The organism is Pseudoalteromonas phenolica, assembly GCF_005876835.1.
Taxonomy (GTDB): Bacteria; Pseudomonadota; Gammaproteobacteria; order Enterobacterales; family Alteromonadaceae; genus Pseudoalteromonas; species Pseudoalteromonas phenolica_B.
Window position 1 is genome coordinate 1 of sequence record NZ_PPSW01000025.1, and the last position, 57,671, is coordinate 57,671.

The 57,671-nt window shown below is 39.5% G+C and carries 51 protein-coding genes, 1 other RNA gene and 2 pseudogenes (1 of these 54 running past the window's edge); 44 read left to right on the forward strand and 10 right to left on the reverse strand.

Going from position 1 to position 57,671, the window contains the following annotated elements; all coding sequences use genetic code 11:
* Positions 1–17 precede the first annotated feature (17 nt).
* The gene (locus C1E24_RS14905) at positions 18–377 is read right to left on the reverse strand and encodes a hypothetical protein (RefSeq protein WP_138482775.1); all 360 of its coding nucleotides are present in this window, start codon (positions 375–377) and stop codon (positions 18–20) included.
* 234 nt (positions 378–611) lie between these two features.
* Here C1E24_RS14905 and C1E24_RS14910 point away from each other — a divergent pair, with 234 nt between their 5' ends.
* From C1E24_RS14910 to C1E24_RS15035, 26 genes and pseudogenes are all read left to right on the forward strand, one after another.
* Positions 612–1,502, forward strand: coding sequence for a hypothetical protein (locus C1E24_RS14910; protein WP_138482777.1), 891 nt, complete (start codon positions 612–614; stop codon positions 1,500–1,502).
* A 165-nt stretch (positions 1,503–1,667) separates the two neighbouring features.
* Positions 1,668–1,997 carry a hypothetical protein gene (locus C1E24_RS14915; protein WP_138482779.1) on the forward strand — a complete coding sequence of 110 codons (330 nt, stop codon included), beginning with the start codon at positions 1,668–1,670 and terminating at the stop codon, positions 1,995–1,997.
* 74 nt (positions 1,998–2,071) lie between these two features.
* Entirely contained in the window at positions 2,072–2,647 is a 576-nt protein-coding gene (locus C1E24_RS14920) for a hypothetical protein (RefSeq protein ID WP_138482781.1), read from the forward strand.
* A 107-nt stretch (positions 2,648–2,754) separates the two neighbouring features.
* On the forward strand, positions 2,755–3,816 hold the full coding sequence (locus tag C1E24_RS14925; RefSeq protein WP_138482783.1) for a helix-turn-helix transcriptional regulator: 1,062 nt from the start codon (positions 2,755–2,757) through the stop codon (positions 3,814–3,816).
* Positions 3,817–3,818: 2 nt separating this feature from the next.
* On the forward strand, positions 3,819–4,412 hold the full coding sequence (locus C1E24_RS14930; protein WP_138482785.1) for a hypothetical protein: 594 nt from the start codon (positions 3,819–3,821) through the stop codon (positions 4,410–4,412).
* A 221-nt stretch (positions 4,413–4,633) separates the two neighbouring features.
* On the forward strand, positions 4,634–5,296 hold the full coding sequence (locus tag C1E24_RS14935) for a hypothetical protein (protein WP_138482787.1): 663 nt from the start codon (positions 4,634–4,636) through the stop codon (positions 5,294–5,296).
* Positions 5,293–5,772: a hypothetical protein gene (locus C1E24_RS14940; protein ID WP_138482789.1), complete on the forward strand. Its 480-nt coding sequence runs from the start codon at positions 5,293–5,295 to the stop codon at positions 5,770–5,772. The genes C1E24_RS14935 and C1E24_RS14940 overlap by 4 nt, the downstream gene beginning before the upstream one ends.
* Before the next feature lie 2 nt (positions 5,773–5,774).
* Positions 5,775–6,518 carry a hypothetical protein gene (locus C1E24_RS14945; RefSeq protein ID WP_138482791.1) on the forward strand — a complete coding sequence of 248 codons (744 nt, stop codon included), beginning with the start codon at positions 5,775–5,777 and terminating at the stop codon, positions 6,516–6,518.
* A 376-nt stretch (positions 6,519–6,894) separates the two neighbouring features.
* Positions 6,895–7,038 (forward strand): hypothetical protein, encoded by a 144-nt coding sequence (locus C1E24_RS20980; protein WP_171040912.1) that lies wholly within the window; start codon positions 6,895–6,897, stop codon positions 7,036–7,038.
* The gene (locus C1E24_RS14950; RefSeq protein WP_171040913.1) at positions 7,038–7,571 is read left to right on the forward strand and encodes a glycine-rich domain-containing protein; all 534 of its coding nucleotides are present in this window, start codon (positions 7,038–7,040) and stop codon (positions 7,569–7,571) included. Before C1E24_RS20980 ends, C1E24_RS14950 begins: the two co-directional genes overlap by 1 nt.
* A gap of 124 nt (positions 7,572–7,695) precedes the next feature.
* Complete coding sequence (locus C1E24_RS14955) at positions 7,696–9,051, forward strand: Fic family protein (protein WP_138482793.1); 1,356 nt, start codon at positions 7,696–7,698, stop codon at positions 9,049–9,051.
* A gap of 122 nt (positions 9,052–9,173) precedes the next feature.
* Positions 9,174–9,239: pseudogene (locus tag C1E24_RS21185) on the forward strand (type II toxin-antitoxin system death-on-curing family toxin); the annotation flags it as partial.
* A 479-nt stretch (positions 9,240–9,718) separates the two neighbouring features.
* Positions 9,719–9,913 carry a hypothetical protein gene (locus tag C1E24_RS14970; RefSeq protein ID WP_138482798.1) on the forward strand — a complete coding sequence of 65 codons (195 nt, stop codon included), beginning with the start codon at positions 9,719–9,721 and terminating at the stop codon, positions 9,911–9,913.
* 5 nt (positions 9,914–9,918) lie between these two features.
* A complete protein-coding gene (locus tag C1E24_RS14975; protein ID WP_138482800.1) occupies positions 9,919–10,893 on the forward strand; it encodes a WYL domain-containing protein in 975 nt (324 codons plus the stop codon).
* Between the two features lie 65 nt (positions 10,894–10,958).
* Positions 10,959–12,023, forward strand: coding sequence for a cell division protein FtsZ (locus C1E24_RS14980; RefSeq protein WP_138482801.1), 1,065 nt, complete (start codon positions 10,959–10,961; stop codon positions 12,021–12,023).
* A gap of 237 nt (positions 12,024–12,260) precedes the next feature.
* The gene (locus C1E24_RS14985; RefSeq protein ID WP_138482803.1) at positions 12,261–12,926 is read left to right on the forward strand and encodes a HEPN domain-containing protein; all 666 of its coding nucleotides are present in this window, start codon (positions 12,261–12,263) and stop codon (positions 12,924–12,926) included.
* A gap of 104 nt (positions 12,927–13,030) precedes the next feature.
* Positions 13,031–13,426 carry a hypothetical protein gene (locus C1E24_RS14990; RefSeq protein WP_138482805.1) on the forward strand — a complete coding sequence of 132 codons (396 nt, stop codon included), beginning with the start codon at positions 13,031–13,033 and terminating at the stop codon, positions 13,424–13,426.
* 55 nt (positions 13,427–13,481) lie between these two features.
* A complete protein-coding gene (locus C1E24_RS14995) occupies positions 13,482–13,886 on the forward strand; it encodes a hypothetical protein (RefSeq protein ID WP_138482807.1) in 405 nt (134 codons plus the stop codon).
* 27 nt (positions 13,887–13,913) lie between these two features.
* On the forward strand, positions 13,914–14,867 hold the full coding sequence (locus C1E24_RS15000; RefSeq protein ID WP_138482809.1) for a restriction endonuclease: 954 nt from the start codon (positions 13,914–13,916) through the stop codon (positions 14,865–14,867).
* 72 nt (positions 14,868–14,939) lie between these two features.
* On the forward strand, positions 14,940–15,338 hold the full coding sequence (locus C1E24_RS15005) for a TerB family tellurite resistance protein (protein ID WP_138482811.1): 399 nt from the start codon (positions 14,940–14,942) through the stop codon (positions 15,336–15,338).
* The gene (locus C1E24_RS21255) at positions 15,335–15,628 is read left to right on the forward strand and encodes a YkgJ family cysteine cluster protein (RefSeq protein ID WP_138482813.1); all 294 of its coding nucleotides are present in this window, start codon (positions 15,335–15,337) and stop codon (positions 15,626–15,628) included. The genes C1E24_RS15005 and C1E24_RS21255 overlap by 4 nt, the downstream gene beginning before the upstream one ends.
* Positions 15,621–16,433, forward strand: a complete 813-nt coding sequence (locus C1E24_RS15015) for a GTPase (RefSeq protein WP_138482815.1) — start codon at positions 15,621–15,623, stop codon at positions 16,431–16,433. Before C1E24_RS21255 ends, C1E24_RS15015 begins: the two co-directional genes overlap by 8 nt.
* 34 nt (positions 16,434–16,467) lie before the next feature.
* Positions 16,468–16,884: a hypothetical protein gene (locus tag C1E24_RS15020; protein WP_138482816.1), complete on the forward strand. Its 417-nt coding sequence runs from the start codon at positions 16,468–16,470 to the stop codon at positions 16,882–16,884.
* 11 nt (positions 16,885–16,895) lie between these two features.
* On the forward strand, positions 16,896–18,608 hold the full coding sequence (locus tag C1E24_RS15025) for a dynamin family protein (RefSeq protein ID WP_138482818.1): 1,713 nt from the start codon (positions 16,896–16,898) through the stop codon (positions 18,606–18,608).
* Positions 18,609–18,611: 3 nt separating this feature from the next.
* The gene (locus tag C1E24_RS15030; RefSeq protein ID WP_138482820.1) at positions 18,612–20,150 is read left to right on the forward strand and encodes a GTPase; all 1,539 of its coding nucleotides are present in this window, start codon (positions 18,612–18,614) and stop codon (positions 20,148–20,150) included.
* A 231-nt stretch (positions 20,151–20,381) separates the two neighbouring features.
* Positions 20,382–20,519: pseudogene (locus C1E24_RS15035) on the forward strand (IS481 family transposase); the annotation flags it as partial.
* A 360-nt stretch (positions 20,520–20,879) separates the two neighbouring features.
* On the opposite strand, the gene C1E24_RS15040 reads toward C1E24_RS15035, so the two are convergent.
* Both C1E24_RS15040 and ssrA read right to left on the reverse strand, forming a co-directional pair.
* Positions 20,880–22,076 carry an integrase domain-containing protein gene (locus C1E24_RS15040; RefSeq protein ID WP_138482822.1) on the reverse strand — a complete coding sequence of 399 codons (1,197 nt, stop codon included), beginning with the start codon at positions 22,074–22,076 and terminating at the stop codon, positions 20,880–20,882.
* A 188-nt stretch (positions 22,077–22,264) separates the two neighbouring features.
* Positions 22,265–22,621: a transfer-messenger RNA gene (gene ssrA / locus C1E24_RS15045) on the reverse strand.
* 276 nt (positions 22,622–22,897) lie between these two features.
* On the opposite strand from ssrA, the gene C1E24_RS15050 reads away from it, so the two are divergent.
* The 5 genes from C1E24_RS15050 (at position 22,898) to gap (ending at position 30,343) form a co-directional block, all read left to right on the forward strand.
* Positions 22,898–24,388: a DUF3360 family protein gene (locus C1E24_RS15050; protein ID WP_138482823.1), complete on the forward strand. Its 1,491-nt coding sequence runs from the start codon at positions 22,898–22,900 to the stop codon at positions 24,386–24,388.
* Between the two features lie 409 nt (positions 24,389–24,797).
* Positions 24,798–26,429, forward strand: a complete 1,632-nt coding sequence (locus C1E24_RS15055) for a DUF342 domain-containing protein (RefSeq protein ID WP_138482825.1) — start codon at positions 24,798–24,800, stop codon at positions 26,427–26,429.
* 394 nt (positions 26,430–26,823) lie between these two features.
* On the forward strand, positions 26,824–28,677 hold the full coding sequence (edd, locus tag C1E24_RS15060) for a phosphogluconate dehydratase (RefSeq protein WP_138482827.1): 1,854 nt from the start codon (positions 26,824–26,826) through the stop codon (positions 28,675–28,677).
* 23 nt (positions 28,678–28,700) lie between these two features.
* On the forward strand, positions 28,701–29,321 hold the full coding sequence (locus tag C1E24_RS15065) for a bifunctional 4-hydroxy-2-oxoglutarate aldolase/2-dehydro-3-deoxy-phosphogluconate aldolase (RefSeq protein ID WP_138482828.1): 621 nt from the start codon (positions 28,701–28,703) through the stop codon (positions 29,319–29,321).
* A 14-nt stretch (positions 29,322–29,335) separates the two neighbouring features.
* Positions 29,336–30,343, forward strand: coding sequence for a type I glyceraldehyde-3-phosphate dehydrogenase (gene gap, locus C1E24_RS15070; protein ID WP_138482830.1), 1,008 nt, complete (start codon positions 29,336–29,338; stop codon positions 30,341–30,343).
* 117 nt (positions 30,344–30,460) lie between these two features.
* Here gap and rnt read toward each other — a convergent pair whose 3' ends face one another.
* A complete protein-coding gene (gene rnt / locus C1E24_RS15075; RefSeq protein WP_138482832.1) occupies positions 30,461–31,117 on the reverse strand; it encodes a ribonuclease T in 657 nt (218 codons plus the stop codon).
* A 209-nt stretch (positions 31,118–31,326) separates the two neighbouring features.
* Between rnt and C1E24_RS15080 the strand changes: the two genes are divergently transcribed.
* The gene (locus tag C1E24_RS15080; RefSeq protein ID WP_240722033.1) at positions 31,327–32,169 is read left to right on the forward strand and encodes a flagellar protein MotY; all 843 of its coding nucleotides are present in this window, start codon (positions 31,327–31,329) and stop codon (positions 32,167–32,169) included.
* Between the two features lie 57 nt (positions 32,170–32,226).
* Here C1E24_RS15080 and mnmC read toward each other — a convergent pair whose 3' ends face one another.
* On the reverse strand, positions 32,227–34,206 hold the full coding sequence (mnmC, locus tag C1E24_RS15085; RefSeq protein ID WP_138482834.1) for a bifunctional tRNA (5-methylaminomethyl-2-thiouridine)(34)-methyltransferase MnmD/FAD-dependent 5-carboxymethylaminomethyl-2-thiouridine(34) oxidoreductase MnmC: 1,980 nt from the start codon (positions 34,204–34,206) through the stop codon (positions 32,227–32,229).
* A gap of 178 nt (positions 34,207–34,384) precedes the next feature.
* On the opposite strand from mnmC, the gene fabB reads away from it, so the two are divergent.
* Positions 34,385–35,599 carry a beta-ketoacyl-ACP synthase I gene (fabB, locus tag C1E24_RS15090; RefSeq protein WP_138482836.1) on the forward strand — a complete coding sequence of 405 codons (1,215 nt, stop codon included), beginning with the start codon at positions 34,385–34,387 and terminating at the stop codon, positions 35,597–35,599.
* A 57-nt stretch (positions 35,600–35,656) separates the two neighbouring features.
* Here fabB and C1E24_RS15095 read toward each other — a convergent pair whose 3' ends face one another.
* A complete protein-coding gene (locus C1E24_RS15095; RefSeq protein ID WP_138482838.1) occupies positions 35,657–36,925 on the reverse strand; it encodes a basic secretory protein-like protein in 1,269 nt (422 codons plus the stop codon).
* Positions 36,926–37,153: 228 nt separating this feature from the next.
* Positions 37,154–39,181: a methionine--tRNA ligase gene (gene metG / locus C1E24_RS15100; protein WP_138482840.1), complete on the reverse strand. Its 2,028-nt coding sequence runs from the start codon at positions 39,179–39,181 to the stop codon at positions 37,154–37,156.
* A gap of 170 nt (positions 39,182–39,351) precedes the next feature.
* Between metG and apbC the strand changes: the two genes are divergently transcribed.
* The 3 genes from apbC (at position 39,352) to C1E24_RS15115 (ending at position 43,607) form a co-directional block, all read left to right on the forward strand.
* Positions 39,352–40,425 carry an iron-sulfur cluster carrier protein ApbC gene (apbC, locus tag C1E24_RS15105; protein ID WP_138483038.1) on the forward strand — a complete coding sequence of 358 codons (1,074 nt, stop codon included), beginning with the start codon at positions 39,352–39,354 and terminating at the stop codon, positions 40,423–40,425.
* A gap of 3 nt (positions 40,426–40,428) precedes the next feature.
* Positions 40,429–41,022 carry a dCTP deaminase gene (dcd, locus tag C1E24_RS15110; RefSeq protein ID WP_138482842.1) on the forward strand — a complete coding sequence of 198 codons (594 nt, stop codon included), beginning with the start codon at positions 40,429–40,431 and terminating at the stop codon, positions 41,020–41,022.
* Between the two features lie 104 nt (positions 41,023–41,126).
* Positions 41,127–43,607 carry an EAL domain-containing protein gene (locus C1E24_RS15115; protein WP_138482844.1) on the forward strand — a complete coding sequence of 827 codons (2,481 nt, stop codon included), beginning with the start codon at positions 41,127–41,129 and terminating at the stop codon, positions 43,605–43,607.
* On the opposite strand, the gene C1E24_RS15120 is transcribed toward C1E24_RS15115, so the two are convergent.
* On the reverse strand, positions 43,576–44,352 hold the full coding sequence (locus tag C1E24_RS15120) for a CLCA_X family protein (protein ID WP_138482846.1): 777 nt from the start codon (positions 44,350–44,352) through the stop codon (positions 43,576–43,578). The genes C1E24_RS15115 and C1E24_RS15120 overlap by 32 nt on opposite strands.
* A 2-nt stretch (positions 44,353–44,354) precedes the next feature.
* Entirely contained in the window at positions 44,355–44,954 is a 600-nt protein-coding gene (locus C1E24_RS15125; protein ID WP_138482848.1) for a tRNA-uridine aminocarboxypropyltransferase, read from the reverse strand.
* A 112-nt stretch (positions 44,955–45,066) separates the two neighbouring features.
* On the opposite strand from C1E24_RS15125, the gene C1E24_RS15130 reads away from it, so the two are divergent.
* Both C1E24_RS15130 and C1E24_RS15135 read left to right on the forward strand, forming a co-directional pair.
* Positions 45,067–45,414 (forward strand): Hpt domain-containing protein, encoded by a 348-nt coding sequence (locus C1E24_RS15130; protein ID WP_138482850.1) that lies wholly within the window; start codon positions 45,067–45,069, stop codon positions 45,412–45,414.
* Positions 45,415–45,496: 82 nt separating this feature from the next.
* Positions 45,497–46,711 (forward strand): pyridoxal phosphate-dependent aminotransferase, encoded by a 1,215-nt coding sequence (locus tag C1E24_RS15135; protein WP_138482852.1) that lies wholly within the window; start codon positions 45,497–45,499, stop codon positions 46,709–46,711.
* Between the two features lie 52 nt (positions 46,712–46,763).
* On the opposite strand, the gene C1E24_RS15140 is transcribed toward C1E24_RS15135, so the two are convergent.
* Positions 46,764–47,798 carry a LacI family DNA-binding transcriptional regulator gene (locus C1E24_RS15140; RefSeq protein ID WP_138482854.1) on the reverse strand — a complete coding sequence of 345 codons (1,035 nt, stop codon included), beginning with the start codon at positions 47,796–47,798 and terminating at the stop codon, positions 46,764–46,766.
* A gap of 292 nt (positions 47,799–48,090) precedes the next feature.
* Between C1E24_RS15140 and pgi the strand changes: the two genes are divergently transcribed.
* The 6 genes from pgi to C1E24_RS15170 form a co-directional block, all read left to right on the forward strand.
* Positions 48,091–49,731 carry a glucose-6-phosphate isomerase gene (gene pgi / locus C1E24_RS15145; RefSeq protein ID WP_138482856.1) on the forward strand — a complete coding sequence of 547 codons (1,641 nt, stop codon included), beginning with the start codon at positions 48,091–48,093 and terminating at the stop codon, positions 49,729–49,731.
* A gap of 271 nt (positions 49,732–50,002) precedes the next feature.
* The gene (gene zwf, locus C1E24_RS15150) at positions 50,003–51,475 is read left to right on the forward strand and encodes a glucose-6-phosphate dehydrogenase (RefSeq protein WP_138482858.1); all 1,473 of its coding nucleotides are present in this window, start codon (positions 50,003–50,005) and stop codon (positions 51,473–51,475) included.
* On the forward strand, positions 51,475–52,182 hold the full coding sequence (gene pgl, locus C1E24_RS15155; protein ID WP_138482860.1) for a 6-phosphogluconolactonase: 708 nt from the start codon (positions 51,475–51,477) through the stop codon (positions 52,180–52,182). The genes zwf and pgl overlap by 1 nt, the downstream gene beginning before the upstream one ends.
* A gap of 635 nt (positions 52,183–52,817) precedes the next feature.
* Positions 52,818–55,541, forward strand: a complete 2,724-nt coding sequence (locus C1E24_RS15160; protein ID WP_138482862.1) for a TonB-dependent receptor — start codon at positions 52,818–52,820, stop codon at positions 55,539–55,541.
* 60 nt (positions 55,542–55,601) lie between these two features.
* Positions 55,602–57,125: a tryptophan halogenase family protein gene (locus tag C1E24_RS15165; protein WP_138482865.1), complete on the forward strand. Its 1,524-nt coding sequence runs from the start codon at positions 55,602–55,604 to the stop codon at positions 57,123–57,125.
* 8 nt (positions 57,126–57,133) lie between these two features.
* On the forward strand, positions 57,134–57,671 hold the 5' end (the start) of the coding sequence (locus C1E24_RS15170; RefSeq protein ID WP_240722031.1) for a tryptophan halogenase family protein. Its footprint extends 995 nt past the window's final position; 538 of the gene's 1,533 nt are visible here — the first part of the coding sequence; the start codon lies at positions 57,134–57,136; its stop codon lies off the right edge, out of view.

The following is a 57,671-nucleotide window of genomic DNA, read 5'->3' on the forward strand; positions in this document are numbered from 1 at the left end:
TGTTTAATTAAAGCAGTTCAAGGGTACAGTAATATCAATAAATTACTTCTCTCTTTTTCAGCTTCTACTTGTTTCAAAATGCTATGAAATTTTCCCTTCCTGTTATAATTCACATAATCAAAACCGTATTCAGAAAAGTCTAATTTTTCTACTTGCCCATATTTGTTCAAAGAAATAGCATGAAATTTACCAATTTCTATAGAAGAAGCTAGTTCGATAAACTTTCTTGCGAATTCATGGACATCTAACTCGCATATTGTCGCTTTTTCTAGGCTTTTGAGAGCAAGAGTTTCAGCTATTACTATCTCGTAATTAGTTTGTTCAAAATCATCATGTAATGAGTCGAAGAGCTCTCTCATAGACGAACGTTTTAACATTTAATTATCCCTTTATTCATTGAGTTAAATAGTGACAATAATACTTTTTTCAATAATGGCATTAACTGATAGCAGGTTCAAACATTCAGATAGTCTCTAGTGCAAAGTGGGTTTTAATAGAACCCTGATTTACGTTTTTTCTTAATACTAAACCCGACATTAACCTGTCAAAAATAGCAGGTGTTTTTAAAGTTTAATTTGCTATAAGCGGCTCCTCTAATACAGGAGCCGTTTATGTTACTAAAAACTTTAAATAATAAATATGTATATCGCTTTGTCGAAGAATATAGAGAAATTGATTTCGACAACATCCAAGTGTGCGAGTTAGACGTTCAAGCGTTTTCTCGCGCAGTAGCGCAACTTGTGACCTTTGATAATACCAATGGCTTTGAGCTGGTGGTGTTAAATGAGTTTGGGCAATTGCAAAAGATCTCCTTAATTGATATTGCCCATGATTACAGTGGTAAAGGCATGCTTTCTTTGCGTTCACTCTATGAAGCACAGGAAGAAGTTAAGAGCAACTGTCTTGTCATTACTTATTTATTTCCTGAAATTAAAAAGTCTCAGCTTAAAAATGCCACACCTAAATCTCCCTCAGAAAAGAAGCTTAAACTTGTTCAGCAAGATGCACTGGCTGTTGTTGATTTGCTTCAGTATATCTGTGAAGTTGATATGAACGATGAGTTTGAAGAATTGGCAGCTTGGTTAACGTTGAGCAGCTATTTTCACGAGCCTGTGTTGTTTGGTGCGAAAAGAAGAGAGTTAGTTTACCCTGGGCAATATCACCTTCAACTATCAACTCAACTAATAAGCATCTTTAATAAGGCAAGTTGTAAGATTGGAGGCTTATACCAAGGCACGGATTTCTCGAAGCCTTATGCACGTATTTCTGAAAGTAACAACTTTCTCAGAGTTCTCATGGCTGAGCTGCCTACAAATCTCGAAGAGACAATCATAGAGCTGTATTTAGAAGAGCTGAAACTAGAAGAGATCATTGAGCAGCTGCCGCAAAGAGCTGAAACAAGCCTCAGAACACAACACACAACGCAATTTCATTTAAAAAATTTACATAGTTATCAAGTGATGCGGGTTTTGCACCGGTTTTGTGAATTCCCATTTGGTTAACCTTGTTTCAGTTAATCAGTGTAAAACAATCTCATTAGTAATTATAAAGAGGATTTAATTATGGCTGTTCAAAGAAAGTTATCTTTAGAAGAAGAGATGGAGAAATTTGGTGTGACTAAGTAGTGGCAACTTGACTATGCGAAGGCGATACAGGCACTTGATTCGGTGATTAGTGAGGCGTATGAATGTGAAGATGAGTTATCCGAACAAATTTGGAAGCATCATTATCGTGTTTTGATTGAAGAGTTGCATCAAGATTTCGAAGAGATCGACGGACTTTTTTCAGAAGTGCTTGATGAAGAACCCAGAAACGTTCGTGAGGTTATGGAACGAGAAGGCACATTCGAAAAGATAAATTCAGGCTACTACGATTACTATTTAAGTAATCTAGAAATTGATTATGAAGACGATGACTTAAATGAAATCAGTGAGAGTATTGCTTATGGTATTAGGTCTGCGCTGTCGAAACTTTTAACAGCCCATGGATTGCAGTAAATATTACTTTTGAGTACCACTTTTAGCATTTGAGCGCTAAAGTTTTAGTAATCAAGGATTTTCATGAGGTGAGCATGAAAACATTTTTCATAGATGAAGAAAATGTAGGCTTGAAGGTACTCGAAAGCTACAAGCTATTTTGCGATCAAAGAGTATTAGTTTTTACTAAAAACCTGGCAGCCAAAAAGCTCTGTAAGAGATATTTGTTTCACTGTATTGATGACTATACTACTGGCTCAAACCAAGCTGATTTTTACATTGTAGCTTGTTTGAGCCGCTTGTTGAGTCAGATGTCAGATAAGCAAATAGCAAGTCATACATTCATACTTGCCAGTAATGACTGCTCTCTTATCAGTGCTTTTAAACAACAATGTAACCTGTTTAAAGGGCACTTTGTTATTGAGAAAACTAAACCCATTGCAAAAACAAAACCTGTTGATGTGAAGGCGTCAGAGATCGTACTTGATGATCTTGCATATAAGATAATTAGCTATCTTGATACGCCAAGATATTTCGATACTAAATTTCAACAATCCCTCGGCTGCACTCAGTCTGAATTTACGAGAGCTGTCACAAATTTGATTAATCAGAAAAAGATTGAGCGAAGTCCGCTAGCAAAGAGAAAGTGGCAAAAGGTGTTAGTTAACTAGCACCACCCCTTGCTTGAAATCATAAAACTCAATGTTTTTTGTTGAAAGCTCAACTGCAATTTCATATAACTGGTTGTAATTAATAAGGAAGCCACTAAAGGATTGTTATGACAGAAATCGCTGCACTTTACGAAAATGAAGAAGTCGTTACTCAGACAAAAGCTGAAGAGCGCAAGCTACTGATTTTTAAATATCTGCCAGGGCCAACTGACTCGCCAATTTCAACATCAGAAATTCAGCATTTATGCGAAAAAGAATCGGGCTGCTTGGAGTCATCACTACGTACCTTTGAGCGTGATTTAAAGAAGTTGCATGAGCACAGAGAGGTCGAATGTATTGTTTTTCAGCATAAAAAGCATTGGCGCTTAAGCTCTAAAAGGGCAGCATTAAAGCGCACCATGACTGTTTTAGAAGCGCTAAACTTTGTGATTCTAAAGCGCTTTGCTGAGCCTTTATTACCAATGGGTAATTCGGATTATATGCAGGCTATCTTTGAACAATCAGAAGAGGTGTTAAAACAGCATGGTAAGTCATCACTTGCCGCATGGCCTACTAAAATTCATGTTGAAAAAAAGGGCATGCCCCTTGAGGCCCATGAACTGGATGAGCAAGAAAGCGAACCAATCTATAAAGCCTTGTTAGAAGAGAAGCTGTTGGAAATTGAATACTCTCGTGGTATGGAGCGCTGTGATACTAATTTAGTCACTACAGTGCAACCTCTAGGCTTGGTATTTAGAAATCATACTGTTTATTTAGTTGCTCGTTATTTTAATGACCTTGAGAAAGTACGTCTTTTCTCAGTGAATCGTATCAAGGAAGCTAAGTGCCTTGAACAAGGTTTTAAATACCCGAGCAAAAAGGTTTTTGAATTAAAAGACTATGTCGAAGCAGGGCACACTGGCTTTACTTATGGTGAAAAGGTTGAAGAGATTGAGATTATCTTTAGAGACTACGCAAAAGACTTAATCGTACAATATCCATATCATCCAGAAATGACGCTTGAGAGCCTGCCTGATGGCGTTAGAACCAAAGCTAAACTGATATTCAACTATGATTTAGAGAGCTTCATTTTAGGTTTGGGTGAGCATGCTGAGGTGATAAAACCTGAGTGGGTAAGAAAGCGATTGGCTGAACGTCTTAAGCAGGCTGCTTGTTTATATGAGTGCTAAACATGGTTGGTAATCTTCTAGCTAAGAACCGCTCAGAAAGTTGGCGCATTGCGAAAAGCTTTATCGATTATGGTGCTGAAGAATTATCTGAAAAAATTGCTCAGGATGTTTTAAATAGCCTCCACATTAAAAGAGGCTCAGTGCAGTTGCAAAAGCCCATTCAATACAGCTTATTTTGGACTGGACTAAGAGATTACTGCGATAGTCATAAAATAAACCGGCGTGACCTTGATTTTATCAAGCGAGTAAAAACCATTTATTTGGATAAATTCGCAGGCTTAGAGCAGCAAGTTTATGAATTTGCTGCAAACCATAAAGAGCAATCAGTTAATATTCGGCTTGATAAAACAAAGCAAAATTACATCGTTAACGATGTATCAGAGCAGCGCTTTATAAATAACTTGTACTTTACTGAATTCGACTTAGTTATCCAAACGGGTAATTACCTATTAATTGGAGAGTTTAAAGACACACAAACCTTCGGTGCTAACTCTAAACATGTACTAGTCCACCAGCTTATTCGCCAATATGTTTCAGCGAATATATTGTTAGGTTTAGAGGGAAGTGAGCACATTGAAGTAGTCCCATTGAAGTAGTGCCATTTGTTGTTGCTGATAACCCTCAACATGCAAATAAGACCGCTCAAGTGAAGTTGCTAAAGCATTTGGGCTGGTTGGCTAGTGGGAATGTGTTTGATTGGAAGGCGCTAGACAAAAATAAGGTACTGTGCTGATTTATATAAAATTGCTTTAAATTGATATTTTAATATGAGTTTTTGATGCTAAGATTGCAGCAACTATTTTCACAAGGAGTGTAAATGCAGTATCAATATTCCCAAGAACAACCCTCAGTGTCAGATTTCGTTGTATACCCAGACACCAATGAAGCTTGCAACACTAGAACACCTGTACAGCCAGTCTATATTTCAGATAGTGAACTTGCTCTTATAAAATCAGCTCGTAAACGCTTATATTTAGCCAATCCAAAGCAGTTATATGCTTTTAGACATACGCCGATAAGTCTTTTTAGCACATTCATTTATTTTTGCTTGTTTGTTTGTAGTGTGGCTGTGCTGCTTTACTTAGAAATCGCTTTTGAAACTGAATATGTTGTGGGGATTGGTGAAGTTTCAACTACAACGCCATTTTATCATTTGTACCTTCTGACACTTGCTTGTTTGCTATTTTATAAAGTTAAGCAGCTTTTAGCGGAAGTAAGAAAACATAATGCAATTCGATATGGTTTGGCAATGTTAGCTAATTCATTCATGTTTGCTTTCATTAATATTATAAAGTTTTCGTTACTCATGTTGGTGTTTGTTTTGCTTTGGGCCTTTCTTTTCGACAAGTCTTTTGAAGATGTTTTATTTCAAATTTTAGAAGGGCCTAATGCTGATGAGATTGAAGCATTAACCCACATAGTCACATTATTTATTTACGGCTATTCATTCAGGTTTTGTTCAAAGAGGTATGAAGAATGAAACTATTTGCGATGGCCTTTCTGGTATCTTTTTACTCATTCTCTGTCAATGCCAAGATTTCATTGCCAGATACTTGCAATGATTTAACTGAAGCGTCAGAAAAAGCGCTTGTTCTGCTAAATAAAAAAGAGTTTATTGAGCTTGGCGAATGTATTGGTGCATCGCAAATTAAAGCTAGAAGAGTTGATTGGATCCCAGAAGCATGTTCAGAGATTCGAGAAGATGAAAACAGTTATTTGGGTATATTGAGTTTATCAAAAAAAGAAGCGCTTCAAATTGGTATGTGTGTAGGTGTAATAAATGCGGTATTTACACGTTACGATAACGAAAGAGTGATTAGTTACTCTAGCTATAGCAATAGATATCGCAAATATCAGTGTGCCCGAGGTAAGCAAGCTGTTGACATTATGGTTAACTCTTCTTGGGTTGATATGAGCAGGGAAGATGTCAGAGATTTACTTTGCAAGGAGTATTAAATTTGGCTGCTAGAAACAAAGATGATGGTTCTAGGACTATCAGAAGGATAGCATCCGGGTTCATAAACCCTCAGTGCGAACTACCTAAAAAGATACATGATTCTTTAAACAATATCTTTATTAAAGGTAAAACACCTTATGCTGAGAAAGTTCTCAGTGAGAGGGTTAGTGACAGCGGGAAAAAAAGTCTTTATGAGGTTAAAAGAGGAAGTGAAAACGCGATTTATAATGCGTTGTGCCTCTTGTGTATTTCTGAAACTAGGAAAGTAAAAAGTGTCTTTACTGAAAATTACACGCGACAAATAGAGAAGACATGGAGTTACTCTGTAAATGCCTCTGATCTCAGTTCAAGTTATGACCTTCATCTTGCTGCAACGTCTTTTTTTGGAGTAACACAAGCTAATATTTCAGTAATTATTGATACATTGCAAAAGCCAGAATTTGACTTGTTTAAGGAAAAGCTACCATCTCCATTTGCTGAATATGGCGATAGACATGCTCATTTAGAGAGAATACAGCTTTTGTTTGATGTTGATATAGATTGGCGTGAAGTTATAGATATTATTAGCAAGGTAGAAGAGTTAGAAAGTGAAAAACAGTTTGAAAAGGGGTTGGATAAACTGTTTGAGCTCAGACATCAGTCATGTAAAAAGCTTAAACCAATTAAGCAGCTAGAGACTAGGATTAAATCTCAATTAAATGAAAATAAGGAAGCTTTAAACTATTTGAAAAAAATTTTAGTTTAGGCTTTTTTGTGCGGCGCACAAAATCAAAATAGCTCTTAAGTTGAACAGGAGTTATTAAACATGGCCGCACTTAAAAAGTTATTTACTAAATTTCCACCAGCAGTTGCGCAAAGACACTATTCCCAAGCGTGTCTGATCCAAAATCAGCTCTTTGAGTTTTATCATTTCCAATCTATTGGAGGCAAAAAGTTACTTCTAGCGCCAAATCTAATTAGATTCAAATTGGGTAGTTATCGTCTTATTTTTGAATTAAATGATGGTCAGTTTTTGCCATTAGTGCTCATTCACAGAAAAAACTTAACTTCTTTTTTAAAGCGAAGGTGAAGCGTACTTGTTTCACAATTAAAAAACCAACTTTAAATATAAGGAGCTTGTAATGAGCAAAAAAATTAAACCAGTAAACAATCAATCAAACCAGTCTAACCCTAATAAAGGAACCCCAGGTACTAATAGTCAATATGACAAAAATCAAGGGAACCGTGGAAAGCAACTAAACCCAAATCAGAAAGGGGATAAGTAATGGAAACTTTATCTATTAAAAATACAGGCCGTGATATTGCGTTGCAACATTCGAAGACCTTATTGCAGTTAGAGAGAACAGTCGCAAATTTAAACTTTGAAAAGTTAAAGTGGAAGTTAACTAAGTCTTCAGAAAGTACTTGGTCAGTTGAGCTATGTTCGTTAGCTGAGTTGGAATATCGTAAGTTTTTATCTTTGAAAAAGTGGTATCCAAAGCAACCACTAGTACCGAGTAAATTGATTGATAAATTTTGGCATGAACACATTCTGGATACCAAAAGCTATATGAGCGATTGTGATACTGTTTTTGGTTACTATATCCACCATTACCCATATTTCGGCATTTTTGGTGATGATGATCAACAGAACCTGCAGAATACTTTTAACGAGACAGTTAAACTGTATGAAAAGCATTTCGGTAAGTTTCCTACTGAGCAGCTTTATGAAGATCAACGAGGAGCACGTTGTGGTGATGATCATGCTTGCCACGTTCCATCAAGTTGTGCTTGTAGAGTTCCAGGAGCTTGTAAATAAAGTTTAACTGTAAGGCCTTTGATTAAAGGCCTTTTAATTATATGTCTCAATATTCAAATTAATTGAGACATATATTGGTTAATGTCATACACTTATCTCAAATAAAGATAATTTTGAGATAAGTATGATTAAAAGCCCACCAAGTTCATTACATAAAGATCCACTTGCATGGATTGCTGAAAATGAATCGCAAGATTTACAGCAGTACTTTGATCATGCATCGGCTTTAGACACAAAAGGCCGTTATCTTCACTTTGATGAATTGCGATTTAGATTGCCTAAAGGCCTAAACGTTAATGTCATCTGGAGCCTTATCAAGAAAGTCAGGGCTAAGCAGCTCAATGCTGTTTTGCACTTAGATGAGCCTGAGCGGCTTGCGCAATATTACTTTACACCGACTATGCAAAAAGCCATCTCAATGACAGATAGGCACGCTACTAGCGCATCGCTAGAATATATGTGCAGCAAAGTGGGTGAGCAAAAACACTTCGAATATTTATTAAATGATTTAATTGAAGACGAAGCCATCAGTAGTAGCCAGTTAGAGGGGGCTGCAACCACCACCAAAGTTGCAAAAGATTTACTTAAGCGCGCCAGAAAGCCCAGAACAATTGATGAAAAGATGATCATCGGTAACTTTAAGATGATGCAATTTGCTTGGCAAAATCGTCATAAACGCTTATCGATTGAATTGATCCAAGAAATGCATCAAGTTGGTGTCGAAAACATCGATGATGAAAAGTATCACCCAGGTGTTTTTCGCCAAACTGACGATGTAGAAGTTGCAGACTCTGAAGGTAACACGGTTCATACACCGCCACCTGCTGCGAGAATAGATGAGCGACTAGAGCAATTTGTTGAGTGGGTGAATCAAGACAACCAAGATGAAGAAAGTAATCAATTTATGCATCCCTTGATTAAAGCAATTGTGATGCATTTTGTGATTGGCTTTGAACACCCGTTTAGAGACGGAAATGGTCGAGTTGCTAGGTCATTGTTCTATTGGTTCATGTTTAAGAATGATTATGCGGCATTTAGGTATATTGCTATTAGTGTGCTGCTTAAGGCTGCACCAATCCAATATGGAAAGAGTTACTTATATACCGAAAGTGATGAACTCGATTTAACTTACTTTATTGATTATCAATGCAAGATAATCACTCGAGCAATCAGCGAGTTCAAGCTTGCCTACGAAACCAATTTAAAAGAGTCAGAAGCTTTCTCTCGGTGGTTATGGAGCTCTGGTTTATTAAGTAAGCTCAGTGATAAACAAAAAACCATTGTGATGGTTGCTAAAAATGGCAAGTCGCAAAAATTTACTGCTGTGAATGTGAAAGAGAACTTGGGCTGCTCTTACAATACTGCTCGTGATGCGCTGAATGGTTTGGTCGAATTAAACTTATTTGATAAAGCAAAAGAGGGCAAAGAGTGGGTGTTTGCCCTACGACCTCAAAAAGACATTATTCAAAGCTGGGAGTGATTTCTTTAATGGGCCAAAATATTTAATATAAAAAGTATGAATTCGCACCGTCATCTCGCCGTTTTAGAGCTTGTACCGACTGGCCCAAGCTCGATCACCGTTAAGCAACTGCAGCAAAATATGCACATTCAATTGCTGTGGCACATGCATTTTCTGACGCGAATAAAAGAACAGGGTTTATAACTTGTCTCGAATATCTTTCGATTAATGATTTTGAAATTAAAATAGATAATGACATGTTAGCAGATGCGATGGTTGACTTAGTGCTGGGTGAGTTAAGTATTGGTCAATTTGCAGATTTATTGTATTCTTCTTACGTAGCTTCTCAAGAGGTATAAAATGAAAGATTATGGTGTAAAACTAGTGCAAAGACCTTCAATTAAAGTGAAGTCAGATATTGATTTGAGCACGAATGAAGGCAGACAGATTGTTAGATCAGAGACCAATCTGGTTAAGCTTCGCCAAGCAAAAACATTAACAAAGTTGGCATCAATGTAATCTTTTTTTCGGCTGCATATTTGTGGCCGTTTTTTCTATTCTAAAGCAGTTCTTTATATAACTGGCCTTACAGATTCTTCCTTCTTGATCTTAGACAACCCTCTGCTTGACAGCTTTATTACTCATTATTGTTAATCTGAAATCAGAAAAGTGAATCGAGTAATGGCAAATGATTTTGGAAGTTTTGAAAGAGAGTCTTGGTTGCTCTGATAACACCGCTCGTGATGCACTGAATAGTTTGGTTGATTTAAACTTATTTAATAAAGCAAAAGAGGGAAAGAATGGGAGTTTGCCCTACTACCTCAAAAAGACATTATTCAAAGCTGGGAGTGATGTCTTTAATGGACCAAAACAATTAATATAAAAAGTATGAACTCACACCGACATCTTGCCATTTTAGAGCTCATACCGACAGGGCCGAGCTCGATTACTGTAAAGCAGCTGCAGCAAAAGTTACGTTCAAGTGGCTTAGAGCTGAATGAACGTATGTTGCAACGTGACTTACAAGCCCTCTATGAACAAAATTGTTTTGGTCTTGAATTAGATAAGAGAACTAAGCCATTTGCATGGTTTATTAATCCGATTTGGCGAAGTAGTTCAAATATTATGAGTTGTGAGCAGGCTCAGCATTATCTGTTGCTAGAGCAGTTGTTACCCCAATCGCTTCCCGTTGATTTGAAAAATGATATTCGCAGTAAAGCTGAGCATGCGTTGAATAGACTGAATGGTAATAAACCCGACTGGCTCACAGGTGCGCACAATGATTCTGTGACAGTCAAAACAGATAGCAAAGTCATTGAGCAAATAGAGCATGTAATAAAATACAAACGCGCTGTAAGTGCCGAAGTTTGTCGCACTATTTATGATGATGCGTATTGGTTGCAGTTCAATGAATTGAGCTTCTACGATTTGAGAGAAGAAAGCGGTGTTTTAATGGCGAGCTTTATGGTCGGCACACTGCATGATAAGTGCTATCAAATCCCACTTTATCGAGTTCGTAATGTCAAAATACTCCAAAAGCAACGTCGTGAGCCTTCACCTGAACAAATCAGCTCTTTGCGCTTAGCGATCAACAAAGGAAAACGAGAGACTGAAATTAACTTAGTCATTAAAGTACCAGAACAATCGGTTGTGAATTTAGGGTTTATTGAGTTTGGTGAGCTGATAAATAAACAAACTCTTGAAGGAGAAATGTCACTGTTAACTTTCAAAGTGACAGAGACGAGACAACTGTTAGAGCGGCTATTAAAAGCTGCGGACTGGTTAGAAGTCGTGGAGCCAGTTTCACTTCGTCAGCACATAATCAATAAGCTGAAACAAGCACACCTTAATTACTCACTGTAAATCAGCTGCGTCAAATTTTGACGTAGCTGGTTGTTATGATACTTGCTCATAGTAAGGAGCAGTTTATGTTTGATTTAATCGAAAATTCAGGCGGTTTATCAATAGGTGTGTTTGGCGTAGGTGGGTGTGGCTGTAATACGTTGAATCATCTACATGGTGAGCAACAAAACCAGTATGCCAAATTCTATAGCGTTAATACCGATAAAGTTGTGCTTGAGCATACCCAGAGCGATCAATTTGTATTAATTGGTGCTGAGCTAACCCATGGTTATGGTGCAGGGGCAGATCCAGCAATTGGCCTGCTCGCAGCGCAAGAGAGCGAAGCGCAGCTTTTAGAGTTAATCGCAGAGTGCGATATTCTTCTATGTGCTACAGGTCTAGGCGGCGGAACAGGTACCGGTGCGACCCCTTATATTGCTAAACTTGGACGAGAACAGAATAAGCCTGTTATTTGTATTGCGACGTTGCCATTTAGCAGTGAAGGAATGCTCAGAAATAAAATAGCTCAAACAGGTTTAGAAGAATTAAGAACATACGCCAATGCAGTGGTTGCTCTTCCTAACGATCAATTAATTTCAGTGCTTGGCAATGATGTCGGTTTGTTTGATGCGTTCAAGCACAGTAACCAGATTTTGCATTCACTCATTAAATCTATGGTTGATATGCTCTGTTATCAGGGATTAATTAATGTCGATTTAAAAGACTTTGTGCGTGTGATGGATACACAAGGCGATGCTGTATTAGGTGTAGGAAAATGTAATGATGAAAACGACCTTCAAGTAGCGTTAGAGCAAGCGCTATCGAATCCACTAGTGAGTAGTGTAGATATGACATCAAGCTCAGGCGTTATTATTCAAATAAACTGCAAAGATGAAATATCACTTGGTAATTACAATTTAATCACTGACACAGTTCGACAACGAGTCAGTCCCTCAGCTCTTGTGATCTGCGGCGCTTCAAAAATAGAACAACTCGAAATGAACTACGAAATTCTCATCATAGCCACAGGGGCAGAGTGTACAACTCTTGATGAGCCACCAGCTACCCCATCAGAAATAAAGAAAACAGATGAGCTTTTCGATATACCGGCTCTTATTCGAAAACAGGCCCCAGCACCTGTGGGTAAATGAATAATGACGAACCGGTTCTTTAATTAAAGATATCTCTAAGCCACAATCAGATTGTTGTTTGTAAAACACGGATGTTTGCCCAGAACCTCTGAATTGAGATAGTTAGAGTTGGATTGGATTATTAAAAGGTTCACATTAAAGCTTAGTTATTTGATTAACCTCATGAAAAAAGATGGAAAAACCGAGTAAAACAGACTAAGTTAGTAATCGCCTATCTGATAAGTGGCAGGGATATAAATGGAAGTTTCATTACTTAAACATAAAAAACAAGAACTCAAAGAGACCTTTTCAACTAATTTGTCGCTTCGCGTACATCGTGCTTTGAGCTGGCTAGAGCGCTCAGAGCAATGCAGTACCGAAGACATAGATTCTCAGTTCATATTCTTGTGGATTGCGTTTAATTCAGCCTACGCATGCAATGGCGAAACACTTAAACGCACTGAAGCAGAATCTTATACCCAATTCATTGCAAAGCTGGTGGACTTAGACCAAAGTCAGTCAATTTATAAGATTTTATGGCAAACATTCCCTTCAAGTATTCGACTTTTACTTAATAACCAATATGTCTTTCAGCCTTTTTGGGATTTTCACAATGGCAAGATCGAAGAGACAGAATGGCAAAACAAATTCAGCAGAGCAAAAAAAGCGGCCAACGCTGCGCTTGGTAATCAAGATACAGTCGCTTTAGCCGCAAATGTATTAAGTCGTTTATATACCCTCCGTAATCAATTAATGCATGGCGGTGCTACCTATAACAGCAGCGCTAACAGGGCACAGCTCAAAGATGCCGTTAACATTATGAAGCAAGTAGTGCCTGTCATTATCAACGTCATGATGGACAACCCCAATACGCTTTGGGGTGATGCGCATTATCCATACCTTGGTAAGCAGCAAAATAAGTAGCACAGAGCGACGACAAAAGTTGTCGCGGTTACTCGGTTAAGATTTTCATATCGTCAAAAACAAAGAATTAACTCAGATATGAAAAAGATATTCAAGGAATACTCATGTTAGATACACAAGCAAATTCCACCAGCAACAATCAGTCTGAAAATAAAGTAAAGCACTTTCTTGCGAATGCCATAAGCACAAAAATCAATCATTTTGAGCGCTATGGCAAAGGTGCAATTTATGACTTAGGTAAAGGCCAACATGGTTGGGATGAGCTAGTTACAGCGAAAGCGGGTGATCGTATGGCGGTTATAAAACCAACGATGAATATCCCCCTAATTTTCGAAATAACAGAAGTTAAGCTAGACGAAGACTTCATCATTGTTTTTGGTAAACCGGTTGAGCGAGTAGACATGTCGTATCAGACATTCGTACGCAAAAATAACATTACCAATAGCAAGATTGACGAGCACTTCAACATGCGTATCGGCTTTAATGTGGCGAGTTGGTAAGTCGCATCAGGCGTAACCAACTAGCAAGTTTATATAAATTCAAAAGGGCATTTCTATGGAACAAGATATTAAAAGTGCGATTAAGTTATTGGCAAAACATGATTACCGTTCAACAGCCAGAGTGGTGGGTGAATATGTAGAAAAAGTGGTTGCTGAGAAACTAGACGGTGAGTTAGCAAAACATAATCAACCAGGGTTTGATATTCATACAAAAGAATTTGGAAAAATAGAAGTAAAGTCCAGAGCGCATAATTCGAAGTCAAAACGCTGCACTTTAAATCATAAGAAAATGGCTAACTTAGACCACTTTCTTTATGTAGAAGTTGAAAGTGGTGAAATAGCAAAAGCACTCATGTTTGATATTTCCTCGTTGAAAAAATTAGCATCACCAAAAGGTTATGTATACATAGATGAAAGCCGTCATGGTCTAGGTACTTGTATTCTAGAACGTTTGAATTAGATACCGATTTTACTAAGAGGAAATGAGATGCCTGAATTAGCAGAAAACGTTTTATTCATTAAGCTCGGCTCTAGTGGCTGTTTTGAAAAAGAGTGTATTGATGAAGGTAAAATTAAACTCGCTTATGAAGAAGTGCCACACCACTTATGTTTAGAGAATGACTGGGAGCAAGTGAGCGCAGCCATAGCTGAAGTGTATGGCACAAATAAAGGTGCTACTACAAGTCATCGAAATCAAGTGAAGCGCTTTTACACTGAGCCAGATACAACTATGTGGATAACGTTTCATGACTGCAAGTTATATTATTGCCATGCAGATAGTGAGGTTATTTTTGACGAGGTGACACGCACAAAAACACGTCAAACTCTAAAAGGTTGGAAATGTGTCGACTCTCAAAATAAAACGTTATTTACTCAATCTTTAAGCGGTAAATTAACGAAGGTGCAAGGTTTTCGAGGCACGATATGTGAAGTTTACGAAAAAGAGTACTTGCTAAACAAAATCAATAATACACAGCACCCAGTAGTAAAAGCTGTTGAAGACAACTTATCTGATCTTAAAAGCTCTTTAGTAAACCTTATAAAAGAGCTTTCACCGCAAGACTTTGAAATATTTGTAGATCTAATTTTCAGAAGTGCAGGTTGGTCAAGAGTGGGCTCATCTGGCAGCACGATAAAAACTTTAGATATCGAACTCGTAGCGCCGGTAACGAATGAACGCGCGATTGTTCAAGTAAAGTCACAAAGTTCATTAAGCCTATTTGAAGAATATAAAGAGCGTTTAAATATACCAGAATATGAAAAGATTTTTTATGTCACGCACACCCCGGACCAAAAATTACAAGAACATATAGATCATCAAAATAGTGCTGAAACTGATAGTGAAGAAGTTGATCAAATCCAAGTGTGGGATGCAAATAAATTAGCCGAACTGTCGATTAATGCCGGGCTAATTGAGTGGCTGTTAAGTACCGTAGGATAACTAATATATCTATTGGATTATAAATTATATTTATAAAAGTAAACATTATTCTAACTTATCAAAAGGACTACTATGTTTTTAAACCGTTTAACAATAAATGAAAAGCAGGCATTTCTTGTTCTTGCTCATCATGTGGCGCATTCTGACAACGACTTTTCGATGGAAGAGGAAATTTTGATTGCAAAATACTGCATGGAAATGCAAATGGATGATATTGAATATGATGAAGCGAGATTTGATCTTGCTTCTGTGCTCAATACTTTTGAGTGTGATAGCCATCAGAAAATAGCTTTACTTGAGTTAATGGCGCTTATTCATGCGGATGGAAACGTTGCTAAGGAAGAGCAGCAACTATTGAATGACATGGTTGCACATTTTGGGCTTAATCCAAACTTAGTAATTATTTATCGTGAATGGTCTAAGAATATCTTATCTCTATTCACTCAAGGTGAAGCATTGATCCACCTATGAGTTACCCGTGCACACGTTGTGGGCTGTGTTGCCAGAAAATTCAATATGTACCTGAGTTGAAAAACTTTCACAATGGTAATGGTATCTGCTTGTATTTTAAGGCTGATGTTGGCTGCACAATATATCAAGAGCGACCTTTAGTATGCCGAATTGATGAAGGTTATGAGCAGCTTTTTAATAACCAGTTTTCATTAACAGATTATTACCTTAAAAATGCTGAAGTTTGCAATTACATGCAATTGGAAGCCGAACTTCCAAGTCATTATAGAGTTAAATTAAAAGATGGATAAACATAAATTATTGCAGTTCTTACCAACAGATGTGCAGAATATAAATCGTTTGCTGTATTTGAAGAATGATGCAACTAAACCACGTATAGCAGTATTTGGGAAATATAATCACGGCAAAAGTACATTATTAAATGTAATGGTAGGCGAAGAGATTTTCAAAACAGCAGATAAACGCGAAACCATTGAGAACAAGGAGCTTGAGCAAAATCATGTTATTTGGGTTGACACCCCAGGACTTGATGCAGATGTGCATAAACAAGATGACAAAGCGGCCATTAAAGGTGCGTTTGAAATTGCTGATTACTTGTTTCTAGTTCACCAAGTACAAGCGGGCGAGCTCGATAAGTATGAAATGCAAATTTTTCAACAATTAGCTCGTCAGGATAAAAATTACAGCAAGAAGATGTTTTTAGTCTTAACGCAAATTGATCAAAAGTCTGCCGATGAAGTGGCTATTGTTGAGGAGAAGATTCGTCAGCAATTACTGGGGAGTCTCGATTTACGTGATTTACAAATAATTTCTGTGTCAGCACAACGCTATAACCGAGGTCTTAAAGAAGACCGAGTAGTTTTCTGCGAAAAGAGTGGTATTCATGCGCTATTTGATCTTACCGCGACTTTAGTGTCTGAGATTGATGAATTACGTAAGAAAGAAATGAAACGCTTGAAGTCTAAACTATTGCTGGATTTTTCTGCTCAAAAAGAGGCATTGAGTGCGGAGTTAGAAGGGTTAAGTGCTCAGCAGGAAGCTGAACTTAGCAAGTTAAAGCATGACGTAAAAAAATTATCATCATCCTTGGTTTGACCAAGGCAAATAATGTAAATAGTAGGAGTTAATTATGGCTATTCCTTGGTTAATCGGGGCTGCGGTAGTCGGTGCTGTTGCCGCTGTGTTATCTGATGATGACTCAAGTTCAAGTTCAAGTTCTAGCTCAGGGTCTCGAGAATTAGACAGAAAGAGAGAAAGAGCAGAAGAGGAACGCAAAGAAAAATTAGTAAAGGCGAAGCGCGAGCAAGCTGAACGACAGGTTGCGATGCAAAATCGAGCGCACGTCAATCGGTTTATAAATAAATATAGTTTGTTGATTTCAGCAGATTCATTAATCGCGGCATCAAAGAATAGCAATCTAGAAGTTACAGCAATTCAAGCATTTCACACAAGCAAAAAATCTTCTAAACGAGCACGACAAATAGAACAAATTAGTAAGCAGCTAGATGAAATGAACCGACTTGAAAACGATTTAATGAACTTATAAGAGAATGGAAAATGATCAATAACAACTCTTTTCTTAATGCATTAGATAAATTTAATTCAGACTTCAAGTACATATCGGATAAAGAGCAAGACTTAGTTGCAATAAAATCCGCTTTGGTTGCAGAGCTTACCCAAGCAGATGAGTTTAGTAGCAAGCAAATCAATGAGCAGCATCCATTGTTTAAATTGGCGACAAAACTCAAATTTTCTATCAATCAAAGCGTGATAAATTGGGATAAAAAATTAGAAGAAGCGTCTCCAATGCGAGCGCTCAGCGAGCAGTTTGCTGATCGTGTTATTTTACTTGTATTTGGCAAAGTGAATGCTGGTAAAAGCTCTTTTTGTAATTACTTAACGAGTTTATTTTCTCCTGAACAGATTCAACGTTTTTGCTTTGAAGAAGGTAAAGTCAAATATTTTGATGGTGCGTTTGCCGAAGGTGTAACCGAAACTACCGCCCAGATCCAAGGCGTTGAGCTCGGCTCAAACTTGGTGATATTAGATTCACCGGGTCTTCACTCGATAGTGGATGAAAACGGTGAGCTTACTCGTCGCTATACCGACAGTGCGGATGCTATTTTATGGCTTACACCATCAAGTTCGCCAGGACAAGTACAAGAGTTGCAAGATTTAAAGCTTGAACTTGAAAAGAAAAAACCATTACAACCCGTTATCACTAAAAGTGACGTATTGGAAGAGGATTGGTGTGATGAGGCGCAAGACCTTATCCAGAAAGTGGAAAATAAATCAGCTCAAGTTCGCCAATTGCAGCAAGAAGATGTGCATAGCCGAGTGACTGCTCTAGACGGTGTTGATGATTTGAAAGAAGCGGTGTCCGTATCAGTTCATGCTTACAAAACATTTACAGCGACCTCTGAGAACGCATTACAAGAGGCTGGCTTGCAAACGCTGTTTGAACGCCTGGTAGTAATAGTTAACGAAGCTAACCAATATAAGGTGGTAAAAGCTAAGCACCAAATGATTAACTTTTTAGATGGTGAAGTACTGCGTTCATTGAATGACAATATTGTACCGCAAGTGCAAGAGTTGCAGCAACAGCTAGCAAAAACAACGCATAATTTGCGCCAAAGGCAAAATGTGCTGTCGAGCCAGATCCTTGATAACGTGCTGTGCGAAGTGCCTTTAATCGTTGATAAGCACATGAATAACCGCGATAAAGAAGCGATAAGTCGTGAGCTAAACCAGTTAATTGAAGAGCAGATTAGTAATACTCTGACGGAGGAGCTATCTGGCTATGTTAACAATATTCAGCGTGTGTCTGGCGACTTGTCGAGTGGCAGTTTAGGTGAATTTGATGATATCACTATTGATGTTAAACAGATCACGGGTAGGCGTGCGTCGAGTATTGCTTCAAGTGCTGGTGGACTAGGCGGGGCAGCTGCTGGCGCAGCTATTGGCTCAGCGGTGCCTGTAATAGGCACGGTTATTGGTGGTCTTGTTGGTGGTATTCTTGGAGGGTTCGGAGGGAGCCAACTCGGTGAGCGAATCTTTGTTGACGTGACTACCCATAAAGAAACAGTAGGTGTATCACCTGATAAAGTGATTCAATCGACCACAGCTTCAGTACGTAAGCAATTGCCCACATTGGTCGAACGCGTCTTTAGTGATGTACAAACATCATTTATGCCCTTGCAGCAATACGCTGATTCCATAGTAATTGCGGTTGAAAACTGTGCATCAAAAACTCAAGCATTGAAGGTGTAAAAAATGAGAAATCCGTTTATTGAAATAGAACAAAACCTCAACGAATCAAAGTGTTTGGTTGCTCCGAATCATCCAAATAATCAGATTGACAGTGTTTACGTTGAGTTGAAAGAAAAGTTAGATGATAACATACTGCAAATCATGCTTTATGGTGCTTATAACGCAGGCAAAAGCACATTGATCAATGCACTTATTGGTCAAGAAAAAGCAGCCGTCAATGATATTCCGACAACCGACAAGGTTGATTACTATGATTGGAACGGATATCGACTAATAGATACGCCAGGTGTTAACGCTCCCATTGACCATGAAGAGACTACAATTGAGCAGATTAAACGTACTCAAGTGATGTTGTTTGTAATCCGAGAAGGGGATCAAGATTCAAAGGATCTTTATCAGCGATTATTTGAAACGATTAAACTGAATAAGAAAATTTTCATTGTACTTAACCATCAGCTAACTAACGATTCTGATAAAGTAACTGCTTATCAGAAGATCATTCAGATTCTTTGTCATAAAGCGTCTGAATATGGTGTGAGTAATGAAAGCATTCAGGAAATTAAAGTATTACCAATGAATGTGCAAACTGCATTGAAAGGGCGCTTAAAAGACAATCACCTCCAGTTGCTCGAACGCTCTGGTTACGTTGAGTTCATTGATGTGTTTATTGATTGGCTAAAATCAACAGACAACCAAGACAATCAACTATCAGCAATTAAAAGTGCAGTTAATGAGCTTTGGTATCAGCCAGCGGTTAACCAACTATCCACGAAGGACACCTCAGAACATAATGAGCTATTAACGCGTTGCCGAGAAGATAAGCAAATGCTTGTAAGTCATCAACGATCGTTAGTAATTGAAGCGAGAAATATGATCAGTCATGAATTGATGTTGATGAAATCTGATATCAGTGGCTGCATACAGAGTACACATGATCAAGCGCAACTTGATAGCCAGTTGCAACGTTTAATTGACCCGATTGGAGTCAAGCTAGAAGCTTGGATTAACGATAGTTTGGGTGAAGTTAATGGCTTACTAAACGTTGAGGTTTCTCACCGCTTACAACAAAGCTTGAGCTCAAATAATTCTGAGTATTTAGACAAGGCGATTAAAGGGCTTGGAAATATGGGCACCGCCGATAATATCAAGGGCTTACTACTTCAAGGCCGTAAGTTAAAGATCCCAGGTTTAAAAGGACGATGGGAGAAAACGTTGGGTAAATGGGCTGGTAAAGGCGCAATCGCTGTTCAGATACTTACCGCACTATGGGATGTGTATAGCGAAGGAAAGGCTCAAGATCAGCAAAACGCTCAAGAGCGTGAAGTGGCTGTTAGTTTATATCAGGCAGTTGATGAGATTTGCTCAGTTGTTAAACGTGAGTACGGTAATATTTCTGAGCAGCTGATTACTGAGATCCTTAATGCTCAAATTCGAGCACTTGATGATGAAATTGTAAAAATTGCAGAGGAAGAGAATCAAATTCAGCAAGATTTACAAAAAGTTCTGAACCTTCAGAGTCAACTCAATGCTATTGGTTACTAGTGCTAGATAAGAAGGACTCTACCTAAATAGTACTTCAAAACCTCCAGGAACACTGCCCCCAGAGCTCTACCTCATTTTGGTTGAAAGTGTAACGTAATGAGATTGAGCTGAGGATAATGCTTCGGGTAACTAAACGACTGAATAAACATGCTAGCTTCTGCCAATCAGCTTAGGTTGATTGGCACAAACATTGAAAATGTCTATGCTATTTTGTGAAAACTATGAAGCTATTTGCAAATGCTACGAATTCTGACTGACTGAGGTATTGAGTATTACGGTAACGTTGTGAATTATGGCTACCAACTTTATCACGCGATTAACAATATAGACCATACGAAAACTAAAGAAATGTCGCCTCAAACCAATGGTTCTGTGAGCTAGTACACATTAGTAAACCTTCTTAACATTCGATAGGTTTCCTTAGCTTTGGAATTTAACAAAATACAGCGAGTTGTGCATTATTCACACTTGCTGTTTTTTATAAGGAGTATTTATGCCAATACCACCTAAGCCTGTTTTTCTGAATTGTAATAAATGTAAATTTAAAAAAATAGTTGCCCCTAGAAGTGATTTTGTACCTAAAATTTATTCATCTTCAAGTTGTCCGAACTGTGGTTCACGACTAAAAAGAATATATCTACCAAATTTTGTTAGGAATATAACAAAAATGTTTAACTAAGAGGCACTATAATTAGTTCTGTCAAACAGCCAGAGTTAAATATGTTGGTTTTATTTTTCAGTCTTTTCTATATACTCACTCCACCATTGCATCATTTCTCTTCTGCGTTCGATGTATTCAGCTCGATTGTATGCATTTCTTACCTGGTCCTTGCCTACGTGGGCGAGGGCAGTTTCAATTAACTCAGGATCAAAACCTTGCTCGTTTAGTGCGGTACTAGCTATAGAGCGAAGGCCATGACTGACTAGTTTGTTAGCATAGCCCATGCGTTTTAATGCCATGTTTGCGGTTTGGCTATTGGTATGTGTTTTAGGATCTCTATCTGCTGGGAAGACATAAGGCCTGTGCCCACTAATTGGCTTTATGGTTTCCAGAAGATTTAAGGCTTGTTTGCTTAATGGAATAGTGTGAGCTTTTCTTTTTTTCATTCTTTCAGCAGGAATGACCCATAAGCCTTTTTCGAAATCGATTTCATCCCAACGAGTACCGGCTGCTTCACTTGGCCTTGTCATCGTATGCAATTGCCATTTAATCAAAAGGCGTGTGACTTTTCTTATTTGGGCTTCAGATATGTCACGCAGTAATGCAGGGAGCTCCTCTGGTGAGATAGTATTCATATGCTTTTTTTCAGGTTTTTTAAAACCAGCTCGAATCCCAGCTAAGGGGTTTGAGTCAGCAAGACCTGTGTTAACTGCATAAGTCATGACTTCATTCAGCCTTTGGCATACACGCTTTACCGTTTCTAAACTGCCTTTTTGCTCTAGCGGCCTTAGTGTATCAATAATGTTTATCGTTCGTATTTCTTTAATAGGATCGTCCGCATGCTTTGGGAATATGTGTAGTTCTAAAGAGCGCCAGATATCTTCTGCATAATCGGGAGTCACGCTGTCTTTCTTGATCTTGAACCATTCTGCAGCAACAGCCTTTAAAGTAGATAAGGCTTCTTGTTTTTGTGTGTGCTGTTTTGATTGTCTATCTTCTTTAGGATCTATCCCTTGAGATACAAGTGTGCGTGCGTTTTCTGCCAACTTGCGTGCATCGGTAAGTGAGATGCCTGGAAATTGACCAAGTGAAATGTTCACGCGCTTTTTGGTCATAGGATGGCGATAATTGAAGTTCCACTGCTTGGTGCCACTTTTTCTGACTCTAAGTTGAAGGCCATTACCGTCAAATAGTGTTAAGTCTTTGTCATCCGTTTTTGCATTCTTAACTTCGGTCTGTGTAAGTGGTTTTGTGATCTTAGGCATTTTGGCACTCCATCTATTAAATCGTTGCACTCCTAGAGTATTGCACACCTATCTAGGAGTGCAACCAGGAGTGCTATAACACAAAGATGTGGTGAGATGCGTTGATACAGCATAAGAAGAGAATGGTATGTAAGTGCCTAATTTTAGGCATAAAAAAAGACATCCTGAGATGTCTTGATTTATACGTTTGGTGGAGCTGGGGGGATTTGAACCCCCGTCCAGAAAGCGTCGACCTTCGGTCCTACATGTTTAGTATCGTCTATTGGTTAACCTTTAAGTCTCGGACGAACACGATAAATAAAGGCGAGGCCGCTTAGTTTTAGCCCTTCAACCCCGGCCAGGGTTTCCGTAGCGATCTTGTGTGGGGTGACACTCCAGAACCAGAACCACAAGCATTTCTTGGAGGAGTGCTAGCGGGCTATTATGCCGCTAGAGCGTAGTTATCGTCGTTTGCGATTACTTTAAATGCGGCTTTTTTACGAGGCCAACCGCCCCTCGACATGCACCTCAGGCTTCATGAATCCTGTCGAATCCTAATCAGCCCCTGAATTTGTATTCAGAGTCACAACGTGACTTAGTGGTTACATTCTAACGCCTATATATGTGCTTCGCAATCATTAATCACTTTAAAAGTCATCATTAATTAATGAGTTGGCTGATATTTGTGCGGGTTGTGTGTTAGTTGAGCTATTCGTAGCTGTGAAGAGTCGAACTTATTAATTTATAGGATGAAATACTCGACTTATTGCTAAGCTCTTTTCAAATTTGGTTGATTTATTCTTGCGTCATCAAATAACAAAACATCCGAAGTAGGAGATGTGATGACAACACCCAATCTAGATAACCGTGGCGAGTCAGGCCAACAAGACAGTTATCAAAATTTACACCGTGCAAGTTCTGAATTTAAAACGCGAGATGAATATTTAGAACATGAATTGCAAATCATGCAGCCAAAACGCTGGCGTCCAAACCTGCCTTTTAAAGACTACCGATTTGAACTAGAAGACACTATTCCAGCTATGGCGGGGACCATAGGTAAAATTGTGATGGTGGGGGCAATTGCCGCAACATTTGCCGCACCTTTAGGGCTAGGCGAAGGCTTTATTCTTGAAAATGTGCGCTATGAATTGTTAATCGTTGCTCTATTTATTTTATTGTTTTCTGGTTTTCTATTACCAACTGCGAACTTAGCTGGTACCCATGGGCCTTTAATTCCACTTATTCCTATTGTGGTTGCGGCGGGTGGTCACCCTATGGCATTTGGTTTGCTCATAGGGGCATTTGGTTTAATGCTCGCAATAAGCAAAGGCGGGAGTGTTTTGGCTGGGCTTACCAGTCGAGGAGTCTGTGGTGGTTTGCTTTTGTACCTTGGGTTTATTGGCACAATTTCGCAAGTAAAGAAGTTGTTTGCGTGGGCTGAAGGCATTGATATGTCTCATCTCGCCTTCATTATTATCTTGAGTACAATCGTTTTATATGCGTTATTAGAGCACTTTAAAAAGCGTTGGTTGGCAGTGCCATTAAGCTGTTTACTTGGCGGTGGTGTTGCTTTTGCTCTAGGTGCGCCATTTGAGTTTAAAACAGGCCCTGGCTTACCAAACATGAACCCTATGTATTGGTGGGGTGAAAATACGGGATGGATGCTAGGGCTACCAACACTTGAAAGCTTTATTGTTGTCCTGCCTTTTGCCATTTTAGCCGTGGCTATGTGGTCGCCTGATTTCTTAGGTCATCAAGTTTTTCAAAAAATCAGTTATCCAGCACGTACTGAAAAAGTACAAATGAACATTGACGATACGATGACGAGTGCGTCTATACGCCAGACGTTCGGCTCTATTTTAGGTGGTGCTAACTTCACCTCATCTTGGGGGACTTACATTGTGCCAGCAGCTATAGCGAAACGTCCAATTCCTGCTGGTGCGATTTTAACGGCATTGTTTTGTGTCATTGCTAGTATCTGGGGTTACCCAATGGATTTAGCCATTTGGCAGCCAGTATTGTGTGTTGCGTTGATTGTTGGGGTGTTTATTCCTTTGCTTGAAGCCGGTATGGAAATGACACGGGAAGGTAAAACAACTCAGTCAGCAGCCATTGTTGTTTTCTCATCTGCGTTAGTTAACCCAGCGTTTGGCTGGTCTTTAACTATGCTTTTAGATAATTTAGGTTTAATTGGTTGTAAGGAGCGAAGTAAAGAGCTGAGCTCAATGAACCGCTGGATCATTCCACTTATTATGTTTGTAGTGTTAACTGGTGTCATGGCGCTCGTTGGTTTGTTACCAGGGTTGCCTGCAATTATGCCAAGTTTCAGATAAATCAAATGGGCAGAGCGTAATAAGCTCTGCCTATTATTTCTTTCCTTCCTGTACTAACTGTCATACTCAACTGTTAACCTATCTTTTTAGTATTTACTACGCGAAATTTTGCCTGTAATGTACTATTTTAGTTTCCGATTTGGATACATCTGTAAAATAATGCTTTATTCTTATTTTTATGTTTTTACTTAAAGCACATGTTTTTCTTGTCGATAAGTTAATGTAACTAATAGAAATATTTTAATAGAGTGTTTAAGATTTCAAATGCTCGAAAACTCGCCATTTACAATTCTTTAAGCTTTGTAACTTGATTGATCAAAATCAACTTAACAATACCTTAAGGTTGTGGTGAAATGGCTTGGTCGTGTTTTAGTCAATAAAAATAATAAATCATAGTGTGGAAAGACTTATGTCATTGTTTCGTTTTGATGAGGGTGATGGATATGTGTACTTGTTGTCACACCCTATCGAGTCAGGGTTCCCAGCTAGTGCTTCTCAGCTCTTGGAGTTGTTAGAGCAATCTAGTTATGCTGATTTTGAAGTTATACATGCCAATATAGGTAAGTTATTTTCTTCGGGCGATGATTATGTGAAAGATTCATTAGTCGTTGCTAAAGCGATTGATGCGTCAATTATGATCAAAGTTGATGAATCCAACATGATGGCTAATGCACAAGTTACTACTGCTTGCGGTGGAAAAATCGTATCTCTAGAAGATGCGAAAGCGGCACTTCAAAAAGCCGGTGTTGTGAAAGGTGTAAATCGAGATGCACTTGAACAATGTCTAGGGCAGCAATTCGAACAAGCACCAGGTTCGCAATATAGTGCCATTGTAGCTCACGGACAGCGTGCGAAGGATGGCACTGACGCGAGATTTGTACGATTATGTATGACCGCACAAGATAGAATCTTAAGTCCTCAAGAAAAAGACGGTGGCAAGGTAGATATGCGCGATTTAGGCGCAATAATCACTGTTAAGCCTGGCAGTCCTCTAATGAAGCGTATTCCCGCAACAGAAGGTTCACAGGGTTACTCGGTTTTCGGTGACGTCATAGAGGCTAAACCAGGTAAAAATTTTGCGATTGAAGTACTTGAAGGCACCAAAATATCTGACAAAGACCCAAATTTATTAATAGCAGATGCGAAAGGCGTACCCGTAGCGCTCCCAAGAGGTATGCGTGTTGATGACGTATTGTGCTACAACGATGTTGATGTCAGCACAGGCCATATAGAGTTTGATGGTTCTGTGATCATCAGTGGCGACGTAAAAGATGGTATGAAAGTGAAAGCGACTGGCGATATTACCGTACTTGGTTTTGTTGAGTCTGCTGACCTACAAAGCGAAAATGCCATCACTATTGTGCAAGGTGCGATAGGTCGTAAAGTCACAGAAGAACATGATTTTTCATGCTTTGTTCGTGCAAAAAGGAGTATTTCAATTGGTTATGCGCAATATGTTCATATTGAAACACAACAAGATTTACTGATTGAAAAGCAAGCATTGCATTGTAATTTATCCTCTAGAAGACTTATCCGAGTAGGTAAGGGCGACACCCCCAGAGGTAAGTTAATTGGCGGTAAGGTTTTAAATGCATTGCGTATTGAGACTGGTGAATTAGGCGCGCCTTCTGGTACCAAAACACATATTGCCATTGCACAGTCTTTTCATGAACTAAAAGATAAACAAACCGAATTTAAGTTATTTGAAAAGCGCTTGTCTGAAAAAGCAATTGCGTTAAATAAAGCCAAAGCTAAAGCGGCAAAAGCCCCTGAAACCCCTCAAAAAACAGCTTATTTAAATAAACTTTTGGCTAACGAGAAGCAGTTAAATGCACACTACCAACGAAATCAACGCAACTTAAAGCTCGTTCAGCAAAAGCTTAAGCGCTTATTGATGAGTAGTCGTGTAAAGGTTAATGATTTAATGCACCCTGGCATTGAGGTAACAATAGCCAGAGACTCTAAGCAATTTACGCGAATTTACCCACCTCATTTAGTCAAATTAGACGAAGGCAAGATCACCCAGCAGTTTTTGTCTTAAAATTTTAAATTAAATTTCATTTATCAATTAAAGGCTCCTGTGTTTCGGAGCCTTTACATTTTTTGTTTCTAGAAATTATTTCATCTTTAAAACTTAATATAAATCAATGCTCTGAAGTTTTTCGTAATCCTTTCCTCAAAAAAGTGTGCAGCTTTTTCTCACACAACTGAAATTTGTTCATTTATGAATCTTTGACTAAATTGAAGGTTAAGTGTTGACACCGGTGTCAGCTTTGTGGCTCAATAATATGACACCGGTGTCAGGTTGAGGTGAGAGACAACCTGATAGCGTACCTTTGAACGGGTAAATCTAAAGATGCTCGGTACATTTAGAGTGGAGTCTTTAATTGTACTGAGCCTTTTATCTTCTTAAATTTTGAGTAGAGTAGAATTTTATGTTACATCCTCGTATCCAAGCCGTCACAGAGCGTGTTATTGAACGCAGCAAAGCAACACGCCAAGCCTACTTAGCACGCATCGAAGAAGCAAAAAAACAAACACGTGTGCGCGCTGGTTTAGGATGTGGCAACCTAGCTCACGTTATGGCTGCATGTTCAAGCTCAGATAAAGATCGCCTTAAAGCTGACGAGCAACCTAACTTAGCAATTATCAATTCATACAATGACATGCTTTCGGCGCATGTGCCTTACCTTGACTTTCCACCGCTAATTAAAAAGATTGCAGAAAAATATGACGCGACCGCTCAAGTTGCTGGTGGCGTACCTGCAATGTGTGACGGTGTGACACAAGGCCGTGATGGTATGGAACTATCATTGTTCTCTCGTGACGTGATTGCGATGTCTACAGCTGTTGCACTTTCACATGATGTATTCGATGGTGTTTTCTGTTTAGGTGTGTGTGACAAAATCGTACCGGGACTATTAATTGGTTCGCTTTCATTCGGTCACTTGCCTATTTTCTTCTTACCAGCAGGTCCAATGCAGTCTGGTATTCCAAACAAAGAAAAAGCACGTGTACGTCAAAAGTTCGCACAAGGCTTAGTATCTCGTGAAGAGTTACTTGAGGCAGAGAGTGCGTCTTACCACAGTGCAGGTACTTGTACTTTCTACGGTACTGCAAACTCAAACCAGATGCTGATGGAGATCATGGGTCTTCACCTTCCTGGTAGCTCTTTCATCAACCCTTACACTGAATTACGTGATGGCCTTACGGGCAGTGCGGTTGAGTTAATGCTTAAGCAGCTTATCGAAAGCAAAGATGCAAACCCAATTGGTGAAGTAGTTAGCGAAAAAACAGTGATCAATGGTCTGGTTGGTTTGCTAGCTACAGGTGGTTCAACAAACCACGCAATTCACTTAGTTGCTATGGCGAAAGCTGCCGGTGTTCAAATCACTTGGAAAGACATGGCAGAGCTTTCTGAAGTTGTGCCTCTACTAACACGTATTTATCCAAATGGTTCTGCGGATGTGAACCACTTCCAAGCAGCGGGTGGCATGGGCTTCTTAATGCGTGAACTGCGTGACGGTGGCTTCTTACATAATGATGTGAAGACCATTGTTGGTGAAGGCCTAGATGCTTATACCCAAGAGCCAGTGTTAGATGTTGATGATAATTTAATTATGTCTAGCAACACAGGTCCAAGCAAAGTGAAGTGGGTGCCTTGTCCTGAAAACTCACTAGATGAAGAAGTACTTCGCCCTGTGAGCAACCCATTCAATAAGCAAGGTGGGCTTCAGCTACTAACTGGCAACATTGGTAAAGCGGTTATCAAGGTATCTGCGGTTCAAGAGCAACACCAGTTTGTGAGTGCGCCAGCTAAAGTATTTAGCTCTCAAGCTGCACTACAAGATGCGTTCGCTGCAGGCGAATTAAACACAGACTTTATTGCTGTGATTAAAGAGCAGGGCCCTAAAGCTAAGGGCATGCCAGAACTTCATAAATTAACGCCTGTGATGGCAACGCTTCAAGACCAAGGTTACAAAGTGGCGATTGTGACTGACGGCCGTATGTCTGGCGCGTCAGGTAAGGTACCTGCAGCAATCCACTTAGCACCAGAAGCCGTTGAAGGTGGGATTATCGCTAAGATTCATGATGGTGATTTGATCACTCTTGATGCACCAAATGGCGACTTAATTCTCCATGTATCAGATGAAGAGTTAGCAAAGCGTGAGCATGTGATCAGCCATACGGAGCCAACTTATGGCACAGGCCGTGAGCTATTCGCAGGATTCAGAAATATCGTAAGCAGTGCAGACCTAGGCGCGAGTGCCTTTGGACTAGAAGAATAAAAGCATTGGGAATGAGGAACAAGATGAGTATTGAAAACATTTTAACATCAGCACCAGTTGTACCAGTGGTGGTGATTGAAAACTTAGAAGACGCTGTACCGTTAGCAAAAGCGTTATATAACGGTGGTCTAAAAGCATTAGAAATTACCCTTCGCACACCTGTTGCGGCAGAAGCGGTAAAGCTAATGAAAGAAGCAGTACCAGAAGCTTACGTCGGCACAGGTACTGTGATTGATAAAGCAACATTCGAAGCATCAGTTGCAGCAGGTGCTGATTTCATGGTGAGCCCAGGTGTAAATGATGAGCTTTTAGCGCTTGCTAAAGAAACTGACATTCCATTTTTACCGGGTGCAGCAACACCAAGTGAAGTGATGAATTTAGCGTCACATGGTTTTAAGTTTTTAAAATTCTTCCCTGCAGAAGCTGCAGGTGGCGCACCGATGCTTAAGTCAATTGGTGGTCCATTACCACAAATTAAATTCTGCCCAACGGGTGGTATTAGCTTAGCAACAGCGCCTAAGTACCTAGCCTTAAATAACGTCGTGTGTGTTGGCGGTACTTGGATGCTAGATAAAGAACTTATCGCAAACAAAGATTGGCAGGCGATCGAAGCGCTTGCGAAACAAGCAAGTGAAGTAAAATAGTCGAGGAACTGAAAATGATTAATATCGCAATTAATGGTTATGGCCGTATCGGTCGCAATGTTTTACGAGCGCTATACGAGTCTGGTCAAAACGAAGAAATTAAAATTGTCGCTATCAACGACCTAGCACCTGCTAACGTGAATGCGCACTTAACTCAGTTTGATTCTGTACATGGTCGTTTCAACCAAGAAGTTGTGCTAGCTGAAAATACGTTAGTGATTGGTAATGACGAAATCACGCTTACGCAAGAACGTGATCCTGCGAACCTTCCTTGGAAAGCGCTTAATGTTGATATCGTATTAGAATGTACAGGTATCTTCACGTCTCGTGATGCTGCAGCTAAGCACATTGAAGCGGGCGCGAAAAAAGTAATCGTTTCAGCGCCAGGTACTGATCTTGATGCAACGGTTGTTCATGGTGTGAACTCTGAAGTGATCAATGCATCAAGCAACATCATTTCAAATGCATCTTGTACAACCAACTGTCTTGCCCCAGTTGCTAAGGCATTAAATGATGCAATTGGTATCGAACAGGGTAGCATGACAACTATTCACGCTTACACAAATGACCAAGTTCTTACTGATGTTTATCACCCAGATCTTTACCGTGCGCGTAGTGCAACTCAGTCTATGATCCCAACTAAAACAGGTGCTGCAAAAGCAGTTGGTTTAGTGCTACCTGAGCTTGCTGGCAAGTTAGACGGCATGGCGGTTCGTGTTCCTACAGTTAACGTATCTTTAGTCGACTTAACATTTATTGCTTCTCGCGAAACAACTGCTGAAGAAGTTAATGCTGCGGTTAAAGCGGCTGCAACTGAAGGTGCAATGGCTGAAGTACTTGAGTACAACGAACTTCCGCTAGTTTCAATTGACTTCAACCACAACCCAGCGTCATCAGTATTTGATTCAACGCAAACTAAGGTTGATGGTAAGCTTGTTAAAGTTATGGCTTGGTACGACAACGAATGGGGTTTCTCTAACCGTATGATCGACCAGGTTAAAGCATTAGGCCAATACCTATAAGTTAAAGTTAAAATTGGCAATAAAAAACCGCTTCGATAAGCGGTTTTTTTATGTCTACTGAAAGTTGTTTAACTAACTAGAGAAGTTTAGATATTTCAATTTTTCATTAATTTGAAGCTATGCTTCTGTTTCGTCTTCTTCTAGTTCAGGCAACGGCCAACCACCCAATGCTTGCCATTTATTGACAATAAAGCAAAATAACTCGGCTGTGCGTTCGGTGTCATAAAGGGCTGAATGAGCTTGGCTATTGTCAAATTCAATACCGGCTGTGCGACACGCTTTTGCAAGCACAGTTTGGCCTAATGCAAGACCTGCCAAAGAGGTTGTATCAAAGCTAACAAACGGATGAAAAGGAGTGCGCTTTATTTTATTGCGTTCTATCGCAGCATTTAAAAATCCATGATCAAACGCGGCATTATGTGCAACAACCACTGATCGAGAGCAACCCGCAGCTTTTTGAGCTTTTCTCACCATTTTACAGATTTCTTTGATCACAACATCTTCATCTTCAGCACCACGTAATTCTGAAAACGGATCAATGCCGTTAAATTCAATGGCAGCTTGCTCGATGTTTGCACCTTCGAAAGGCTTTACATGAAAGTGTAGAGTTTGATCTAAACTTAGAACGCCTTCATCATCCATTTTTAAAGTTGTGGCAGCGATTTCTAATAGCGCATCTGTGTCTTTGTTAAAGCCAGCTGTTTCTACGTCGATAACTACAGGAAAGAAACCACGAAAGCGTTGGGAAAATAAAGTTTGCTCTTGATCTGCCATAATGCACTTATGTTATGAATTTAAGGGGCGTATTATACTGTTTAGATAGATTTTTGCGACCCGAAATATGTCTCAATCATTTAGAGTTATTGAGTGTTAAGGCTGGCGGCATATTTCTTGCTTTTAAGTTGTTTAGATCATCAAAGCGGCATTATTTTGTCAGTACGGAGAACGTTGTGAAGTACAAAGCATATTTATTCGGTTTAGGACTGTTATTTGCAGACATTGGATTTGCGGATGCGGCTATGCGTCAGTATAGCGCCAATGCTGACAGTTCAAATTGGGATGTGAATAAGACCAAGCGCCTTTCTTGTGCTTTGCATCATGAAATCCCATATTATGGCGAAGCTATTTTTAATGTCGTGGCCAGCAAAAATAAAGATCTGACTTTTAACCTCGATATGGTTGTTCGCCCTGAAAGCTATGACTTTGCAGGTTTACAATCTGTGCCTCCGCAGTGGCGAGCAGGAGTTCCTGTTCGAGATATCAGTAAAATGCAGCTGTTAAAAAAGTTTGATGGCGAGTTAAATAATGATGTCTCTTGGGAGATGCTCACAGAGCTTGAAAAAGGCTTTCACCCAACTTTCTATTATAAAGATTGGCAAAATAGTGCTGATCGTATTTCTGTCGCGCTCTCTTCTGTAAACTTTCGTCAAGCTTATTGGGCGTTCTTACAGTGCCGAGATAACTTGCTGCCATACAGTTTCGAAGACATTGCCTTTACAGTAATGAATTATAAAAAGAACTCTAGCGATTTAACCAAATCCTCTCGCAAGCGCCTCGAGATGATAGGCGAGTATCTTAAAAACGATGACAATATTGAATCTATCTTTATATCAGCTTATACAGACAGTTATGGTGGTCGATGGATAAATATGGAGCTTTCAAAAAAACGTGCTAAAGCGATAAAAGACTATATGGCCAGTATGGGCGTGCCAGCAGATAAAATTCAAACTGAAGGGTTTGGTGAGAAGCGACACGTGCAACCCAATGACAATGCCATAGGTCGTGGTAAAAACCGCCGAGTAGTTATTCAGATAGCAAAACCTTAGTTTTCATTGGTTTTAAAATACAAAAAGCGACCTTGGTCGCCTTTTGTATTTTAATGGCTAAATCTTATTACGAATAAGATCTCTGACAATAAAGCGGTTTGGGTGAATGGCCTCATTGACTCTTAAACTATATGGGCTTGGTTCATTACATAGTTTGGAAATCAAATGCTCGGTTGCTAATGGCGCACTGCAGAGACCTCTTGCCCCAAAACCTGTAACGATATGAAGCCCCGCATAAGGTACTTGTTCTTCAGAGAAATCGTACTGCTTACCTTTGCTTAAGTTTGCATAAGCATGACATAAATCTGCTTTCTCAGGTACTTGACCAAGCATAGGTAAGTGGTCGTTGAAACAACATCTCACCGCGGCTTTCGCAGAAGTAATGTCACCAAGACTTTGTGCGAAGTCACTCTGTTCATAAAACTTCATTAACTGTGCTTTATTGGTGACATTGTCTTCGTCTTTTAATTCTCGACTTTTGGTATGTTTATCAAAGGTGGCTCCCATACAATGATGGCCATCATGATTTGGCGTAAAATAACCTTTATGACACAGTACGGTTTTTAATTTATCAGATACTTCACCAGATCTAATATGTGAGACTTGGCCTCTGACACCGTGTAAGCCGATGTCTTTTGTTTGCTCGAACCTGTCACTGTGTTCACCAGCGCAAACAAATACATCAGAGAACGGACCAAATCGGTTGTCTTCAGTAACTAAATACCAACCGTCATTACTTTGCTCTAAAGTTTTAATGTCTGTATTGAGATGCGTTTGCACGTTTTGCAATGTATTAGCAGCGTTAAATAAAGCATGGGTCAACTGTGCTGGGTTTACCCAGCCAGCTTCAGGAAAGAACAATCCAGAGTAGGGTAATTCAGTACCAGCTAGTTCGCTGGCTTGTGATTCATTCACAGAATGAATCAGTGCATCAGGCCATACCGCTTTTTCTACTAACTTTTTGTGTTGCAGCTCTTTACTGTCATTTACCGCTTGCAGTAAAACGCCACACCAATCATGGTCATATTCAAAACCTTGCGCGGCAATATCTTTGTATAGCCTTAATGCATATAAATAGCTGTGGGCATAGAACTCGCTTGATGGGCTATTTTCAGATTGGAGATTCGGGTAAACCGCGCCTTGTCGATTATGCGAGGCACCTTTGGCAAGTGCATCATCTTGGCAAAATAATGTCGCGCTAATGCCACGTTTAGCTAAATGATACAGTAAACAGCTAGAGCCAACACCTCCACCAATGATGGCAACATTATTGAGTGGCCTTTTGTTTAAGTTGTAAAACTCAGGTGTATTGTGTGTGTTGTTAGCGGTATTTAACTGACCAACAACCATCTCACGTTTGCGACCAAAGCCTTTTACTTTTTTGCATTCGAACCCAGCTTCTTGCAATCCACGACGGACAAAACCTGCGGCAGTAAATGTCGCGAATGTTGCATTGTCTCGGCTTAGATTCGCCATGGCATTGAACAACGGTTGTGTCCACATATCTGGGTTTTTGCTTGGTGCAAAGCCATCTAGGTACCAAGCGTCCACAATACCTTGTTGGGTGAAATTCATTTTAGGTAAAGTGTCATGCACATCACCAAACCATAAATCAAGGACTACACGGCCATTGTCAAATTCAAGGCGATGGCAACCTTCTAATGCAATCGGATAGTGCTTACAAAGTTGCTCTGATAGTGATGCTAGGCTTGGCCAAGCTGCTAACGCTTTTGCAAGCTCCGATTGTTTTATTGGAAACTTTTCAAAAGAAATAAAATGTAACTTTGCTTTGTTACCTTCTATTTGACGCCATTGTTGCCAAGTGTTTAAAAAGTTAAGGCCAGTACCAAAGCCAGTTTCTGCGATCACAAAGTGTTTTTGGCCGTGTGAGGTTAATCGCGCTGAAATGTTGTTATTTTCGTAGAAAACATAGTGAGATTCAGCAAGACCATCATCGTTCGAGAAATAAACATCATCGAAGTCGTCGGCAACCGGTGTACCTGATTCATTAAAGTGAATTTGTGCGTTTTTGATCATGATTAATGCAATTAGGATCGAATTAATGCAGTATTCTACGTGTTTTAATTGTTTTCGTCCGTTGAAATTTAGTAAAAAACAATTCAGAGTACGTGTGTAAGCTGGAAAGCTGACCACTTGAGGTCACAATTCAAAGTAGAATACACAGAATTTAGAAATAAAATAAAGGGAATCACCCATGAGAAGAGCCGTTATTACAGGTATCGGTATTGTATCGAGCATCGGCAACGACAAGAACGAAGTATTAGAGTCTTTAAAAGCGGGTAAAAGTGGCATCGTTTTCAATCAAGAATTCGCTGACTACAATCTTCGTAGCAATGTTTCAGGTAACATCGACATTGATGTTAAAGCACACGTAGACCGTAAAGCACACCGCTTCATGGGCGACGCTGCTGCATTCTCTTATATTTCAATGGCACAAGCGATTGAAGATTCAGGTCTATCTGAAGACCAAGTGTCTAACGAGCGTACTGGCTTAATCGTTGGTTCAGGTGGTGGTTCTTCTAAATATCAAGTAGAAGCTGCTGACATTCTTCGTGAAAAAGGTGTTAAGCGCGTAGGTCCTTACATGGTTCCTCGTACTATGGCATCAACAGCGTCAGCATGTCTTGCAACGCCTTTCAAAATTAAAGGTGTTAACTACTCAATCAGCTCTGCTTGTGCAACATCAGCGCACTGTATCGGTAATGCGGTAGAGCAAATCCAACTTGGTAAACAAGACGTTATCTTTGCAGGTGGTGGTGAAGAACTTCACTGGACACTAGCTATGGAATTCGACGCAATGGGCGCGCTTTCAACTAAGTACAATGAAACGCCTGAAAAAGCATCTCGTACATACGATGCAAATCGTGACGGTTTCGTAATCTCTGGTGGTGGTGGTATCGTTGTTGTTGAAGAACTAGAGCACGCACTTGCTCGTGGCGCAAACATCTATGCTGAAATCGTAGGTTACGGTGCAACTTCTGATGGTTACGACATGGTTGCACCATCTGGTGAAGGCGCAGTTCGTTGTATGAAGCAAGCAATGGCTGACGTTGAAGGTGACATCGATTACCTAAACACACACGGTACTTCTACACCAGTAGGTGACGTGAAAGAGCTAGGTGCAATTCAAGAGCTATTCGGTGAGAAATCTCCTGCGATTAGTGCAACTAAAGCAATGACTGGTCACGCGCTTGGTGCTGCAGGTGTACACGAGGCTATCTTCTCACTACTAATGCTTGAAAATAACTTCGTAGCGCCTTCAATTAACGTTGAAGAACTAGATGAGCAAGCACAAGGCCTAGACATTGTAACTGAGCGTCGCGACGTTGAACTAAATACGGTAATGTCTAACAGCTTTGGCTTCGGCGGTACAAACGCAACATTAGTAATGCAAAAGTACAAAGGCTAATACTTAACAAAATTAAGTGTTACCAAGGATACAGCCCAGTCAATTGACTGGGCTTTTTTATAGAGCCATCAATTCCTCGAAAGCTTTCAAAGCATCTTTCTCTGATGAAGAAATTAAGCGTATTAAATCTTTTACCTGCGCATTTTGTATTAGATCTAACAAGGTATTTATTGAGTAAAGACCTTTACCCGAGTTGTAAAATAACCTTTTAAGAATTGCAACTTGGTTTTCCTTTCTCGAGATTTGTTCTAGCTTTTTAAAAATAACTCTCCCGCAAGAATAAGCGCTATTAAAGTAGGGGGTGTTGTCTACGTTATTAAGTGCTTTGTTACTTAAAGAGTTTTTACACTCTTCGAGTTGTACCTGGTAAAAATAATCGTAATGTTTTACGGGTATTAACTCTAAATTTAACAGTGCTTCATAAGCTAAATGATCGGTTGACCCTTCGTATAACCAAGTCGGGGAATTTGGTGCTTGTGACCATACATAACCATTCCATAAATGCACTGCTTCATGGGCAAGAGTATGTAATATATAAGTTTTGAATTGTTTAGACTTGGAAAGTAAATCTTTTCCACTTAATTCTAAAACTACCTGTCCATTTAGAGCACTGCCTTCAAAACCAATATATTCCTTATTTTTATTGTAATTCACAATCACTTCGACTGGTTGAGGTAGAGTATAATTAAAATAGTGTTCGAAATAATCAAGAAGTGTATTTACAGAGCTTGTAATCACTTGATTAAGTTCTTTAGGAATTTCTTGACTAATAAAGAATGAAGTTCGATTTTCTATTTTTTTGCCTTCATTTTCAATAAATATATATCTATTTACATTCTCTGAATTAACCGTAAATGTTTCCTTTTTATTCACCTCAGATTGTAACGTTATTTTAAATGATGGTTTTATTGCACGACTACTTCCGATAGAGGCGTCAATTATCTGATGAGGCAAGAAGTAATCAAGGAAAACTGCAGTCTGCTTTTTCATAAATATATAGGGTGAGTAAGCACGCATTTCGGAAGTATCGAACCCGTCTGTGACGATTAGTGAAATGTGTTTAGAGGGGGTTTTTAACTGTATTGTCTTGTTTGAAATAGTAATGTTTGGCTTTTCAGAGGCTAATAGCCAATGTTTACTAATAAATTTGTCAGGTGCGTTTTTAAAATATAGTTCTTTAATAGGCTTTGAGAATTTATATTTAACTTCAATTTTGTTTTGATGGCTTAATTTATTTATGTCTACAGATAAAATATTTGCTGTAGAGTTGAATGAGTAAGTTAATGCAAAAATAATGAAAGCAAACTTCTTAATTAAAATATCCATTTATATCTTTAATGTCATTTTAGGTGAAGTGTTTATAACATAGTTTTAAATACGGGGACGTGCATTTTTTAAACTTTGATATTAAAGATTAATTTCTTCATAAACTGATGAGGGGAGGAGTATAAAAGTGAGGTGGGAATTATTGAGGTTGAGAATGAACACTTGTGAATAAAATCATGCTCAATACACGTAACGGTGAGTTACGTGTATTGAAATCAGTAAGGTGAATTACATGACACGCATACCTGGCTCTGAACCTTCATCTGGGTTCAGAATGTAAATTTCTTTACCGCCCGGGCCCGCTGCCAGCACCATGCCTTCTGACATACCGAAACGCATCTTACGCGGTTTAAGGTTAGCGACCATAACCGTTAGTTTGCCTTCGATATCTTCCGGTGCGTAGGCTGACTTAATACCTGCAAATACTTGGCGCGTTTCACCACCTAAGTCTAACGTGAGTTTAAGCAGCTTTTCAGCGCCTTCTACATGTTCAGCTTTAGCGATTTTCACAACACGTAAATCAACTTTAACAAAGTCGTTGAACTCGATTTCATCTGCAATAGGCTCTTTCGCAAGCGGGCTATTAGGGTCAATCTTTGGTTTATTCGCCGCTTCTAAGCTTTCTTTTGACTCTTCAACCATTTTGTTAACTTTATCCATTTCAACACGTTGCATTAGCGCTTTGAATTTGCTGATTTCGTGTCCAACTAATGGCGTTTGCGCACTTTCCCAAGTTAATTCTGTATTTAGGAAAGACTCAACGTTTGCAGCCATTACAGGAAGTACTGGCTTCAAGTAAGTCAGTAGCACTTTGAATAAGTTCAAACCAAGAGAGCATACTTGGTGTGCTTGTTCTTGTGTGTCTTCGTTCTTGATCAGTACCCAAGGTGCTTGTGCATCGATGAACTGGTTTGCTTTGTCAGCAAGAGTCATGATCTCACGGATCGCTCGGCTATATTCACGGTTTTCATAATGCTCAGCAATGGTGTCTGAGGCATTTTGGAACTCAGCTAATAGCTCAGGCTCCATGATCACGTCACTTAACTTACCGTCAAATTTCTTAGTGATGAAACCTGCACAACGAGACGCGATGTTTACAACTTTACCAACCAAGTCTGAGTTCACACGTTGTGCGAAGTCTTCCAAGTTTAAATCTAAGTCAGTGATGCCACTGTTTAGTTTAGCTGCGAAGTAGTAACGTAGGTATTCTGGGTTTAGGTGGTCTAAATAAGTACGCGCCTTAATGAAGGTGCCCTTAGATTTAGACATTTTCGCGCCATTTACCGTTACAAACCCGTGTGCGAATACATTAGTTGGCTTGCGGAAATTCGCGCCATCTAGCATTGCAGGCCAGAACAGACTGTGGAAGTAAATGATGTCTTTACCGATGAAGTGGTAAAGCTCAGCATCAGAACCTTCGCCCCAGAATGCATCAAAATCTAAGCCTGATTTGTCACATAGGTTTTTGAAGCTGGCCATGTAACCAATCGGTGCATCTAGCCATACGTAGAAGTATTTACCCGGTGCACCTGGAATTTCAAAACCAAAGTAAGGGGCATCACGGCTGATGTCCCATTGCTGCAAACCTTCAGCAAACCATTCTTCTAGTTTGTTTGCCATTTCAGCTTGCAGACTACCTGAGTGTAGCCACTCTTTTAGCATGTCTTCAAAAGCTGGTAGATCGAAGAAATAGTGTTCAGAATCTTTTAATACTGGGATCGCACCAGACATCGCAGAACGCGGATCTTTTAGCTCAGTTGGGCTATATGTTGCACCACAAGCATCACAGCTGTCACCATTTTGATCTTCAGCGCCGCACGTAGGGCAAGTACCTGTTACGAAGCGGTCTGGTAAGAAAATTTCTTTTTCAGGGTCAAATAGCTGAGAAATTGTACGCTTTTTGATATGACCTTTATCGTTCAAACGATTGTAGATCAATGCGCTTAGTTCTTTGTTCTCTTCACTGTGTGTGCTGTGGTAGTTATCAAACTCAACGCTGAAGTCTGCGAAATCACGTTGACGCTCAACACTCACGTTTTTCACCATTTCTTCAGGTGTAATGCCTTGCTTTTGTGCATTCAGCATAATTGGCGTGCCGTGCGCGTCATCAGCACAGACGTAATAAGTTTCATGACCACGTAATTTTTGAAAACGTGACCAAATATCAGTTTGAATGTACTCAAGCATATGACCAAGGTGAGTTGGACCATTGGCATAAGGTAAAGCACTAGTGATGAGAATTTTTCTCTTGCTCATAAACGGTTCCATGAAATTTAAGTGATGTTGCTTAACTATTAAACAAACCACTAATTTGAGCCAAAATAAGGAACATTAAAGCCTTAGCTTAGCTGAATTGACTGGTGTTAATGGGTTGAATGTTACATAATTCCGAGGTCTTTTTCATCATTCGAGCACGTTTTATTTTTATGTTTGGACTTAATAAACTGTTTGGCAAACTTAACCCCGAAAAAACGGCGATTTTGACCGCATTATCTCAGTATAAAAGTGCGGTATTTCCTTTTGGTATTGCGAGTGAGTGGGTCGGAAAAGTAGATAAAGTTAATGAAGGGTTTGAGGTAAAGTTAAACTTACCCTTTGCAGCAAAAAATGCATTATTGGACATTGAAGCTGAACTGCTTGAGAAAACACAGACCAAAATCAGGCTAAGTGCCGAAATTGCATTAACTGCGAAGGATAAATTCAAACAAATAAAACACATTGTATTAGTGGCATCGGGTAAAGGTGGAGTAGGTAAGTCGACTTCTGCGGTAAACCTTGCTTATGCGATGGCTGCACAAGGTGCTAAGGTCGGCATCTTGGATGCTGATATCTATGGCCCGTCTATTCCTTCTTTGTTTGCTTTAGAAGACGAAAAACCAACAACAAAAGACAATAAAACGCTACAGCCAATAATCAAAGATGGCATAAAAATGCAGTCTATTGGTTTTTTAGTACCAGCAGAAGATGCCACAGTATGGCGAGGCCCTATGGCGTCTCAAGCGCTCAATCAATTATTGAACGAAACAGACTGGGGCGAGCTGGATTATTTATTTGTTGATATGCCGCCAGGCACGGGTGACATACAGCTCACCATGACACAAAAAGTGCCAGCCAGTGGTTCGGTGATAATCACCACGCCGCAAGATTTAGCTCTTGCCGATGCGCAAAAAGGCATCGCGATGTTCAATCAAGTGAATTTACCTATACTGGGTCTGATTGAAAATATGAGCCACTACATTTGTGGCCATTGTGGCGGCAAAAACCATGTATTTGGTCAGCAAGGGGGCGAGCGTTTGGCGAGCCACCATGGTGTACCATTATTGGCCGAAATTCCTTTAGATATTGAGATAAGAACGCACTCTGAGCAAGGTCTTAATATTGCAAAACAGCCTATTAAGGCAACAGAACATTACACAGCATGCAGTCAACTTATCGCAAGCATGCTGCATTACCAATCAAGCACAGACTCACAGGTTGAGATTGTGATGACGGACGACTAAGAAATGAGATTATCTGATACCCATATTAAACAAGCCATTGCAGATCAAAAAATTATTATTGAGCCTTCTCCAAGTGATGACATGATCTCAGGGATCACCCTTGACTTGCGTTTAGGTAATAAGTTTCGTGTATTCCAAGATCATGGTGCACCATATATCGATTTAAGTGGTCCAAAAGACAAACTGAACGACGCAATGGAATCAATCATGAGCGATGAAATTGAATTGGGTGAAGATGAGCAATTCTTTTTACACCCGGGTCAACTTGCTCTGGCAATGACCTATGAATCAGTGACTTTACCTGCGGATTTAGTAGGTTGGTTAGATGGTCGTTCTTCACTAGCTCGCTTGGGGTTAATGGTGCATGTTACAGCACACAGAATTGACCCAGGCTGGTCAGGCAACATTGTGTTAGAGTTTTACAACTCGGGCAAGTTACCATTAGCTTTACGTCCAAAAATGAAAATTGGTGCGTTAAGTTTTGAAACTATGACAAGCCCAGCTGAGCAGCCTTATAACGCCCGTAAAGATGCGAAATATAAAGGCCAGAATAGTGCGGTAGCTAGCCGTATTAGCGACGATAATTGTAATAATTAAATCAGTATAAAAGATTAAATTTATTTACACTTTTAATCTGGCAGATCCCAAAAAAACCGACATAATTACATCTTAGGCGGCAAGCTTGTATTCAAGGAGATGGTATGTCGGTTTGGGCTTTGAGAGTTTTAGCAATCATTTTGCTACTTGTTTTTTCAGAGGTAAGTGCAAAGGAGTTAGATGTCTTCTATCTTGAAGAAGTCCCCAACTCTCAGATTTCTATTTTAGACGTCATTCAAGACGATGCTCGCTTTACAGCTGAAAGTACTAACACTTTATCTATCCTTTCAGGAAGAAAACACTGGTTCAAGATAGAGCCTAATTTAATGTCATATACTGACAGTTTTCATTGGGTGCTTCACACCGACCAACTACCAAAAGGTCAACTTTCTTTCTACTGGGTTCAATCCGGAAAATTAATCAGTAAATCGGTTTTCTCTCGTCTTAGTAATAGTGCACCAGAAAATAAGATCTTTCCGCATATAAGGCTAACTTCGCAAAATAGCGATGTAGCTATTTATATTGAGGCGGATAATCCAGATAACAAACAACTGAGTTTGAAGCTTTCCACTGCGGAAGAGTTTGATAATTTAAAACAAACACGTCAGTTCTGGTACGGTACTGAACTTGGCTTACTCTATTTTGTTGGCTTATTTATGTTCTTAATGGCTGCAACGAGCAAATATAAGTACCTTGCATATTTAGGCGGCTATTTCACCTTTATTGCATTGCAATATAGCGTGATCACAGGGGTCATTTATTTTTATCTCCCTGACTTAGCTGCCGATTATGTGTCATCTTTAACCGCTTCTTGGTTATTTTTTAGTGCCGCTGCTTGTATCATGTTTAATGCTAAGTTTTTTGCATTAAAGCAGCATTACAAAAGAGCCTACAGAGTGGTTCAGACAACTGCGCGGTTTCTATTAGCGGCAGCCTGTTTTGTTTTAATTTTTCAATCATCTATTTCAACCGCTGCACAAGTTGTGAGCTTTACAGCTTTAATAACCTGCATGCTGACGATTTATTATTTTGCATTTGTAAGTCATCGACCTCTGATAAAGTTGATGTTTATCGCTTGGTTACCAGCATTACTCATTGAAATAGGTCGATTAGGTCTTGAATCAGGGGCTATTGCTCAAAGTGATTTAGTTTGGCCTGTCAGAGTGTTAGTTTTTGTTCATGTCATTCTTATTTGCGTCGCCATTTATTTACTTGATAAGAAAAAGCAGGATTCATTTTTATTTTATAGCTTACATGATAAAGATACAGGCTTGGCAAATCGTCAAGCGCTTCAGCAATTCCTGGATACTTTAGTTGCGAATAAGAAGAACCACACAGTTTTAGCGTTTCGCCCCATGATGTCCGATCAAATAAAGTTAAGCTTCGGTGTGGAGTATGCAAATAAGCGTTTAAGGGTTTTGTTTAAAGAGCTTAAGTCACAAATTAATCCTTACCTTGAAAGTGAAAGTGAAAGTGAAAGCGATCAGCAATCACATCAAATTTATAAACTCTCTGATGGCACTTTTGCACTCGTGTTGATTGGTGATCTCTCACTGAATCAAATCGAACAATATGTTTGCGTTGTTGCGGGTGTGTTTGAAGAAGGGATTGAGCACAAAGGGTTTCAACTTTCAGATCAAATCAAAGTCGGAGTTGCACATTACCCGACTCATGCCATTAACGCTGAACTATTAGTGCAAAGAAGTTTATTAGCTTTGGCAGATAACCATTCATTTGGGGTCAATTGGCATATTTATGATCCGAGTATAGCGGCTATGGCTGAAAGGCGATTAAAGCTATCGGCATCGCTTCAGCATGCGATACAAAACAATGAGTTGTCACTGTTCTTACAGCCACAAGTATTGCTTTGCACCGGCCAAGTATATGGTGCTGAGGGTTTGTTACGCTGGCATCATCCGGATCTAGGTTTTGTTGCGCCCGATGAGTTCATACCCATAGCTGAAGCTTCAGGGCAAATTAATGCCTTAACTGAGTGGGTTATTACACAGGGGTTAAGTTATCAGAAAGAAATTGTTGAGCTATATCCAAACCACATGCTTTCTTTGAATATTTCTGGTAAGGACTTATCAAGAAAAGAGTTGATAGTGCAACTGATTACTCAGCTAAACGAGCTTTCATTAGACTCCTCGCAAATCATTTTGGAAATCACAGAATCTGTTGCGATTGCAGGTAAAGGTAAACTAAAAGAAACCATCGAAGATTATCGTCATTTAGGGGTAAAAATTGCGATTGATGATTATGGTACGGGTTACTCTTCACTCGCATACTTAAGTGAACTTGGTTTTGATGAACTAAAAGTAGATAAACAATTTGTCATGGATATTGAAACTTCGAGTAAAAATCAAACAATCTGTAAGACGACTTGTGATATGGCGAGAAGTCTAGGGTCAATGGTTGTTGCAGAAGGTGTCGAGAACTTAGCAAGTTATAATAAGCTGATGCATTATGGGTGTGACATAGCACAAGGTTATTTTATTTCGAAACCCATTAAGTTTGAAGATTATATGCAGTGGTTGAGCCAAGCTAATTTAGCTATCGATGTAAAGCAGCTCCTAGTGCGTTAAAATAACGATAAATACTAGTTTCTAACTGCTCTCTAAGTGTTTTATCGGGAAAGCCACCTTGTTGGGCGAGCTTACTTTTTTTGACGCCAGACACTAAGAAGTGGTTTTTAATTTCAGTATGGTGACCAATACAGGACTCAAACGCCCGGGCTGTCATTTCTTGCGGACGGCTGAAATAATTTTGTTGATAGGTTTTATCGAGCATAATCGACTCTTTGAAGAAGGTGCTTTCTTGCTGACCCGTTTCATCTAAAAAGCAGTGTTTGTAAAAGTTTGAGAGTTCATCATTCAGTGGGTGAGGGTGATAAGACGCTTCAGTAAGCCATTTCACTGAGGCAAAATCAAAATATTGGCTGTTTGGGTATAAGAATTTACAGATGTAATGATCAAAAGCATGCCACCATTCATGCGCTAGTGCCCCAGCGCCAGCATTTTTAGCTAAAGCGAGTATTTTTCCATTGCTGTCATAATGAGCTTGCACACCTTTTTGTCCACCTGAGCCAAAACTTAAACTGAGTGTTTTTCTTAAACCAATGACTTCAGGAGGTATATTCAGTATTTGTGTTAAATCAGCGAGACTGTCGTAAATTAAATTAGCAGCGATAAAACGCTCTTCTTTCGTCACCCAAGCGCCGACCGTGATGGTTTTAAAGCCAAAAGTACGTTTAATATCTTCAAATAAAATTTGGTCACCAAAACGATAATCTGGCCCCTTTCTATAAAAGTCACTCGTTAGCCTAGCCATAGTTAATCTTCAAAGTACCTTGCTTTAACATGTTCGGGCATAAACTTGGTTTGTTGTTCAATCATGCCATTAAGTAGATGCAATAAAGGTTGATTATCACAGCCGTCAACAACATGAATAAAGTGCCCAACCGCTTCTAAAGTTGAGAGGCTATAAGCTTGCTCTGCTTTACGGATACGGTATTGGTTCTCTGGTATCGATGAAAAGCTGATTTTTTGTAATGACTGAAGCCAAGGGTTTAAAGCAAAAATTTTATTGGTTTTCTTCCAAGTACCATCAATAACCATCAAATGCGTAAGCTTTGGAGCAAGTGCAGAGCAGTCATGTACATCAATAGACTCTTTGCCTGGATATAAAAGAGCAGTGCTTTCTTTAGGAAGATCATTGAGAACTGATGAGAAGTCACGCTCGGTTTCACCAATAACAACTTGTATATCGCTTAATTGTAGCTGCAAAAGACGGACGGTATTTTTAGCCAGGTTCACTTCGTCAGGGTGCTGCAAGATGACAATCTTGGTGCGATTTTTTACTTTTTTAGTGACATATTCACAGACACACGTTGTTACAGGATAATGACATTTTGTACAGTTTGATCGTTTCATTTTCGTTTTCAAGCTCGTAACCTAAGCTGATTTTATCATATTGAAGATTATCTTTTGCCAACATGCTGGTATTTTACTACATTATTGAAAGATATAACGAAAGAGAGCAGTTATGAATGTAACAATCAATGAAGATGCGCTGGCTGGGATGCAGGCTCTGCTTGGAGAGCAATTTGCTGATACGGTGGTGTTTTGCTGTAGCGAGTTCGAAAGGCTCGAAAATGAATTAAGAATGGCACTAAACAATGATAAACAAGAAGCCATTCGTCACGCCCATAGTTTGAAGTCAAATGCAGCGCAATTTGGTGCAACAAGCCTAAGTAATTTAGCGCGTGCGATTGAGCAAGGGTTAATACAAGATGACCTTGATGATATGGACGACAATATGGCGCGTCTATCAGCTCAAGTATCAGGCTCAAAAGCGCAATTATTACAATGGTTAGAAGTAAATTGCAGCTAGAATAAAATTCATTTCATTTATCTTATTTCCCTCTGGTTTTTGCCGTGTGCTTTAGGCTATGCTGGATCTATTGGGGGGAAGTATGTCAAAAATTACTAAAAGCAATAAATTACATGGCGTCTGCTATGACATTCGTGGCCCTGTTTTGCAACAAGCAAAGCAGATGGAAGACGATGGTCTCAAGGTTCTAAAGCTAAATGTAGGCAATCCAGCCTCTTTTGGTTTTGATATGCCAGAAGATATGCACAGAGATATCATTCGAAATCTTTATGCCGCACAAGGCTATTGTGATTCAAAAGGGCTTTATTCTGCTCGAGTCGCTGTTTATCAACATTATCAGCAAAAGCAATTACCACATATTAGTGTAGATAACATTTACATTGGTAATGGGGTGAGCGAGCTTATACAGATGACCACACAAGCGCTGTTAAATTCGGGAGACGAAGTACTTATTCCAGCCCCGGATTATCCGCTTTGGACTGCGTCTGTGAAGTTATCGGGTGGTAAGCCAGTGCATTACATGTGTGATGAAGAGCAAGACTGGTTCCCAGACATTGCTGATATTCGCGCTAAAATCACAGATAAAACTAAAGCACTGGTGTTAATCAATCCAAATAACCCGACAGGCGCGGTTTACGATAAAGCACTATTAGAGGAGTTGGTTAAGGTTGCACGTGAGTATAATCTGCTTATTTTAAGCGATGAGATCTACGAAAAAATACTTTACGATGGAGTAGAGCACTTCTCTATTGCTGCGTTATGTGATGACCTGCCTGTTATTACTTTTAACGGCTTGGCGAAAACTTATCGCGCTGCTGGCTTAAGAATGGGCTGGATGATCTTAAGCGGAAATATAGAGGCGATGAGTGACCTTATTACCGGTTTAGATATACTAGCTTCGATGCGTTTATGTGCCAACGTACCAGCGCAGTTTGCCATTCAACAAGCCCTTGGTGGGGTGCAATCTATTGACAATTTAATCGAACCTGGCGGGCGTTTATACGAGCAAAGAAACATTGCATACGAAGGGCTTAACGCCATTGATGGGATCAGTTGCGTGAAACCTAAAGGCGCACTCTACGCTTTTGCGAAAATTGATGTAGAAAAGTTTAACGTCACTAACGATGAAAAAATGATGCTGGACCTTTTAAAACAAGAGAAGATTTTGCTTGTACATGGAAGGGCATTTAATTGGCATAAGCCAGACCACTTCAGATTGGTTTTCCTGCCTCACAAAGATGAATTGATACCTGCGATGGACAAAATGCAGCGTTTCTTTGCAAGTTATAAGCAGTAATATATTTAAAACATAAAAAAGCGCCAACTGGCGCTTTTTTTGTTTATATCTTTTATACAGGCGCGGGCCCTGTGCTTTCCCGTACTACTATAGACGGTGTAAAGTTTGTAATGATGTCTTTTTCTTGCTTACGGCTGCTGCGAGCTTTACTAAACAGTAAACGTGCTGCATGTTCTGAGATCACGTTATTGGCTTGGTGAGCCGTGGTTAGTTTTGGCCAAGTCTGGCGAGAGAAGGGTGAATCTTCGAACCCAGAAATAGACAGTTGTGCAGGAATTTCAATGTTCATCAAACGAGCAGCAAATAATGCCCCCGCAGCAACCTCATCATTACCGCCTAAAATAGCGGTTACACCAAGCTTGTTATTATTAGCTAGCAGATGTTTTGCACCATTAACACCCGACTCGAAAGAATAGTGACCTTCAAAAATCAGCGACTGATTAAAACTGATATTGTTATCAGTTAATGCTTGCTGGTAACCCGCCAGTCGTTCAGTTGTTGATTTGTGCTCTTTGTCACCTAACACAAATGCAATATTCTTGTGGCCGTGTTTAATGAGGTGCTCTGTAATTTCGTATGCGGCTGCAAAGTCATTTACCAATATGCAGTTACTTTTGCCTTCATTTTGTTCTTCACGACCAGATAGTAAGCGAACATACGGCATATTCATTTCATCAAGCATCTTGATGATATTTTGTTGTTCTGAAAGTGGTGGAGTAAGTACAAGACCTGCAAGACGAGAGCGTTGGATCATAGTTTTGAACTCATCCTGCATTTGGTCGTCTGTACTACTGCAAGGGTGAATAACCAACTCAAAGCCTTCATCCTTGCAACGAGAAAGTACACCATTTTGCATATCAATCACGTAATAAGCATTTGGGTTGTCATAAACAAGCGCAACCGCGAATGATGAAGTACCTGCCAGATTTCGCGCTGCGATATTAGGTTGATAGTTCAATTCCTTTACAGCTTCCATAACGAGGTCATAAGTCTTTTTACGTACAGAAGGTTCTTTGTTGATAACGCGAGATACGGTCTTCATAGACACGCCAGCTAGTTTGGCAACGTCGTTTATAGTCACTTTCATAATTTATTATTCTTCAGCGTGAGAGAGCGAAACGGGCTCTTATTTCATTAAACGGTAATGATGATTAACTATTTTAACCAGGAAAGGAAATAAATAGCATCCTATCTGGAAATAAAAATTTGACTGATACCGGTGTCATTTTAAAAATAATCAGGTATTATCCACATTCTAAAATTGGAAATTAGCCAATTGACAGCGTTGTCATTTTAACTTATGGTTAACTCTGTCGAGTAATTTTAGTGCCGTTTTCAATTTTTAAGTATGTGCACAATCGTGTTTAGAGGAATGAATTATGAACTGCCGAAGTGAACTAAGTAGCTGGCAAGCACTTGAGAAATCAGCAGAAAGCTTGAAGCAACAACATTTAAAGTCGTTATTTGCAAACGATGAAAAACGCTTTGATAAGTTTTCTACTCAGATCCCAGGTATTCTTTTCGATTACTCTAAACAGTTAATTGACGATTCAACATTTGCTCAACTTATTAACCTTGCCGAGCAATGCGATATTGCTGCTTGGCGTGAAAAAATGTTTTCGGGTGAAAAAATCAACATCACTGAAGACAGAGCTGTGTTACATACTGCGTTAAGAAATCGTTCAAACTCAGTGGTTGAAGTAGATGGCGAAGATGTCATGCCATTAGTAAACGCTGAACTAGAAAAAATTAAAGCATTCACTGAAAAAGTGCGTTCAGGTGAATGGTTAGGCTTTACAGGCAAGTCAGTAAAAGATGTAGTTGCAATTGGTGTAGGTGGTTCTAACTTAGGCCCTCAAATGGCAACTGAAGCGTTAAAAGCTTACGCAGATGACACGTTAAATGTACATTATGTTTCGAACGTTGATGGAGTTCAATTACATCAAGCACTCTCTGGCTTAAACCCTGAAACTACGTTATTTGTGATTTCTTCAAAAACGTTTACAACCTCTGAAACCATGACCAATGCACGTTCATCAGTTGCTTGGTTTTTAGAGTCTGATGCAACAGAAGTTGATATTGCAAAACACTTCGTTGCCGTAAGTACTAACCTTGAGAAAACTCGCGCGTTTGGTATTGCAGACGAAAATGTATTTACCATGTGGGATTGGGTTGGTGGCCGCTTCTCTCTTTGGAGTGCTATTGGTTTACCTATCGCACTTTATCTAGGTTACGAGCAGTTTGAAGCTGTGTTGGAAGGCGCTTTCGAAATTGACGAGCACTTCAAAACGGCTAAATTTGCAGAAAACATCCCGCTGATCATGGCGCTATTAAGTGTTTGGAATACCAGCTTCTTAGGCCATACAGCACAAGCCATCTTACCTTATGACCAATCGCTACATATGTTACCAGCATACTTACAACAGGGCGAGATGGAGAGCAATGGTAAGCACGTGTCATTTGATGGTATCCAAGTGCCATATACAACTGTTCCGCTTATTTGGGGTATGACAGGTATTAATGGTCAGCACGCATTTTATCAGTACTTACATCAAGGTAATACGATTGTACCAGCTGATTTTATTGCGTCATTGAAGCCACAGCATAATGTGGGTCAACATCACGATATTTTATTGTCGAACTTCTTCGCACAAACTGAAGCCATGATGGCAGGGGTAGATGCCGAGCAGGTTCGCGCAGACTTAACTGCAAAAGGCAAATCTGAATCAGAAATTGAGCAATTAATTGCACACAAAATTCATCAAGGCAATCGCCCAACAACGTCTATGATATTAGATGTGGTTGATGCCAAAGCGGTAGGTCGACTAATCGCTTTATACGAGCACAAAATTTTCTGCCAAGGCATTATTTTAGAGATTTGTTCTTTTGACCAATGGGGTGTTGAACTTGGTAAAGGTTTAGCATCAGCGATTGAAGCAGAATTAACACAAGAAAATGTTGAGCACCAACACGATGGTTCAACAGCTGGATTAATTGCTTATTACAAGCAAAATCGTTAATGGATTTCGCCTCATCCGAGGCACACCGGTTTCACGCAAAGTGAAAACAATACCTTTGAACGGGTAGCGCTGGAGTTCTTAGGGCCTGTATTTTTGTGAGAGGAATTACAGAGCCCCTAAGACTCATTTTAATCTTTTTCATCATTCCAGCCCCCGTAAAATGCAAACGAATTCAATACCGCAAACCAAGCTTGCTTGGTAAACTACCCAGCAAGCAAGTATGTAGCGCGCCAGAGCTAAACGTCGCGCCTAACCATGTAGAGAGTAAATTATGCTTAACCCTTTTGATATTGTAATTTTTGGCGGTGGTGGTGATTTAGCACTTCGTAAATTATTGCCAGCGATGTATAGAGCTTATCAAGAAGGCAACTTACCTGAAGGCTCTCGTATTTTGCCAACCGTTCGTGGCCAAGAACAACAACAAGAATACATTGAAACGGCGCATCAGGCACTTAAGTCATTTTTATCTGACGGTGAATTTAATGATAAAGATTGGCAAGCGTTTTCAAGTTATCTGATCCCTGTAGTGATCAACGTGACTGAAGCGGATGATAATTGGGACGAATTACACGAAATTCTAAATTCTGATGCAGAAGACAAGTCTCGCGTGTTCTACTTATCACTTCCTCCTGCCGTATACGGTCAATGTTGTGAGATCTTATCAACTAAAGGCCTTATCACAGAAACGTCACGTGTCGTGGTCGAAAAGCCAATTGGTTACTGCGGTAAGTCTGCTGAAGAAATTAATTCGCGCATTGCGGAGTTTTTTAAAGAAGAGCAGATCTTCCGAATTGACCATTACTTAGGTAAAGAAACCGTACAGAACTTAATGGCATTACGCTTCTCGAATGCTTTGTTCGAAAACCTATGGGATGCTAAAACTATTGATAATATTCAGATCAGTATTTCTGAAACAGTTGGTTTAGAATCTCGCGCAGGTTTTTATGATAAAGCCGGTGCCCTTCGTGATATGGTTCAAAACCACCTGTTACAGCTACTTTGCTTGGTTGCGATGGAATCGCCGCATAAGCTAAATGCACAAAGTATCCGTACTGAGAAGCTAAAAGTACTTGAGGCGCTGCGTCCATTACTTGATGAAGACGTTGATAATAACGTAGTACGCGGCCAATATGTTCCAGGTGAGTTAGGTGGAAAAATTGTCCCTGGATACTTAGAAGAGCTTGCAGAAGGCGCAAGTACAACAGAAACATTTGTGGCTATTCGGGCACATATCGATAACTGGCGCTGGTCAGGTGTGCCTTTTTATCTAAGAACGGGTAAGCGCATGAAACAGCGTTGTGCCGAAATCGTGGTTGAATATAAACCAGTCTCGCACAATGTATATGGTAATAATGTAGGCCCAGTACAGCCAAACCGTCTTGTTATCCGCCTTCAACCAGAAGAAAGCATTCAATTAACATTGATGTCTAAAAAATTAGACAAGCATGAAATGCAACTTCAGCCTGTTACACTAAATATTGAGTTAAGCGACCAGTACGAAAATGGTTTCTACTCAGATGCCTATAAACGTCTGATGTTAGATGCTGCGGCCAATAATCCATCACTGTTCATCCATAGACAAGAAGTGCGTCGTGCATGGAAGTGGATTGACCCAATTATTGCTCGTTGGCAAGAAAAGGGCACACCTTCACTTTACCGTGCGGGCTCATGGGGGCCAGAAGCGGCCGATGAGCTTTTAGAAGAGTGTAACCATAAATGGTTTAACGTAGGAGAGGGCGCATAATGGCTAAGTTAACAGAGCGTTTTTTTGATTCAAAAGAGCAGATGACAGAAGCCTTGTCTACTTTATTAAAAGAGCAATTATCGTCAGGTATTGAGCAAGACGGAAAAGCCGTGCTTATGGTTTCAGGCGGTTCATCGCCTGCTCCAGCTTATAAATATCTGGCAAACTTAGAATTCCCATGGGAAAAAGTATCAGTTGCTATGGTTGATGAGCGCTGGGTTGATGCGACCCATGAAAAGTCTAACGAAGCCTTTATTAATTCAACGCTCTTACAAAATCATGCGGCAAAAGCAAACTTTGTCACAATGAAAAACTCTGCAGGAACTGCAGTAGCAGGGCAAGCTGAATGTGAAAAAGCCTATGCTGAATTAAAAACAGCAGATGTGACTATTTTAGGTATGGGGCCGGATGGTCATACAGCCTCATTATTCCCTCATGCTGATGGCTTAAATAATGGCCTAGAAAGTACTGATAAAGTATGTGCAATTAATGCTATCGAAAGTGAAGTGACAGGGAGCATCACTGAGCGTATGAGCTTAACGCTTAGCGGTATAGCAGACGCTCGTAAAGTCGTATTACTCATTTCAGGTGATGCGAAAAAAGCGGTGTATGAAAATGCGAAAGCTGAAGGTTCAGAACATGATGTGCCTTTACGAGCAGTTTTAAATCACCCTAATATAGATTTGACGGTATTTTGGACACCTTAGTTTATTAATTCCTATATCACTGAAAAGCGCGCCCAATGGCGCGTTTTTTGTTTTAAGAGTCAACTTTTTTGCATTTTAATTTTTATTAAGTTCATTATTAGGAGTTTTAGTCACCAGGGAGTCTGAGTAAAAAAGACACAAGCTTTAAAACTGTTATCATTTCACTGCAAGAGTTAACTTAATTTTTTAATTGATTACATTGAATTAAATCGAAATAGACATAGACATAATTGTAATTAAATATGTATAATGACAGCGCTGTCATTGAGAGTAATTATCACCCTTGAATGCTTCTGCCAAAGCAAATAACTCTTCATGTAGACCTAGAATTGAGATCCACAAGGACATTATGTGGCTCAGTTTAATGGTCCGACTTATCCCTTTTATCTATCCACAAACAAAGATTTTGTGCTATATTCAGCTTGTTTTATGTAACAAATTGTCTTTCATATACGTAAAATCACAATATTTTCAGAGCCTTACATTTATTGTTGAATATTTTTTGAGTAGTGTAACAAAAAAAATGTAGCGAAATTGTAATTTACGGTGTATGGTTTGTTATTAGATGACAACGCTGTCATCTTCACTGGGCAGAAGTGAATAAAAAACCAACAAAATGATTCAAGGGGAATCCTGTGTTAGCTAATAATTTTAAGAAAAGCTTAATCGCTGCCAACATCGGTCTAGTACTGACTGCTGGCGTATCGGGCGTTGCATATGCAAATGAAGGCAGCAAGGCTCAAGAAGATGTTGAAGTAATTGAAGTACGTGGTATTCGTCGCTCTTTAGAAGCTGCGATTAATACTAAACGTTTTGCAACATCAGTAGTTGATGCTGTTTCAGCAGAGGACGTCGGTAAGTTTCCAGACAGTGATGTAGGTGAAGCTTTAGGTCGTATCTCAGGCGTTTCAGTAGGTCGTCAATTCGGCCAAGGTCAGCAAGTTTCTATCCGTGGTGCTTCAGCACAATTAACACGTACTCTATTAAACGGTCATACTGTTGCTTCTACAAACTGGTATGATCAACAAGACATTGACAGAAGCTTCAACTATTCATTAATGCCTTCAGAAATGGTAGGCGGAATTGAAGTTTACAAGTCTTCTCAAGCTGACCTTCCTGAAGGTGGTGTTGGTGGTGTTATCATCGTTAACTCTCGTAAACCATTAGACTTAGACGCAAATACAGTTTTCGGTAGTGTTAAATTCGATCATGGTTCTGTTTCAGAGCAGTGGGACCCTGAAGTTTCAGGTCTATACAGCTGGAAAAATGACGACGAAAACTTTGGTGCATTAGTTGCGATGTCTCGTAAGGACACTGAATATCAACGTCGTGGTACAGAAACGATTCTAAACTGGGGTGGTGCAGTAGCGCCAACTGTATTTAAGCAAGACCGTGAGCGTACAGCTCTAAACGTTGCGCTTCAGTATGCGCCAACTGATGAGATGGAGTTTGGTTTGAACTATACTTCATTAGACCTTCAGGCTGACAACATCAACTCTTCATTATTCCTTTTCTCTCAAGGTGCAGATGCTGCTCGTTGGATCCCTTACGGTGACAAATACAGCAACGGTGGCGTTGATGAGAACGAGGTAGATGGCCCTCTTGGTAACATGCCAACTTGTCAAGCTACTAATGCAACAGGTGATTGTGTTAAAACAACTCTAGATGCACTTGCAGGCGGTAGTTGGGGTCAAACTTGGGTTCGTGATGCAGAAATGAATTCAAAGACTCTAGAAATAAATGGTAAATACTCTGGTGATGGTTTTGTAATCGATGGTCGTATCGGTAATACTAAATCTGAAGGTGGTACTAACTTCACTGCAGCACAGCGTAATGGTATCGGTGAAGCGTCTGACTTTGCTGGTGTTTACGATGCAACTGGTAAAATCTTCGCAGTAGATACTGCAGTTAAATCATGGACTCGTGATGATTTTGTTGGTGATTTAGACTTACCAGGTTGGTCTATTAGAAGCCAACCAAATACAGATGAAGAAGATTTTGTTCAAGGTAACATCAAGTTCTATGTAGACTTTGGTGCAATTACTTCAATCAAAACAGGTTTCAGTTATGCAAGCCACTTTGTTGAAGAAAAGACTTTTTGGCCAAACCCTCGTGTAGCTCCTACTAACCAACTTCCTGGTGATGTAAGCAAGCTATATTTAGATAGCCAGCTTCAACTTTCTCAAGGCTTTATGTTCCCAGAAGCGAACTACGATGCACTACTTGAGCGTGCTAAAAGTGGTTTAGGTGAGTGGGAGTTATTACGTTCTGGTTACGGTACAGTTGAAGAAGATAACTTTGCTGCTTACGTAATGGCTGAATTCGAAACTGATGGTGTTCGTGGTAACTTTGGTCTACGTTATATTAGCACAGATGCTGAGTCTGACTTTTTTGCTGTAGATTTTGATGGTATTGCTGCAGGTTTATATGCTGAAGGTGGTTCTCTAGCAGGTTACCAGGCTTATGAGACAACACTAACAACAGAAAAAGCTGATTACAGCGACGTTCTTCCAAGTGTTAATATTGTATTTGACCTAACTGAAGATTTAATTCTTCGTACTTCAGCGTCACAAGTTATCGCTCGTCCAAACTACGCAAATATGTTTGCTCGCCAATCACAAGATGGCTATAACGATGACATCGAAGGCAACGAAGTATTAACTAAGGGTTCTCCAGCACTTAAGCCATTCAAGGCTACTCAAGCTGATTTAAGCTTAGAGTGGTATTATGATTCAAGCGCGTTATTATCATTTACTTATTTCATTAAAGATATTTCAAGCTTCACAACAGCAGGCTTAGAGCCAAATGTGTCGTTAGGTATTGTTGATAACTTTGGTAATGATAATTGGACAATCAGTACTCAGAGAAACTCTACTGGTGGTGAGATCCGCGGTTTTGAACTACAGTGGCAGAACTCATTTGAGAGTGGTTTAGGTTATGTAGCTAACTACACTTTTGTTGATGCTACAGCAGATGCTAAGAACTATGCTGATTTAGTTTCTAACTTCTCAGACTCTTCAAAGCATACTCTTAACTTAGTTGGTTATTATGAAGCTGATAACTACAGTGCACGTTTAGCATATAACTGGCGTTCAGAGTACATGATCCGTGAAGGCGCAGGCTTCTACGGTAACCGTATGCATGACGATTACGGCACACTTGATTTCTCAGCTACATACACATTAAATGACTCTGTAGGTTTCACATTTGAAGTTGTTAACATTCTTGAAGAAGATAGTATTCAACTTGGTGCTGCTCCGACAGAATCAACAATTAAGAATGAGCTGAAGAATAATTATCCAGCATGGTCATTCGAAGGCGAAAGACGTATTAAAGCGGGCGTAAACTTCCGTTTCTAATATAACAAGTAGTTTTAAGCCCAGCCTATGCTGGGCTTTTTAGTTTCTAAAAGGTGAAGTATGAATACGATCACAATAGTCGGTGGTGGTACCTCAGGTTGGATGACTGCTGTATTACTTAATCAAGCATATAACAAATTTGGTCAAACAGTAAAAGTTAGGCTTATTGAAAGCCCTGATATCGATATTGTGGGTGTAGGTGAAGCAACTGTACCAGCGATAAAGGACTTTCTTCAAGCAGTAGGTATTGATGAAATGGACTTTATGAAACATACAAATGCCACTATTAAGACAGGTATTTTATTCAAAAATTGGTGCGCGCCGAGTAATGATGGCCAAGTTCATACTTATATGCATCCATTTGACCAAGAAAAAGTAGAAAAAAGGTTAGATGTAGCAACTTCATGGTTATTATCTGAACGGAGAAAGCCTTATGATCAAAGTGTTTCTATTGCCCATGCTTTAGCGCAAAAAAACCTGACACCAAAAGTAATGAACAGTAAAAGTTTTCAATCTATCGTGCCATATAGCTATCACCTAGATGCAAGGTTGTTTGGGCAGTATTTACGTGATTATGCATGTGCAAAAGGGGTTGAGCGAATCGAAGCACATGTTTCTAGTGTAAATTCTAGTGGTAATATTATTGACTCCTTAGATACAACCAAAGGTACTTTTAAGTCAGATTATTTTATAGACTGTACTGGGTTTAGAGGCCTTTTAATTAGTCAAGTTGATGACGATTCCAACTGGCACAGTTATAGAGACTCGCTGTTTTGTGATAGAGCTGTAACTGTTCAAACACCGCATGAAGCGGGTTATTCGTCTAAAAGTTATACTGAGTCTTATGCGTTAAATGCAGGTTGGGCTTGGAAAATAGATCTACAGAACCGAACAGGTAATGGATATGTATATTCAAGTAGGTATATAGACTCTAAGACTGCTGAAAACGAATTTAGAACCCACCTTAATTTACCAGATGGTACTCAATTTAACCACATTGAAATGAAAGTTGGCCGCAGGAAGCAGCAGTGGGTTGGTAATTGTGTTTCTGTCGGCTTATCAAGTGGTTTTATTGAGCCTTTAGAGTCAACGGGTTTGCACCTAATATATTTGGCTGCAAGATTTTTTGTTTTGCACAATAACTTCTCAGGAAACAGCCAAAGTAATATTGATAACTTTAATCTGACTATGTGTAAAACATATGATGAATTAAAAGACTTCATCGTGCTCCACTATGTGCTTTCAGATAGAAAGGACACAGAATTTTGGCGAGATGTACACAAAACTTTAGATTTTTGTCCCGAATTATCCAAAAGATTAGAGCTGTGGAAATCTAAGGTCTGTGAATTTTTTGATGTGTCTGACTCTACGTCACATATGTTTTCTGATACCAGCTATAGATATATTTTATATGGTATGAATTATTTCCCTGAATTAAAAATACCCACAATAGGCGGGGAGTTTGAAGATATTTTTCAATATCTTGATGAAAGAAAAAAACAAGCTTGCAATGCTGTTCTAAGTCATTCAGATTTCATAAATAAAATTCAGGGCAAAAGCAACTTTGTTTCTGTGAAGCTTTGAGGCAATGTATGAAAGATATCGAGATTAAAAATTATGTTGTGGTTGGTGGCGGAACTGCTGGGTGGATCACAGCAAGCCTACTTGCCACCAAGTTATCTCATGATAAAACCAAATCAGTAACCCTAATAGAGTCTCCAGATATTCCGATAATTGGAGTCGGGGAGGGAACTGTTCCTTCTATTCGTCAGACGCTTAAAAGAATAGGGATCAGTGAATCTGAACTAATAACAAAATGTGATGCAACTTTTAAACAATCTATTAAGTTCGCTAACTGGATGGATAAAGAAACGCATGGTGAAAAAAACTTTTATCACCATCTTTTTGATTACCCTTTCCCTTTCGGTGACAATTTACTGCCCTTTTGGCATAAGAAAAAAGGGTCAAGTTTTGCTGAAATGGTGTCAATTCAACAGCATTTAGCTGAACTAAATTTAGCACCTAAAAATATAACTGATGCTGAATTCACTGGTATTTCTGATTATGCATACCATTTTGATGCACATAAATTTGCTCAACTGTTGAAGGAAAATGCAGTTGAAAAATTAG

Excerpts from the sequence above, each read along its gene's own strand:
- pgl (WP_138482860.1), top strand. The coding sequence starts at position 51,475 with ATGGCTAAGTTAACAGAGCGTTTTTTTGATTCAAAAGAGCAGATGACA.
- C1E24_RS15040 (WP_138482822.1), bottom strand. The coding sequence starts at position 22,076 with ATGCCTAAGATCACAAAACCACTTACACAGACCGAAGTTAAGAATGCA.
- C1E24_RS15055 (WP_138482825.1), top strand. The coding sequence starts at position 24,798 with ATGTCATTGTTTCGTTTTGATGAGGGTGATGGATATGTGTACTTGTTG.
- C1E24_RS20980 (WP_171040912.1), top strand. The coding sequence starts at position 6,895 with ATGAGCAAAAAAATTAAACCAGTAAACAATCAATCAAACCAGTCTAAC.
- C1E24_RS14905 (WP_138482775.1), bottom strand. The coding sequence starts at position 377 with ATGTTAAAACGTTCGTCTATGAGAGAGCTCTTCGACTCATTACATGAT.
- metG (WP_138482840.1), bottom strand. The coding sequence starts at position 39,181 with ATGAGCAAGAGAAAAATTCTCATCACTAGTGCTTTACCTTATGCCAAT.
- dcd (WP_138482842.1), top strand. The coding sequence starts at position 40,429 with ATGAGATTATCTGATACCCATATTAAACAAGCCATTGCAGATCAAAAA.
- C1E24_RS15030 (WP_138482820.1), top strand. The coding sequence starts at position 18,612 with ATGAGAAATCCGTTTATTGAAATAGAACAAAACCTCAACGAATCAAAG.
- C1E24_RS15120 (WP_138482846.1), bottom strand. The coding sequence starts at position 44,352 with ATGGCTAGGCTAACGAGTGACTTTTATAGAAAGGGGCCAGATTATCGT.
- apbC (WP_138483038.1), top strand. The coding sequence starts at position 39,352 with ATGTTTGGACTTAATAAACTGTTTGGCAAACTTAACCCCGAAAAAACG.
- C1E24_RS15065 (WP_138482828.1), top strand. The coding sequence starts at position 28,701 with ATGAGTATTGAAAACATTTTAACATCAGCACCAGTTGTACCAGTGGTG.
- C1E24_RS15135 (WP_138482852.1), top strand. The coding sequence starts at position 45,497 with ATGTCAAAAATTACTAAAAGCAATAAATTACATGGCGTCTGCTATGAC.
- C1E24_RS14925 (WP_138482783.1), top strand. The coding sequence starts at position 2,755 with ATGACAGAAATCGCTGCACTTTACGAAAATGAAGAAGTCGTTACTCAG.
- C1E24_RS14955 (WP_138482793.1), top strand. The coding sequence starts at position 7,696 with ATGATTAAAAGCCCACCAAGTTCATTACATAAAGATCCACTTGCATGG.
- C1E24_RS14975 (WP_138482800.1), top strand. The coding sequence starts at position 9,919 with ATGAACTCACACCGACATCTTGCCATTTTAGAGCTCATACCGACAGGG.
- C1E24_RS15015 (WP_138482815.1), top strand. The coding sequence starts at position 15,621 with ATGGATAAACATAAATTATTGCAGTTCTTACCAACAGATGTGCAGAAT.
- gap (WP_138482830.1), top strand. The coding sequence starts at position 29,336 with ATGATTAATATCGCAATTAATGGTTATGGCCGTATCGGTCGCAATGTT.
- C1E24_RS15140 (WP_138482854.1), bottom strand. The coding sequence starts at position 47,798 with ATGAAAGTGACTATAAACGACGTTGCCAAACTAGCTGGCGTGTCTATG.
- C1E24_RS15005 (WP_138482811.1), top strand. The coding sequence starts at position 14,940 with ATGTTTTTAAACCGTTTAACAATAAATGAAAAGCAGGCATTTCTTGTT.
- C1E24_RS14980 (WP_138482801.1), top strand. The coding sequence starts at position 10,959 with ATGTTTGATTTAATCGAAAATTCAGGCGGTTTATCAATAGGTGTGTTT.
- C1E24_RS14940 (WP_138482789.1), top strand. The coding sequence starts at position 5,293 with ATGAAACTATTTGCGATGGCCTTTCTGGTATCTTTTTACTCATTCTCT.
- C1E24_RS15000 (WP_138482809.1), top strand. The coding sequence starts at position 13,914 with ATGCCTGAATTAGCAGAAAACGTTTTATTCATTAAGCTCGGCTCTAGT.
- C1E24_RS14935 (WP_138482787.1), top strand. The coding sequence starts at position 4,634 with ATGCAGTATCAATATTCCCAAGAACAACCCTCAGTGTCAGATTTCGTT.
- C1E24_RS15125 (WP_138482848.1), bottom strand. The coding sequence starts at position 44,954 with ATGAAACGATCAAACTGTACAAAATGTCATTATCCTGTAACAACGTGT.
- C1E24_RS14985 (WP_138482803.1), top strand. The coding sequence starts at position 12,261 with ATGGAAGTTTCATTACTTAAACATAAAAAACAAGAACTCAAAGAGACC.
- C1E24_RS14920 (WP_138482781.1), top strand. The coding sequence starts at position 2,072 with ATGAAAACATTTTTCATAGATGAAGAAAATGTAGGCTTGAAGGTACTC.
- C1E24_RS15025 (WP_138482818.1), top strand. The coding sequence starts at position 16,896 with ATGATCAATAACAACTCTTTTCTTAATGCATTAGATAAATTTAATTCA.
- C1E24_RS14910 (WP_138482777.1), top strand. The coding sequence starts at position 612 with ATGTTACTAAAAACTTTAAATAATAAATATGTATATCGCTTTGTCGAA.
- C1E24_RS14990 (WP_138482805.1), top strand. The coding sequence starts at position 13,031 with ATGTTAGATACACAAGCAAATTCCACCAGCAACAATCAGTCTGAAAAT.
- C1E24_RS15020 (WP_138482816.1), top strand. The coding sequence starts at position 16,468 with ATGGCTATTCCTTGGTTAATCGGGGCTGCGGTAGTCGGTGCTGTTGCC.
- C1E24_RS15165 (WP_138482865.1), top strand. The coding sequence starts at position 55,602 with ATGAATACGATCACAATAGTCGGTGGTGGTACCTCAGGTTGGATGACT.
- C1E24_RS14970 (WP_138482798.1), top strand. The coding sequence starts at position 9,719 with ATGATTTTGGAAGTTTTGAAAGAGAGTCTTGGTTGCTCTGATAACACC.
- edd (WP_138482827.1), top strand. The coding sequence starts at position 26,824 with ATGTTACATCCTCGTATCCAAGCCGTCACAGAGCGTGTTATTGAACGC.
- pgi (WP_138482856.1), top strand. The coding sequence starts at position 48,091 with ATGAACTGCCGAAGTGAACTAAGTAGCTGGCAAGCACTTGAGAAATCA.
- C1E24_RS14930 (WP_138482785.1), top strand. The coding sequence starts at position 3,819 with ATGGTTGGTAATCTTCTAGCTAAGAACCGCTCAGAAAGTTGGCGCATT.
- C1E24_RS15115 (WP_138482844.1), top strand. The coding sequence starts at position 41,127 with ATGTCGGTTTGGGCTTTGAGAGTTTTAGCAATCATTTTGCTACTTGTT.
- C1E24_RS21255 (WP_138482813.1), top strand. The coding sequence starts at position 15,335 with ATGAGTTACCCGTGCACACGTTGTGGGCTGTGTTGCCAGAAAATTCAA.
- rnt (WP_138482832.1), bottom strand. The coding sequence starts at position 31,117 with ATGGCAGATCAAGAGCAAACTTTATTTTCCCAACGCTTTCGTGGTTTC.
- mnmC (WP_138482834.1), bottom strand. The coding sequence starts at position 34,206 with ATGATCAAAAACGCACAAATTCACTTTAATGAATCAGGTACACCGGTT.
- C1E24_RS14995 (WP_138482807.1), top strand. The coding sequence starts at position 13,482 with ATGGAACAAGATATTAAAAGTGCGATTAAGTTATTGGCAAAACATGAT.
- C1E24_RS15095 (WP_138482838.1), bottom strand. The coding sequence starts at position 36,925 with ATGGATATTTTAATTAAGAAGTTTGCTTTCATTATTTTTGCATTAACT.
- C1E24_RS15050 (WP_138482823.1), top strand. The coding sequence starts at position 22,898 with ATGACAACACCCAATCTAGATAACCGTGGCGAGTCAGGCCAACAAGAC.
- C1E24_RS14950 (WP_171040913.1), top strand. The coding sequence starts at position 7,038 with ATGGAAACTTTATCTATTAAAAATACAGGCCGTGATATTGCGTTGCAA.
- fabB (WP_138482836.1), top strand. The coding sequence starts at position 34,385 with ATGAGAAGAGCCGTTATTACAGGTATCGGTATTGTATCGAGCATCGGC.
- zwf (WP_138482858.1), top strand. The coding sequence starts at position 50,003 with ATGCTTAACCCTTTTGATATTGTAATTTTTGGCGGTGGTGGTGATTTA.
- C1E24_RS15130 (WP_138482850.1), top strand. The coding sequence starts at position 45,067 with ATGAATGTAACAATCAATGAAGATGCGCTGGCTGGGATGCAGGCTCTG.